Annotated in this window: 47 protein-coding genes, 1 other RNA gene, 1 pseudogene and 1 riboswitch (1 of these 50 running past the window's edge); of the genes and pseudogenes, 17 read left to right on the forward strand and 32 right to left on the reverse strand. The window is 44.5% G+C overall.

Features of this window, described 5'->3' with window-relative positions; all coding sequences use genetic code 11:
- Positions 1-496: the 5' portion of a 2-hydroxyacid dehydrogenase gene (locus ACWJJ5_RS18125; RefSeq protein ID WP_070082715.1), read on the reverse strand. Its footprint begins 521 nt before the window's first position; 496 of the gene's 1017 nt are visible here — the first part of the coding sequence; its start codon is at positions 494-496; its stop codon lies off the left edge, out of view.
- A gap of 122 nt (positions 497-618) precedes the next feature.
- Positions 619-711: riboswitch (SAM riboswitch) on the reverse strand.
- A gap of 146 nt (positions 712-857) precedes the next feature.
- On the opposite strand from ACWJJ5_RS18125, the gene ACWJJ5_RS18130 reads away from it, so the two are divergent.
- Positions 858-2921 (forward strand): molybdopterin oxidoreductase family protein, encoded by a 2064-nt coding sequence (locus ACWJJ5_RS18130; RefSeq protein ID WP_102422268.1) that lies wholly within the window; start codon positions 858-860, stop codon positions 2919-2921.
- Positions 2922-3142: 221 nt separating this feature from the next.
- Here ACWJJ5_RS18130 and ACWJJ5_RS18135 read toward each other — a convergent pair whose 3' ends face one another.
- The gene (locus tag ACWJJ5_RS18135; protein WP_031379048.1) at positions 3143-3367 is read right to left on the reverse strand and encodes a hypothetical protein; all 225 of its coding nucleotides are present in this window, start codon (positions 3365-3367) and stop codon (positions 3143-3145) included.
- Between the two features lie 199 nt (positions 3368-3566).
- On the opposite strand from ACWJJ5_RS18135, the gene ACWJJ5_RS18140 reads away from it, so the two are divergent.
- The gene (locus ACWJJ5_RS18140; RefSeq protein WP_102422267.1) at positions 3567-4145 is read left to right on the forward strand and encodes a MarR family winged helix-turn-helix transcriptional regulator; all 579 of its coding nucleotides are present in this window, start codon (positions 3567-3569) and stop codon (positions 4143-4145) included.
- Complete coding sequence (locus tag ACWJJ5_RS18145; RefSeq protein ID WP_102422266.1) at positions 4138-4419, forward strand: hypothetical protein; 282 nt, start codon at positions 4138-4140, stop codon at positions 4417-4419. The genes ACWJJ5_RS18140 and ACWJJ5_RS18145 overlap by 8 nt, the downstream gene beginning before the upstream one ends.
- 377 nt (positions 4420-4796) lie before the next feature.
- Here the strand turns inward: ACWJJ5_RS18145 and ACWJJ5_RS18150 are convergent, their stop codons facing one another.
- The gene (locus ACWJJ5_RS18150) at positions 4797-5543 is read right to left on the reverse strand and encodes an SDR family NAD(P)-dependent oxidoreductase (protein WP_070081958.1); all 747 of its coding nucleotides are present in this window, start codon (positions 5541-5543) and stop codon (positions 4797-4799) included.
- A gap of 168 nt (positions 5544-5711) precedes the next feature.
- Between ACWJJ5_RS18150 and ACWJJ5_RS18155 the strand changes: the two genes are divergently transcribed.
- The gene (locus ACWJJ5_RS18155; RefSeq protein WP_014417586.1) at positions 5712-6068 is read left to right on the forward strand and encodes a winged helix-turn-helix transcriptional regulator; all 357 of its coding nucleotides are present in this window, start codon (positions 5712-5714) and stop codon (positions 6066-6068) included.
- A 688-nt stretch (positions 6069-6756) separates the two neighbouring features.
- Here the strand turns inward: ACWJJ5_RS18155 and csaA are convergent.
- From csaA to ACWJJ5_RS18175, 4 genes are all read right to left on the reverse strand, one after another.
- Positions 6757-7089 carry a chaperone CsaA gene (gene csaA, locus ACWJJ5_RS18160; RefSeq protein ID WP_025852277.1) on the reverse strand — a complete coding sequence of 111 codons (333 nt, stop codon included), beginning with the start codon at positions 7087-7089 and terminating at the stop codon, positions 6757-6759.
- Positions 7090-7157: 68 nt separating this feature from the next.
- Positions 7158-7868, reverse strand: a complete 711-nt coding sequence (locus tag ACWJJ5_RS18165) for an AraC family transcriptional regulator (RefSeq protein ID WP_101563093.1) — start codon at positions 7866-7868, stop codon at positions 7158-7160.
- A gap of 51 nt (positions 7869-7919) precedes the next feature.
- The gene (locus ACWJJ5_RS18170) at positions 7920-8486 is read right to left on the reverse strand and encodes a TetR/AcrR family transcriptional regulator (RefSeq protein ID WP_031379043.1); all 567 of its coding nucleotides are present in this window, start codon (positions 8484-8486) and stop codon (positions 7920-7922) included.
- Positions 8486-9205 (reverse strand): MBL fold metallo-hydrolase, encoded by a 720-nt coding sequence (locus tag ACWJJ5_RS18175; RefSeq protein ID WP_025852283.1) that lies wholly within the window; start codon positions 9203-9205, stop codon positions 8486-8488. The genes ACWJJ5_RS18170 and ACWJJ5_RS18175 overlap by 1 nt, the downstream gene beginning before the upstream one ends.
- Positions 9206-9429: 224 nt before the next feature.
- On the opposite strand from ACWJJ5_RS18175, the gene ACWJJ5_RS18180 reads away from it, so the two are divergent.
- Entirely contained in the window at positions 9430-9951 is a 522-nt protein-coding gene (locus ACWJJ5_RS18180) for a hypothetical protein (protein ID WP_025852285.1), read from the forward strand.
- Positions 9952-9980: 29 nt separating this feature from the next.
- Here the strand turns inward: ACWJJ5_RS18180 and czrA are convergent, their stop codons facing one another.
- Positions 9981-10313, reverse strand: a complete 333-nt coding sequence (gene czrA, locus ACWJJ5_RS18185; protein WP_007407993.1) for a Zn(II)-responsive metalloregulatory transcriptional repressor CzrA — start codon at positions 10311-10313, stop codon at positions 9981-9983.
- Positions 10314-10504: 191 nt separating this feature from the next.
- Between czrA and ACWJJ5_RS18190 the strand changes: the two genes are divergently transcribed.
- The gene (locus tag ACWJJ5_RS18190; protein ID WP_003153802.1) at positions 10505-11170 is read left to right on the forward strand and encodes a lysozyme family protein; all 666 of its coding nucleotides are present in this window, start codon (positions 10505-10507) and stop codon (positions 11168-11170) included.
- A gap of 64 nt (positions 11171-11234) precedes the next feature.
- Here ACWJJ5_RS18190 and ACWJJ5_RS18195 read toward each other — a convergent pair whose 3' ends face one another.
- A complete protein-coding gene (locus ACWJJ5_RS18195) occupies positions 11235-11771 on the reverse strand; it encodes a DUF420 domain-containing protein (RefSeq protein ID WP_003153801.1) in 537 nt (178 codons plus the stop codon).
- A gap of 144 nt (positions 11772-11915) precedes the next feature.
- Complete coding sequence (locus tag ACWJJ5_RS18200) at positions 11916-12698, reverse strand: VLRF1 family aeRF1-type release factor (protein ID WP_172614750.1); 783 nt, start codon at positions 12696-12698, stop codon at positions 11916-11918.
- Positions 12699-12886: 188 nt separating this feature from the next.
- Between ACWJJ5_RS18200 and ACWJJ5_RS18205 the strand changes: the two genes are divergently transcribed.
- Together ACWJJ5_RS18205 and ACWJJ5_RS18210 are read left to right on the forward strand one after the other, a co-directional pair.
- Positions 12887-13390 carry an N-acetyltransferase gene (locus ACWJJ5_RS18205; protein ID WP_014305189.1) on the forward strand — a complete coding sequence of 168 codons (504 nt, stop codon included), beginning with the start codon at positions 12887-12889 and terminating at the stop codon, positions 13388-13390.
- A gap of 65 nt (positions 13391-13455) precedes the next feature.
- Complete coding sequence (locus ACWJJ5_RS18210; protein WP_025852305.1) at positions 13456-14433, forward strand: S66 family peptidase; 978 nt, start codon at positions 13456-13458, stop codon at positions 14431-14433.
- Positions 14434-14464: 31 nt separating this feature from the next.
- Here the strand turns inward: ACWJJ5_RS18210 and ACWJJ5_RS18215 are convergent, their stop codons facing one another.
- The 7 genes from ACWJJ5_RS18215 to gerPC form a co-directional block, all read right to left on the reverse strand.
- Positions 14465-14857 (reverse strand): hypothetical protein, encoded by a 393-nt coding sequence (locus ACWJJ5_RS18215; RefSeq protein WP_025852307.1) that lies wholly within the window; start codon positions 14855-14857, stop codon positions 14465-14467.
- A 161-nt stretch (positions 14858-15018) separates the two neighbouring features.
- The gene (locus ACWJJ5_RS18220; RefSeq protein WP_003153795.1) at positions 15019-15891 is read right to left on the reverse strand and encodes a 3D domain-containing protein; all 873 of its coding nucleotides are present in this window, start codon (positions 15889-15891) and stop codon (positions 15019-15021) included.
- A gap of 235 nt (positions 15892-16126) precedes the next feature.
- Positions 16127-17905 carry a DNA helicase RecQ gene (gene recQ, locus ACWJJ5_RS18225; protein ID WP_070081962.1) on the reverse strand — a complete coding sequence of 593 codons (1779 nt, stop codon included), beginning with the start codon at positions 17903-17905 and terminating at the stop codon, positions 16127-16129.
- A gap of 107 nt (positions 17906-18012) precedes the next feature.
- Positions 18013-18198, reverse strand: a non-coding RNA gene (gene ssrS / locus ACWJJ5_RS18230) — 6S RNA.
- A 214-nt stretch (positions 18199-18412) separates the two neighbouring features.
- Positions 18413-19039: an FMN-dependent NADH-azoreductase gene (locus ACWJJ5_RS18235; protein ID WP_454022601.1), complete on the reverse strand. Its 627-nt coding sequence runs from the start codon at positions 19037-19039 to the stop codon at positions 18413-18415.
- Positions 19040-19183: 144 nt separating this feature from the next.
- The gene (locus ACWJJ5_RS18240; RefSeq protein WP_003153790.1) at positions 19184-19675 is read right to left on the reverse strand and encodes a TraR/DksA family transcriptional regulator; all 492 of its coding nucleotides are present in this window, start codon (positions 19673-19675) and stop codon (positions 19184-19186) included.
- 83 nt (positions 19676-19758) lie between these two features.
- Positions 19759-20139, reverse strand: a complete 381-nt coding sequence (gerPC, locus tag ACWJJ5_RS18245; protein WP_077722450.1) for a spore germination protein GerPC — start codon at positions 20137-20139, stop codon at positions 19759-19761.
- A gap of 92 nt (positions 20140-20231) precedes the next feature.
- Between gerPC and ACWJJ5_RS18250 the strand changes: the two genes are divergently transcribed.
- Positions 20232-20465 carry a hypothetical protein gene (locus tag ACWJJ5_RS18250; RefSeq protein ID WP_014305194.1) on the forward strand — a complete coding sequence of 78 codons (234 nt, stop codon included), beginning with the start codon at positions 20232-20234 and terminating at the stop codon, positions 20463-20465.
- Here ACWJJ5_RS18250 and ACWJJ5_RS18255 read toward each other — a convergent pair.
- Positions 20452-20934, reverse strand: coding sequence for an Hsp20/alpha crystallin family protein (locus tag ACWJJ5_RS18255; protein WP_003153787.1), 483 nt, complete (start codon positions 20932-20934; stop codon positions 20452-20454). The two genes, ACWJJ5_RS18250 and ACWJJ5_RS18255, sit on opposite strands and share 14 nt — an antisense overlap.
- Positions 20935-21004: 70 nt before the next feature.
- Here ACWJJ5_RS18255 and ACWJJ5_RS18260 point away from each other — a divergent pair, with 70 nt between their 5' ends.
- Complete coding sequence (locus ACWJJ5_RS18260; RefSeq protein WP_014418114.1) at positions 21005-21277, forward strand: hypothetical protein; 273 nt, start codon at positions 21005-21007, stop codon at positions 21275-21277.
- Positions 21274-21507 (forward strand): hypothetical protein, encoded by a 234-nt coding sequence (locus ACWJJ5_RS18265; RefSeq protein ID WP_003153785.1) that lies wholly within the window; start codon positions 21274-21276, stop codon positions 21505-21507. The genes ACWJJ5_RS18260 and ACWJJ5_RS18265 overlap by 4 nt, the downstream gene beginning before the upstream one ends.
- 44 nt (positions 21508-21551) lie before the next feature.
- On the opposite strand, the gene ACWJJ5_RS18270 is transcribed toward ACWJJ5_RS18265, so the two are convergent.
- From ACWJJ5_RS18270 to ACWJJ5_RS18280, 3 genes are all read right to left on the reverse strand, one after another.
- Positions 21552-21896, reverse strand: coding sequence for a PH domain-containing protein (locus ACWJJ5_RS18270; RefSeq protein ID WP_003153783.1), 345 nt, complete (start codon positions 21894-21896; stop codon positions 21552-21554).
- A 293-nt stretch (positions 21897-22189) separates the two neighbouring features.
- Entirely contained in the window at positions 22190-22330 is a 141-nt protein-coding gene (locus ACWJJ5_RS18275; protein ID WP_003153781.1) for a DUF4025 domain-containing protein, read from the reverse strand.
- Between the two features lie 65 nt (positions 22331-22395).
- Positions 22396-22599, reverse strand: coding sequence for a DUF6501 family protein (locus tag ACWJJ5_RS18280; protein ID WP_003153779.1), 204 nt, complete (start codon positions 22597-22599; stop codon positions 22396-22398).
- 183 nt (positions 22600-22782) lie between these two features.
- Between ACWJJ5_RS18280 and ACWJJ5_RS18285 the strand changes: the two genes are divergently transcribed.
- The 3 genes from ACWJJ5_RS18285 to ACWJJ5_RS18295 all read left to right on the forward strand — a co-directional run bounded on the left by ACWJJ5_RS18285 (position 22783) and on the right by ACWJJ5_RS18295 (position 27092).
- Positions 22783-24270 (forward strand): aldehyde dehydrogenase family protein, encoded by a 1488-nt coding sequence (locus ACWJJ5_RS18285; protein ID WP_003153776.1) that lies wholly within the window; start codon positions 22783-22785, stop codon positions 24268-24270.
- Between the two features lie 96 nt (positions 24271-24366).
- The gene (locus ACWJJ5_RS18290) at positions 24367-26250 is read left to right on the forward strand and encodes a terpene cyclase/mutase family protein (protein WP_454022602.1); all 1884 of its coding nucleotides are present in this window, start codon (positions 24367-24369) and stop codon (positions 26248-26250) included.
- Positions 26247-27092: a superoxide dismutase gene (locus ACWJJ5_RS18295; protein ID WP_454022603.1), complete on the forward strand. Its 846-nt coding sequence runs from the start codon at positions 26247-26249 to the stop codon at positions 27090-27092. Before ACWJJ5_RS18290 ends, ACWJJ5_RS18295 begins: the two co-directional genes overlap by 4 nt.
- A 39-nt stretch (positions 27093-27131) precedes the next feature.
- Here ACWJJ5_RS18295 and ACWJJ5_RS18300 read toward each other — a convergent pair whose 3' ends face one another.
- On the reverse strand, positions 27132-28469 hold the full coding sequence (locus ACWJJ5_RS18300; RefSeq protein ID WP_454022604.1) for a sodium-dependent transporter: 1338 nt from the start codon (positions 28467-28469) through the stop codon (positions 27132-27134).
- 203 nt (positions 28470-28672) lie between these two features.
- Here ACWJJ5_RS18300 and ACWJJ5_RS18305 point away from each other — a divergent pair, with 203 nt between their 5' ends.
- Positions 28673-29641, forward strand: a complete 969-nt coding sequence (locus tag ACWJJ5_RS18305) for a bile acid:sodium symporter family transporter (RefSeq protein WP_454022605.1) — start codon at positions 28673-28675, stop codon at positions 29639-29641.
- A gap of 27 nt (positions 29642-29668) precedes the next feature.
- Here ACWJJ5_RS18305 and ACWJJ5_RS18310 read toward each other — a convergent pair whose 3' ends face one another.
- The 9 genes from ACWJJ5_RS18310 to cdaS form a co-directional block, all read right to left on the reverse strand.
- Positions 29669-30415 carry an MBL fold metallo-hydrolase gene (locus tag ACWJJ5_RS18310; RefSeq protein ID WP_064107644.1) on the reverse strand — a complete coding sequence of 249 codons (747 nt, stop codon included), beginning with the start codon at positions 30413-30415 and terminating at the stop codon, positions 29669-29671.
- Between the two features lie 73 nt (positions 30416-30488).
- Complete coding sequence (gene odhB / locus ACWJJ5_RS18315) at positions 30489-31736, reverse strand: 2-oxoglutarate dehydrogenase complex dihydrolipoyllysine-residue succinyltransferase (protein ID WP_003153764.1); 1248 nt, start codon at positions 31734-31736, stop codon at positions 30489-30491.
- A 15-nt stretch (positions 31737-31751) separates the two neighbouring features.
- Positions 31752-34586 (reverse strand): 2-oxoglutarate dehydrogenase E1 component, encoded by a 2835-nt coding sequence (sucA, locus tag ACWJJ5_RS18320; protein WP_454022606.1) that lies wholly within the window; start codon positions 34584-34586, stop codon positions 31752-31754.
- Positions 34587-34813: 227 nt separating this feature from the next.
- Positions 34814-36730: a vWA domain-containing protein gene (locus tag ACWJJ5_RS18325; RefSeq protein WP_454022607.1), complete on the reverse strand. Its 1917-nt coding sequence runs from the start codon at positions 36728-36730 to the stop codon at positions 34814-34816.
- A gap of 10 nt (positions 36731-36740) precedes the next feature.
- Complete coding sequence (locus tag ACWJJ5_RS18330; RefSeq protein ID WP_003153758.1) at positions 36741-37631, reverse strand: AAA family ATPase; 891 nt, start codon at positions 37629-37631, stop codon at positions 36741-36743.
- 77 nt (positions 37632-37708) lie between these two features.
- Entirely contained in the window at positions 37709-38299 is a 591-nt protein-coding gene (locus ACWJJ5_RS18335; protein WP_057080768.1) for a superoxide dismutase family protein, read from the reverse strand.
- A gap of 83 nt (positions 38300-38382) precedes the next feature.
- On the reverse strand, positions 38383-39624 hold the full coding sequence (locus tag ACWJJ5_RS18340; protein ID WP_102422262.1) for a C40 family peptidase: 1242 nt from the start codon (positions 39622-39624) through the stop codon (positions 38383-38385).
- A gap of 320 nt (positions 39625-39944) precedes the next feature.
- Positions 39945-41156, reverse strand: coding sequence for a macrolide family glycosyltransferase (locus ACWJJ5_RS18345; protein WP_102422261.1), 1212 nt, complete (start codon positions 41154-41156; stop codon positions 39945-39947).
- Positions 41157-41274: 118 nt separating this feature from the next.
- On the reverse strand, positions 41275-41901 hold the full coding sequence (gene cdaS / locus ACWJJ5_RS18350) for a sporulation-specific diadenylate cyclase CdaS (RefSeq protein ID WP_156734902.1): 627 nt from the start codon (positions 41899-41901) through the stop codon (positions 41275-41277).
- A 277-nt stretch (positions 41902-42178) separates the two neighbouring features.
- On the opposite strand from cdaS, the gene ACWJJ5_RS18355 reads away from it, so the two are divergent.
- Positions 42179-43540, forward strand: coding sequence for an MATE family efflux transporter (locus ACWJJ5_RS18355; protein WP_070081971.1), 1362 nt, complete (start codon positions 42179-42181; stop codon positions 43538-43540).
- A 13-nt stretch (positions 43541-43553) separates the two neighbouring features.
- Positions 43554-43994, forward strand: a pseudogene (locus ACWJJ5_RS18360) (RsbT co-antagonist protein RsbRB); the annotation flags it as partial.
- 230 nt (positions 43995-44224) lie between these two features.
- On the opposite strand, the gene ACWJJ5_RS18365 reads toward ACWJJ5_RS18360, so the two are convergent.
- A complete protein-coding gene (locus ACWJJ5_RS18365) occupies positions 44225-44374 on the reverse strand; it encodes a PhrK family phosphatase-inhibitory pheromone (RefSeq protein WP_162985142.1) in 150 nt (49 codons plus the stop codon).
- Positions 44375-44518 lie beyond the last annotated feature (144 nt).

Below are 44518 nucleotides of genomic sequence, written 5' to 3' on the forward strand. Positions count from 1 at the left end.
TCTGTCCGACAGCTCCGAAACCGATAAGGCCGACTGTTTTCCCCGTCAGCTCATTTCCTCTGAATTTGACGTAAGCCTGCAAATAATCACCATTCCACTTTCTGTCCTTCAGCCACTGATGGGAAGAATACGTATGACGCAAAAATGAAATCACATTTCCGATAAACATTTCAGCAACGGCCTGGGCATTGCGGGCCGGTGTAAAGAAAACGGGGATTTTTCTTTTAGTCGCCGCCGCAATATCCACATTAGACGGCATTCCTCTGCAGACACCGATAAAAGCGGAATCCGGCAATATGTCAATAACACGCTCAGACACCTCATCAAGTTCAGTAATAAGCCCCGACGCGTTTGTCTCTTGAATCATTCGGATCAATTCATCTTCCCGATAGGCCCGGCCGTGCTTCTTCCACGGCCGGTGCACAGTCCGGCCGAACAGCTCAGTCAGCTCCTTCAGCCCCTCGTCGTGATATGGCGCGGTAATTAAAACCGTCATGGTGCAAAACATCCTTTTCACATAAATTTTTTCATAAAAAAAATCTCTTTCCTCAAAGAAGGAAAGAGATTCATATACCGTCTTTATCCGCTTGAAGCGCACAAATATGTATAGACCATTCTTTCCTATCTTTCAAGCATACGCTTGCTGGAATTGGCACAATAAATGTTGCCGAGGTTTCATAGGGCCAGTCCCTCCACCTCTCTGGATAGAAAATAAAATGATGAAATTGTCAGGCTGTTTAAAAGAATAAACTCATCATAGAAAAGTCTTTCCGTGATGTCAACACTTTTTTCTGAATTGACGTTCGATTTTGAAATGTTATAATGCTTACATTATAAACAAAGAGGAGAAATGGGCTATGAATTCTGCTGCAACACAGCCGAACGGGGTCTTTAAGTCGGTGTGCTCCCTAGACTGTCCCGATCAATGCGGCTTGCTTGTGACAAAAAAAGACGGAAAAATCATTAACATTCAGGGAGACCCCGATCACCCGGTCACATCAGGGAATATTTGCAACAAAGTCAGACACATGGCTGAGCGTATTTATGATGAGAAGCGCGTAACCGTTCCGTTAAAACGGATCGGTAAAAAAGGTGAAGCCGCGTTTGCGCCTATTTCCTGGGAGGAAGCAATCAATACGATCAGTTCGCGCTGGAAAGAGCTTATTGCCGAAGAAGGAGCGGAAAGCATTCTTCCGTACAGCTTTTACGGCAATATGGGAAAACTGGCGGCAGAGGGAATGGACCGCCGTTTTTTCCATCGTCTCGGAGCGAGTCATCTCGAACGGACGATTTGCAGCAAAGCCGGATCTGAAGGTTATAACTATACAATGGGAGAAGGAGCGGGTACTGATCCGGAGGAGACCATACATGCAAAGCTCTTTATTTTTTGGGGGATCAATGCCGTCAGCACGAATATGCACCAAATCATGATTGCTCAAAAAGCCCGGAAAAAAGGGGCTAAAATTGTCGTTATCGATGTACATAAGAACCAAACCGGCCGGCTTGCCGATTGGTTTATTCCCATTCGCCCAGGCACAGATGCCGCACTCGCCCTCGGTATCATGCATGTCTTATTCGACGAAAACCTTCACGATGAAGCATTTCTCACAGAATACACCGAAGGCAGTGAAGAATTAAAAGCGCATGTTAAACACTATGATCCGGAAACGGTTTCTTCTATTACAGGCATTAAAGCCGACGATATCAGACGCCTTGCGAGAATGTACGGGGAAACCTCCCCTTCCCTTATCAGGATTGGAAACGGCATTCAGCACCATGACAATGGCGGAATGATCGTCCGCACCGTCGCCTGCCTTCCGGCTGTTACAGGACAGTGGCTCAACACCGGAGGAGGCGCAATCAAGCACAACAGCGCGGTATTAAACTATAACAGACAAGCGCTCCAGCGGCCTGATCTGCTTTACGGCCGGAAGCCGCGATCATTTAATATGAACAGGCTCGGAAGCGTTCTTTTAGAAACAAAACCGCCCGTGCGCTCCCTGTTTATTTACGGTACGAATCCCGCAGTGGTTGCGCCGGAAGCGAATAAAGTCAGAAAAGGCCTGCTGCGGGAGGATTTATTTACAGTCGTTCACGATTTATTTTTAACGGAAACCGCCAAATATGCGGATATCGTGCTCCCTGCTTCATCCGCTTTTGAAAACACGGATTTTTACACGTCTTACTGGCATCATTTTATTCAGCTGCAAAAACCGGTGATCGAACCCTACGGGGACAGCAAATCGAATACGGAAGTGTTCCGTCTGCTTGCCGGAGCAATGGGATTTACCGAGCAGGAGCTTCAGGATTCCGATGAAGAATTAATCAGACAGGCGCTGGACTTTCCCGACAATCCGTATATCGAGGATATTGATTACGAGGCGCTCTCATGCCATTCCTTTATGAAAGCCAAACGGAAAAAACCGCTTTTTCCGGGAAAGCTCAAGACACCGAGCGGAAGAATTGAATTATATTCGGAAAAGATGAAACAGGACGGTTATCCGGCGCTGCCGACACACATCCCTCTTGAGAGCGATGACGATTTTCCGCTTTTATTTGTCCCGGGACCGAATCATAATTTTTTAAATTCGACATTTTCAAATAACGAAAAACACGTAAAACTGGAAAAAGCGCCAAAACTTTTTATTCATACAGAAGATGCTGTACGCCGGAACATAGAAGACGGAGAAACCGTTAGAGTTTGGAATCACCGCGGAGAGTGCGAATTGACTGTTTCGGTCGGCGAACAGGTGCTTCCCGGCGTTGCGGTGAGCCAAGGTCTTTGGGCCGATATGGATGATAAAAAACAGCTCGTCAATTCACTCACGCCCGATCGGCTGGCGGATATGGGCGGAGGTGCTGTTTTCTTCTCCGGAAAGGTGCAGGTGGAAAAGCTCAGCAATCAAAACCGTCCGCAATAAACGCCCGGCGGTTTTGCTGAAGGCTGAATCCTTCGGCCGGCTTCACCGTATAAAAAATGATTACGTTTATTGGAGGTTTGGATATATGACATTCCGCATATCACGAGAAACGGAAAGCGGTATGTGCAGAAGACGGCATTAAGAGAATGGCTGACTTCCATGCTGGAAAAAGAATAACAGCTGCTATGAAAAGCGGGAAGAGTTTTTTCTCTTCCCGTTCATTAAGATTTTCCGCCCTGCCTCTCTTCAACCCCAAACATACGACAGATATCGTTCTTACGTAACGAAACATCCCCTTCTTTAGATTTCAAATAAAACCCTTTCTTATATAACCGTATGACTTCCTCATATGTAAGCTCATGACGAAGGAGCGCCATTAAACGCCCGTCTTTTTCATCTTGTTTATTGAACCATTCATACCGTTCTGACCAGTTCACTTTCTGCATGTCAAACACCTTCTCACTTTGAATTAATGCCCTTTTCGCATTTATTATACTTATTTCCCCTTTTGTAAACACTCCGACTGCCTGTGACATTTTTGAAAACAGCCGTACCCGTCCCCATTAGTCACCATGTTGACTTATTTCCCTTTGTGATGTATATTGTAATTGTCAACATGGTGACAATTTAGATGGGAGATAATTTATGGATATTAAATTACTAATGAAGGAACTGCATTTTATGCAACAAAGTTACGCATCATTATTTTCGGTTGTCAATAAGGTGCAGACTCGGGGGGACGAATACTTAGAAATGTTAACTTCCCGACAGCATATGGCTCTTATTGCTATTGCCCATTTACCGACGGAAGATACCACACTTATGAATATCGCTAAAAAGCTGGGCACAACAAAACAAACCGCTAACAAATTAATTTCAAGCCTCGCGAAAAAAGGATATGTTCACACGGTGCCAAGCAAACTGGATAAACGTGCAATCAATATTGAGATTACCCCTGAAGGAAAAAAAGCGTTAATTTCCTGTTCAGAAAGATCCACCTATTTTTTAGCGGATATGTTTCATGAGTTCACAACTGAAGAAGTTGAAACATTCTGGAGGCTATTGCAAAAACTTTATCGTTTTGATGGTGAAGAACAGGATGGTTTTGAAGAAAAAGCACATTTGAAAGTTGAAGACCAGGCACGATTCATCTCAGATGACTATGAAGAAAAAATCATGGCTGAATTTTCAAAACGGCGATATGGGAGTGCAGACGATGAATAATATGCTTTATCGAAAAGTAAAAGAAACAGAGGATAAGATGAAGGAAAAATGCTATGAGCTGAAAGATAAAATTGATCAATTTATTTCTCATACTAAATATAAAATTCATTGCAACCGTAAACTGGACCGAGCCGGCAATTATATATCAATTGCCATTGGACTCTTTATCCTAACTGCCTCATGGCTGACCGGAACACAATGGCTGCTTTGGATAGGCGCGGCGAGTATTTTGAGCAATGCCTGTTTGCTCATTATAAAGCCTGTTAAAAATTGAAAATCTGAAAAAAGCTCTCTAAAAGAGAGCTTTCTTTTATTAATCGTCCCAGTCTTCATCTTCTTCCCAGTTTTCTTTCATCTCATGAAGTCTTTCATAAAAGAACTTTATAAGGCAGAATTAAGTTCTTTATAGCCACCGAATTCACTCCAAATAACAACTGGACATTCTCCTTCCCGTTACTTTAAGTACATTTATTCACAAAGTAATCTTTTTTACAGGTCATTTAGTGGTAGCCCAGGAAAATGCGAATTTACAACGTTAATCAAATTTAAACATAAAAAGTCGAATTCCCTGTCCTTTAAGGAAAACGACTTCTTCAAGTAAATCCCCATTAACCTTTTTTGGGGACGATTTGTAATCTCTGCGCAGTGAAATTATACCTGTGCTAGCCCGCCATCTACGAACAATTCAACACCCGTCAAGTAACTGCTTTCGTCTGAAGCAAGGAAAGATACAGCGTTTGCTACTTCTTCAGGTGTCCCAACTTTTCCAGCTGGAACAGTATTTCTGCTATTTTCCATTACTTCTTCAAGTGCATCACCAAAAAGCTCATCGTAGGCAGGTGTAAGAATAGCTCCTGGACTAACCACATTTACACGGATTTCAGTATCTTTTAGGTCAAGAATCCAGTTGCGAACTAGTGCTCTTAATGCTGCTTTAGATGCTCCATATACACTAAACGCTGGGTTGCCAATTGATCCAGCAGTAGAGCCCGTTACAATAATAGAACCTACTTTGTCCGGGAATAGTGATAACGCTTTTTGAACAGTAAAGATGGTTCCTTTAACGTTAATGCCGAACGTTCTATCAACCTGCTCTTCAGTAATTTCACCTAATGGAAGGAAGCTTCCGGTGCCCGCATTAGCAAAAAGAATGTCCAACTTACCTTTTTCCTGCTTTATCATGTCATATAGTTTGTCTAAGTCTTCAAGCTTAGAAATATCACCTTGAACACCGGTTACGTTCTTGCCAATTTGGTTAACAGCTTTATCAAGTTCGTTTTGTCTACGTCCCGTGATATAAACATATGCACCTTCGTTTACAAATTTTTGTGCTGCAGCAAGACCAATCCCACTTGTTCCACCCGTTACAAGCGCTATTTTACCTTCAAATTTACCCATACTTAACACTCCTTTAGAATTAATTTTATTTTATGTCTAGTACCTTTAAGTACTTGAAGAACAACTTACAAGATATAGTATCCTTCAGTAAGCACATTATCGGAAGTACCCACTTTTTTGTGATATAGTAACTAAAAAGTAATAAATGTGGAATGGAGAGCTTTAGACATGAAAAAATTTAGCTGTGGGTTTGAAGTGACAAAGGAAGTTATTGGCGGAAAATGGAAAGGTCTTGTATTATACTTTTTAATGAATGGACCAAAGAGAACGAGTGAATTAAAGCGCATTATCCCAAATATAACTCAGAAAATGCTGATTCAAACACTTAGAGAGCTTGAAGCCAGTGGACTTGTGAGCAGAAAGATGTATAATCAAGTACCGCCGAAGGTTGAATATTCATCCACTGAACTTGGAGAATCTCTTAAACCTATCTTGCAGGAGCTCTGTCAATGGGGAGGCCATTATGCGGAGCAAGAGTATGCAGAAGGTGAATATGAAATTGTACAGCCAGAACAACTAAGTTAGGATTGATGCAGCTGCTGAAGCAAATGCTAAACAACTTCAATACCATCACCTGACAGATGAAGAACAGTCAGAAATAAATGAGATATTCAATTTTGAAAGTGAAGTTCTAATAAGAAGTGTCATGGACTATATTCAGGAGAACTTTGATGAAATTCAAAATAGAGCTATTTCAAATGTTAAAAAGAAGGTTCAGAAACTTAGCAAAAAGATAAATGAAGACATCAGTAATAACATTTAATGCCTATATGGTCTCTTCGCATGTATTTTTTACACAAAAAGACCCGGATTTTAATTCCAGGTCACACTTACACCTTGTATTCACTTTATTTTCAGTACGTTTTGATTGATATAACAACGTTTTTGACAGCTCATAATAATGGATTTGGGGTCACACTTCGGGTCACAATTTGCTCAAATTCCCTCTTGCATTTCTCGAACTGCTTTATTCAAGATCATAAAATTTCAAACGAAACCTTACACGAAGGAATCGGGGATCGGTAAAACAAAGCCAGATATAACATATATTAAAAAATCTCTTGCATTTCCACACCCGGCATGCTATATTCATATAGCGATGAGCTGAATTGTGTAAGCCGATGCACATGCCCTTGCGGCACACACGAATGTGGCGTGTGGTGTATCGCCTCAATACGCAAAAGACGTTTGCTTCTGCAAACGTCTTTTTTTATTATCCGATTTTCGTTCCGTTCGGTACTGTCTGCTCTGGCGTAAGCAGGACAACGTCTCCTTTTTCCGGGATGCCGCCGAGAACGAGAACTTCTGACTTAAATCCGGCGATCCGCCGCGGCGGAAAGTTGACAATAGCGGTAACCTGCCTGCCCGTCAGATCATCCGGTTCGTACCGTTTTGTAATCTGGGCGCTTGATTGTTTCATGCCGATCTCTTCGCCGAAATCTATTGTCATCTTAATGGCCGGCACCTTTGCTTCCGGGAATACTTCCGCTTTTACGATCGTTCCTATTCTGAGATCGAGCTTGATAAAATCTTCGATGACTGCCATATCAAAAACTCCTTTTTTACAATCATGATATCAAAAAAAGACGCAGTTTATTTAACCGATTTTCAGGATTATTTATCAGATTGAAAGGTGTTTCGGAAGACGCGCGGCGTTATTCCCTTATGTCTGACAAACCATCTGGTAAAAGAAGACAAATTTTGAAAGCCGACCTCCTGGCTGATGTCTGTCAGCCGGCATTTTGTTTCAATAAGCATTTGTTCCGCTTTCTTCATACGGAGCTCAGCAATATAAGCTTGCGGGCTTTTCCCCGTCTGCTTTTTAAACCAGTCGGAATAATACGCCGGGTGGTAATGTTCCATTGCGGCAAGCTCTTTAATTGTAAAAGTCTTTGAGAGATTTCGGCGGATATACGCAATTGAATCATTCGTACGGTTTTCTTGTATCTTTTCAGCAATATATTCTGCAAGCAGACTCAATGAATGAGCCGACTGCTGCTTTGTCTCTTCTGTCAGCAAAAACCGAATCGATGTCCAAAAAGGATCAAGCTTATTCAGAACGCCGGGGTCAAATGGACCTTTGAAAAAATATGCCGGTATGTCGAGAACGAGACATTCGTTTCGCTCCAAAGAACGGAACCGATGTTCATGCCCGGGCGGAATATACAGCATTTGATCAGGTTTTAATCTGATTTCACGCCTTTCTGTCTCCAAGTCAAGCTGTCCTTCGAGCGGAAAGAGCATTTGGCAGTATGTGTGTGCATGAGAATCAAAAATATGTGAATAGGTGCGCCGCTCACAGATGATATGTTGTAATGAATCCATTTGTCCCTCCTTTTACATGATGCGTTTTTTTATTTAGTTTACATAATAATATTATTGTTCCCTCATCTGTAAACCTCTTAGGAAAGCAACAACTGCAAACTTCCGACTTTCTTTAATTGATTCGGTTAATTCAAATGCACTCTGTTTTCTCAACACGGCAAATCCGTGAAGAAGGCTCCTCAGTCCTCTCGCAGCATGAATCGCAGTGTCAGACTGTGCATAACCGTTAGCTGTCAGCTGCTTGACAACAAGCTCTACAAGCAGGCTTGACAGATTCTCAATCCGGCCGTCTTTTATCTTTTGAAATGTTGCGTCATATAATCCGGGATTGGCTTCTGCGAAATTGATATAGGCATCGGCAAGAGCGAGCAAAGCCGTTTCACCCGTCAGTCCTTCTGAAGAGGCCGCCATTTTTTCATATAACATAGTTAAACCGGAGACAGCCAGCTCTGTTTTAATTCCTTGAAGGCCATTGACAAAATTATAAAGGGAAGGCGGTTTTACGTTTAAGGACTTTGCAACGGCCGCAAGCGTCACTTCGTTCAGCCCTTTATCGTCAGCGATACCTGCTGCGGCTCTCAATATCATGTCAAGGCTCATCCCGACTCTCGGTGACATTATGATCGGCCTCCCGGCAGGCTTCGTTCGGCTTCCTCAGCAGCCTCAGCCATCATTTCAACGGGATTGCAGAGAACATTTCCATGTCCGGCGGCCAGACTGCTTGGTTGATGAGCGATAAGCGTTCTTGCTGTTTTTACAGCTTCTTCTTTATTCCACGTAGCAAAAGCCGGAAACGGAAATTTCCATTTCAGCTTCCCTGAAACAGCAAGGCCGCCCCGTACTTGAAAGGCATCTCCGACGATCAGCATATCATTTCTCATATCTTTAAAAGCGAGGCTTCCCGGCGTATGACCGGGAGCGGGAATGACAAGTAAAGATCCGATCCGCTCGCCGCCTTTCAGCAGGCGATCAGGTTCAGTCTGAACATTTTTCGGCACTCCCCCCTTTATCGGCGTTTGTGCTTCATGCTCAAATAAAGAAGTGTCACCTTTCAGCAAGAAAGAATCCCGCTCAGAAATACAGACGGAAGCATCCGGAAATTCCGCAGCTAATGAGTCAAGCGAACCGATGTGATCCCCGTGCGCGTGGGTGAGTAATATGTCATTCAGCGGTTTCCCAAGCTGCCGCAATGCTTGTTTGATTCCTTTATGACTGTTAGGCAGTCCGGCGTCAATCAGGGTTACTCCTTCTTCTTCTTCAACCAAATAACAATTCACCGGGAAAAGCGCTGGAAAAAAAGTCAGCTGCCAAACCCTTCCGTATTGTAAGATTCTCATCAACATCCCCCTAAAACTAATATCATTAGTTTTATTATAACTAATGCCGTTAGTTTATCAAGCGTTTTCTGTCTAAATCCTGAAAAAGGCGCGGGCGCTTCTCTCATGCCAAAAAAAGAAACGCGCATACTGTGATAAAAGATGCTTTCAGCCTGCGAATAAATCAGACTACTAAAACCAGCCGGATAAGCATACACTACTCAACGGAGGGGGAGTTCCACATCATGCATATCACACTTCAAAGCATCTGCCCTGTCTTAATGATTGCCTTTTTTCTGTATAAAAAGGTGAAACGGTCCGTCGGCTTTCAGCCTTTGAAACCCCGCTGGCTTTACACAAGAATGATTTTATTTTCATTGCTGGCCGCCGCTCTGGCGTTTTTCAGCATCACACACCCGGCTTTATACGGGTATCTTATATTCGGCACTTTTTGCGGCTGGCTTCTGGTCCTGTTTGCCAAACGGAACATTTCTTTTGAAGAACGCCGCGGAAAAATGTATTTTCGCACTCACCTGTGGATTGAACTTATTCTATTAACGTTATTCCTATCGAGATTTATTTATCGCGTTATTGAAATATACCGGGTCACAGCGGACTTTACCCATCCGGAGGCATACAGCCAAACGGTCGGGGCCGATCCGCTGACCATCAGTATCTTTTATTTCATCGCAGTTTATTACAGCGGCTTCTCTTTTTATGTTTTAAAAACGAGCAGAGACCAAACCAATAACAGTCAGTACGGCTGACATCCCTGTCTAAAAAGCAGGGATGTTTTTTAATCGTGCCGCGTATGGTGAATCATTTGCTGAAGCACATCTAACACATGTTCATCCTCAGGTGAATAATAGATGGATGTTCCTTCTCTGCGTGATTTGACGAGGCGCAGATTTTTAAGAAAACGCAGCTGATGAGAAACGGTAGACTGCAGCAAATTCAGCTTTTCTGCGATATCATTTACCGCATGTTCACCCTGTGACAGCAAATGGAGAATTCTGATTCTGGTCGGATCAGACAGCGCCTTAAAAGTCTGGGCAACCAAAAATAAAGTTTCCTCATCTAAATCGACAGCGGGGTCATTCGTGTTTCCGGATTCGTGAAATTCAGTCATATACCTCACCCTTCTTTTCTCAAGTAGCCCAATTATACCAAATGTCATTTGATGCAGATACATCCTGCGCCTGACAAAAGAACCGTTATTTTAAATTTATGTTTCAAATACGGGTTTCCGCTTGGTTTCGCGCATTCACCTGTGTCATAATGAAAAAGTCATAATGCTCCTGAAATTGAGGGTGAAACACAGTGGAGAAAAAGAAAAAAGGCTGTTTCGCTGCCGCGGGTCTTATGATGATATGTGTTTTTGTCATGGTTTCCTTCTTCCTCATTCTGTTATTTTCAAATAATGAATGGCTCAAAAGTCTTCCGTTTGATGTCAAACCGATCGTGCTTGAACGGCTGACAGATTACAAACCGCTTGTTGAAGACGAGCTGGATGAAAAAGGACTCACCAAATATACATCGCTTGTACTCGGCATGATATATCAGGAGTCAAAAGGAAGAGGAAATGATCCCATGCAGTCTTCAGAATCTCTGGGTTTAAAGCGAAATGAGATTAAAAACCCTCAAACCAGTATCAAACAGGGAATCAAACAATTCACTCTCATGTACCAAACAGGCAAGAAAAAAGGCGTAGACTTGGATACGATTATACAAAGCTACAACATGGGAGCCGGCTATATTGATTTTGTGGCTGAACATGGAGGATCGCATACTGAGGAACTGGCAAAACAATACTCCGAGCAGCAGGTCAAAAAGAATCCGAAACTTTACACTTGCGGAGGGAACAAAGACAATTTCCGTTATCCCTACTGCTATGGTGATTACACGTACGCAGAAAAAGTAAAAGCAAAAACAAAAACCGTTGAACAATCCTTAAATGTAACAACACTTGAAACGCTTGAAGAGTAAAAGGCGCCCTGATGAGGCGCCTTTTTCCATCAATAGAAAAAAGCCGCGCAGAGCACGGCTTTTTTTAATAATACGGTGAGATCATTAAGTATACAATGACACCCGTCAGACTGACATACAGCCAGAGCGGCATCGTCCATCTCGCGATTTTTTTGTGGCGCTCCACTTGCATGCTGAATCCTCTGATCAGCGTAAACAGCGCAAGCGGCACGATAACGGCGGAAAGACAGATGTGCGTAATCAAAATAAAGAAATAAATCCCCCGAATGATGCCGTGGCCGCCGAATAAAGTATTCTCAGCTATCGAGTGGTACACGACATAGCAGATCAAAAACAGCAGAGTCGTCGTAAACGCCGCCAAAATAAAGCGTTTATGCGCTTGAATATTTTTTTGCTTAATCATAAAGAGCGCTGCCAGCAAAAAGATAAAAGTAAAGCTGTTAAAAATAGCATTTAACATCGGCAGAATATGAATATTGGCAATGCTGACCTGTCCCGATTTCGGCATAAAAAACAGCACCGCAATTAACCCGTTGATCAAAACGGTCAATGTCAGCACGATACCGGTATAACTTTTAGGTTTGTTTTCTGTCTGATTCATCTTATGACCTCTCTCAATTTTACTGACTATCCAAATGGTATGAGAATTCAGCTTTGATGTCAACGGTTTCGTCCGCTTCGTCAGAAATTAGACAAACTTAAGCCCTAAAAAGACCGGGTGTTTGAGACCCGGCCTTTCGTCATATTATGCTTCCTTCAACAGTTCTTCTATCACTTTATGTTCGTTTTCATTCAACAGATTTTTTGGAATGATCCGATCTATCGGTTTATTCATATGCTGATCGAGAATATCGGCTGTTTCTTTGTCCCCTGCGATTACGAGACGCTCCCATTGGTGTGAAGCGGCCTTTTGATCTAGGTTTGAAGCCAATCGTTTATACAGCCTGTTTTGGTTTTCTTCGACATGGGCTTTGGCGGCGTCTTCCTCCATCGATGCGGAGCTTCCGCTTACATCCTGCGGTTTCCACGATTCATTGATGACGTCGTATTGATAATGCTCCACCCCTTCAATTTTTCCGAGTACGGTTTCTATGATCTTCACTTCATTCTGCTGGGTGAGAATAAAAGCCGTGCTCGGAAATTGTTCACGGAGAAGTTCTAATTGATCAAGGACAGCCGTTTCTTCCCAATAAAATCGTGTTTCGACAGGCACCTGCAATTCAATCGTCTCCCAGATGCCGCCTTCTCCCGATGCAAAAAATACGAGACTTCGCGGCATCTCTTTACCAAGCCCATCGATATATTGATAGACACGTTCCATGATGCGGACGAGAGATTTTTCTTCTTCCGGATCACTTACAGACAGATACTCTTTTAATCTCCGAAAACCGGTTTTCAAGGCGATTTTCCACTCTCCCCCCTGCTGATCCGGATTTCTCATATCCGTATTTACATATAAGGAAAGCATTTTATCAGGAGATTCCGTCATTACGTACTTCAATTTGCCGATGAGTGAATCAATTGCCATTATAGATTCCTCCTTTTTCCGCTGCTCACTGTTCCTTTCCCTATCCGTACCGCCTTAAAAACGTCAATCCACATATAAACGGCAGACTTTTCTAAAAAAGTTTTTGCAAAACCCATTTACAAACCAAGACATCATTTACTACAATGGATACTTGTGTTTGACTAAGACTTTTACACTGTGAAAGGAGTATGATTTTGTTTACTGCAGAAGAAAGAGATCAGAAAGAGCTGGAAAAAGAGCTTCATAAACTTGAATTTCAGATTTTCAGAATGCGGGAAAATCTGATAGATGTATCAAAAGACGCGCGAGTGCTTGGTATTGATCAATCGAACAATGACGATTGGATCATTGTTTCCTCGATTGATGATGGCCAAACATGTAAGATTATGCTGACTGATTGTGAATCAGCCTACCGGGGAAGAGGCTGTTTTTCACTGATCGCCTCTTATTATGATAATGCCATTCATATCGGGGACATTAAAGGGCCGCCGAACCACGGCTACGGCTCGATCTGCATGAAATTTTTAAAACATATCGCCAGAGAGCAGAATATCCCGAAAGTGACGGGCGACATCGCTAAGCGTGATTGGGATCATGTCGACCGGCTCGTTCATTTTTATGAAAAACATCAATTTGATGTCTGGATTGACAATGATACGCAATCAGGCGGCATTAAATGGGTCGACCTGTAAAAAATGATAGATAAACCCTCGTTAATATGGTGTAATAGATTAAACCATTTAAGGAGGGTTTTTTTTTGTATCCGGAAAAATTGAAAAAAGGCGACGGCATTCGTATTGTGTCTCCGGCCACAAGCATGTCCGCTATGTCAGATGAAAATATAAATGCCGCGAAGACAAAATTGGAGGAGCTGGGCTTTTGTGTCTCTTTTTCAGAGAATGCAAAAGAAATAAATGAATTTCATTCATCATCGATTGAATCGCGTGTACGGGATCTGCACGAAGCTTTCGCTGATCCTGACATCAAAGCGATTTTGACGACACTCGGCGGGTTCCAATCAAATCAGCTGCTCCGCTATCTTGATTATGAAAACATCAAGCGGCATCCGAAAATCCTTTGCGGCTATTCAGATATTACCGCTCTCGGCCATGCCATATATCAAAAAACCGGCCTTATTACATATTCCGGTCCCCATTTTTCTTCATTTGCCATGAAAAAAGGGCTGGACTATACGATTGACTCTTTCTTGGCCTGCTGTGCTTCTGACAACCCGTATGAGGTAAAACCTTCATCCGAGTGGAGTGATGATAAATGGTATTTGAACCAGGAGGACAGACGTTTTTATCGGAATCCGGGACCGCTCGTTATTCAACCCGGATATGCGGAAGGAACACTGATCGGAGGAAATCTATGCACGCTGAATCTTCTGCAGGGCACGGAATACTTTCCGGAGATGGAACAAGTGATTCTGTTTATAGAAGATGATCATATGTCGGACATTCATATGTTTGACCGGGATTTGCAGTCACTCATCCATCTTCCCGCTTTTTCAGCCGTGAAGGGAATTGTCATCGGACGTTTCCAGCATGCTTCAAATGTGTCTGAGGAGGCTCTGCGTACCGTCATCCATACAAAAGAAGAACTGTCATCCATGCCTGTTATCGCAAATGCTGATTTCGGCCATACCTCCCCTTTGATGACATTCCCGATCGGAGGAACATGCAGGATAGAAGCCGGCTCAGAAGGCGGACGGATATGGATTGATCGGCATTAATACATAAAGACGGGAAAACCGCCCCGTCTTTTTATTTTGACGCCTTATGCCGCGGCGTGCGCGGAGCGATCATAATTCGTCCGCCAGCCGCTGCCGTCACCCATACGGAAGCTCCTTCATAAAAACGGCTGATCTCTTCATTATATACGGCGTGTGTCAGTTCACGTTTATCATGCGTTCCGTCTTGGTTTTTTACGTTTAAAATAAGTACAAGCTCGTGCCTGCCATTCTTCATCACGCCAGTACTTCTCACCTTTTCAATAACGGCTGGCCTTCCTCTCCCTCTGTCAAGCGCCTGAAACAGCCTGACAGCAGGCATAGACAGTCCGATAACGAGCACAATGACGAAAGCGGTGCATATACATGCTTGAAACACTGGTGATTCTGTGAAGGCATTCCATAAACATATAAATTCCGGCTCCATCAGATTCATCATCCCTTCAGATTCCGTTTTCACATCCATTCCTTATTATATTAGAGAAACGCTTTTTCTTTTTCCGCATATAACGATTATATACAGTCAAAAAAGGGAAGAAAAAAAGAACACAAAGCATTTCGCCTTGTGTTCTTCATCTCTATATGAAACTAGTCTAATACTTTAACATTTACAGTTCTGACGCCCCAGTTGTTAGCGTCACTTTTCTTTGCAACAAATACGTCAATTTTATTTCCTTTAATTGCGCCGCCTGTATCTGCTGCTGTTGCCACTCCGTAACCTTCAACATAAACCTTAGAGCCAAGCGGAATGACACTAGGGTCTACCGCGATGACTTTTGCATCAGGGTTTTTGTTTAAGTCAACACCGGTTGCCGTTACACCGGAAATGCCGCCGTCGTTAGCAGAGTAAGCAGTTGCAGTCATTGTCAGCTGCTTTTTAGGCTCTTGTTGGTTTGTATTTGATTGAACAGGCTGCTGTTTTGCTTCGACAGCCTTCGCTTCTTGTTTAGGTTGTTGTTGTTCTTGAACAGGTTCTTGTTTAGGCTGCTCGTTTTTGACAGCTTCCTGTTTCGGCTGTTCTGTCTCAGCAGCTGGTTTTTGTTCAGTTTGCGGCTGGCTGGCTTCTTGAGCCGGCTGTGCAGCCTGAGCCTGACCTTTCACATTTAACGTTGTGCCTGCGTAAATTATATCTGATTGCAAGTTATTCAAGCTTTTCAGATTGCCGACTGATGTTCCGAATTTCTGAGCAATTTTCCAGAGGCTGTCGCCCTGCTTCACTGTGTACTGCCCAGATGTGGTTGTTTCTACTGAAGAAATAGTCAGTTTCTCTCCTTCAATAATTAAATCAGAAGATAACTGATTCCATTCTTTTAAGTCCTTTAGGTTCACTCCGTTTTTTTGCGAGATCCCCCAGAGCGTGTCACCCTTTTGCACCGTGATTTCTTTAGCAGAAGCGTGAGCTCCAAATGCAGTTGTTGAAATTGCTGCAACTGCGACAAAGGACATAATCGTCTTCTTCATAAGTAAATCCTCCCTTGTTAGCTTTTTATTGGCGGCTAACAGGTGATATCGTAACATATGAAAATGTCAGTTCAATAACAAAACGATTTGAATTAGATTACAGTTCCTTTACATGAAACATTTCTCTCGCTTGGTAAGTCTTGCTGAAACCTTGATACAGCAAGGGTTTTCAAGCTTCTGATTTTTCCGGCGCCGATGAAAAACACAATGTGCAAATTTCTAAAAAAACTTTTTTTCACTCTGTTTCTCTTACATAATTTCGGATTTCTTCTAAAAAAACCGCTCCGTATTTCAATCTTTTTTGTTCCCCGACCCCTTTTACGGAAAGAAGATCCTGATCTGTTTTCGGAAGTTTCGCCGACATTTCTTTTAACGTCTGATCTGAGAACACAACAAATGGAGGAACACCCTGTTCAGCTGCAATCTCTTTGCGGAGACGCCGGAGAAGCTCAAATAATTCATCATTTTCGGTAACGGCGGCGGCCTGTAAGGCTTCTTTTCTCGCGACTGCGCTTTTTCCAAGCAGAACGTCCCTGCCTTTTTGGGTGACCATAAGCGTCGGAAATGTGCCGTCCGCCATTCTGATATATTCATCTGAAATAAGGAATTCGATAAAATCACTGATTTCCGCTGCGGATTGATGCTTCATAATGCCGTAAGTGGACAGGCTGCTGAAGCCGTTTTCCAGCACTTTTTTATTTTTAGACCCGCTAAGCACCTGCGCCACCATCGTTTTTCCGAAACGCTCATTCATTCTGATGATGCATGACAATACCATCTGCGCTTCTTTTGTGACGTCATGGGCGGTCCTTGTATCAGTGCAATTGCCGCATGCTTCGCAAGCTTCCGCCTCATTCTCGCCGAAATACTTCAGAATAAACCGCTGCAGGCAATCTTCCGTATGACAGTAATCCACCATCTGTCTCAGTTTTTTGAGATCCTGCTTTTGTTTTTCTTCTCCGGCGGCCGATTGGTCTATTAAAAAACGCTGCACCATAATATCCTGCGGCGAAAACAAGAGCACACACTCGCTGTTAAGGCCGTCGCGCCCGGCCCGTCCGGCTTCCTGGTAATAGCTCTCCATATCTTTCGGGATCTGCGCGTGTAAAACAAACCTGATGTTGCTCTTATCGATTCCCATTCCGAAAGCGGACGTAGCTACCATCACTTGTATCTGATCGTTAAGAAAACGCTCCTGCTGGTCTTTTCTGTCATCATCCGCCAATCCGCCGTGATAACGGCCGGCATTGATGCCGCTGCGTTTTAATTTCTCATATAAACGGTCGGTTTCTTTTCTTGTCGCTGTATATATAATGCCGGCTTCGTGTTTATTTTTTTCGAGGTACCGCTCGATAAACCGGTCTTTGTTTTCGCCCTTTACTACTTTAAACGTTAAATTCTCTCTGGCAAAACCGGTATATACAGTTTGTTCTTTCTTAATATGAAGCTGCTTGCAGATGTCATCATGAACCTCAGGCGTAGCCGTCGCCGTTAAGGCGATGATGACGGGCGGTTCTTTTAATTCATTAAAAAGGATTTCGATATTCCGGTAACTCGGCCTGAAATCATGTCCCCATTGCGATATACAGTGAGCTTCGTCAATGGCGACAAGAGGAACCGTAATATTCTGCAGGATGTGAATGAATTCAGAAGAAGTCAAACGCTCCGGTGTGATGTAAAAGAGCCGGTAAGCCCCTTGTTTCAAACCGGTCAGGCGCTCATGAATGTCACGGCTTGTCTGGGTGCTGTTAATATAAGCTGCCGCGACACCCGCTTCTTCAAGCGCGTCCACTTGATCTTTCATTAAAGAAATAAGAGGGGAAATAACGATTGTGGTTCCTTCAAACAGCAGTGCGGGAATCTGATAGCAGATTGATTTTCCGCCCCCCGTCGGCATAATGCAGACCGTGTTTTTCCTCTCCTCTGCAACTGATTGTATCGCCTGCTTTTGGCCCGCGCGAAGACTGTCGTAGCCAAAATAATGCGCCAGAAGGGATTGGGCTTTATCCAGCATATGTTGTAAAACCTCACTTTGTCTTTGATTCTTTCATTTTATCATACTGATAAAGTACGCTGCTCAAGGGCAATTCAAAATAAAAAGCCATCTCCGCAAGGGAAATGGCTTTCGCTACGTATGCCGTACGCAAGTAAGAAAGTTTTAAACCACCACTCCTCAAAGTGGGTGTTTGCAGAAGCGTTCCTGTCGTCCTCTGCAACGGAGGCATGACATTCCGGCTTCGATATAAAACTCCCTATTACAGCTTAAAGGTTAAAACTTAATTAACAATACGAACAATGTAGCTTCTCTTATATCCTACACCATCAGTCGTATTTTGGCAAGAGGGTTAATTCTTTTACAGAAAACCTTTTTTCTTTGTAAAAAATGCTTTATTCTACATAAAAATTGTTTTTTCGACAAAATATCAATATATCAATATAAGATCAGATCGAAAGCTGCCGCCAGTTTCTTCTATAATAGAAAAAACTCTCACACCCTGTAGGGGCGCAAGAGTTATGGCAATTAGAATTTTGCAGCCAGATCTTTCGCTTCTTGCAGTCCTTTTTCAATGATCGCTTGAGCGTTATCCGGTGCAGCATTATGACCTTCAACGACAACAGTGTGAAGATCTTGGACACCCCAGAAACCGAGAACGGTTTTCATGAAGTTTAATGACATTTCAAGAGATGCCATCGGTCCTTCAGAATATACGCCGCCGCGTGCGTTTAAGAGCGCTACTTTTTTATCTCCCATCAGACCTTTAGGGCCTTCAGGCGTGTATGCGAAAGTAACCCCTGCGCGAGACAGGTAATCAACATAAGTATGAAGCACAGCAGGCACTGTGAAGTTCCAAAGCGGGAATGCAAACACGACTTTGTCAGCTTTGACGAATTGATTTAAGTAAATGTCAGCAGTTGACGCTTGTTTTTTCTCTTCGTCTGTCATTTCAATTCCTTTTGAAGCTTTGAATGTTCCGTTAATCATATCTCTTCCGAGGTAAGGAAGGTTTTCTTTATGAAGATCAAGTTCGATCACTTCATCATTCGGATTGTTTTCTTTATAAGCAGCCAGAAACGCTTCGTATAATTTTACGGACACGCCTTCTTCAGCCGTACGGTCACTTGATTTTACAAATAATACTTGAGACATTCTAAATTCCTCCCGGTAATCTTTTAATATTTACTTACAAATAGTATGTTACTTTCTTTTTTATATAAAGTCAATGATTTTATTTCGATTCTGAGATTTTTTATGGAATAAAAAAACAGGTACATATGAATGTACCTGCTGCTATTATTGTGAATCCTGCTCGCGATCCAGGATTTCGTAAGTTTGTGAGCTTTTTTGATCAACGGTTTCTTTATTTGAGAGGTCTTTCACCTGCTCGTGAAATTCCCTTTCATATGACGGAGCGTCTGTTTTCACATCCCCTTCTGTTTCTCGCTGCGCTTCGACGGTCATTCTGGCGTACGGAACGGCTTCAAGTCTTTCATAAGGAATTTCTTTTCCCGTTTTCTCACAAATCCCGTATGTTCCTTTATCCATTCGTTCAAGCGCGGCGTTCACCTCATCTAAAAGATTCTGATCGACACCGTCCAGCGTCTGATTCGTGACCCTGTCCAAATAAATGCTTCCGTGATCCGCTAAGTGATTATCTACTCCGTTCGACAATTCTCCTGTGTCTTCGCTCATTGAATGATTTTCTTTTGATTCTCCCTGAAGACTTTCCTTTAAATCGATTAATTTATGATAAAGGCTGTCCTGCTGTTCTTTTGATAATGACATATTCATCATCTCCTTTTTCGTCTGTATTCTTCGCTGCATCTGTTAATACATACCCTCGAAAAAGGAGGATGAAACAATGGGGGTCAATGCTTTCTCCCCCTGATGGTGACATTGGGTGTCTGCTGCTTTGTCTGTCTTTTTTCTTTCGCAGCATCATTTTGCGGGTTGTCCCGACTTTCTTCAGCGCAGGCTTGTTTGAGCCTGTGCTCCGGTGTATGGTAAGTGGCGCCGATATTCAGCATACCGCTCAGCTCTTCTATACTCAGCTGTTCAAAATCAATATTGTATTCAATCTTGTCCACTTTGACGTGCTCAATATGGACATATGTTTTTTCTCCTTCAACCGTTTGCGGCTCAAAATGACACTTATCCTGAAGCTCATCAAGCTGTTGTTCCACTTTCTTAAGCCGGTCTAATTCTTCTTCACACACTTTTTTGAAAATCTCTTTCATTATTTTTTTCAAAGAAAATCACTTCTTTCCCCGTCACTCTTGGAAAGTTCTATGCGTCCCGTATTGCGAATATATAAACATGATATACAAAAAGGAGGCGAATCATGATGTTTTTTCCATCCGTTATCAACTTTGAGTATATAAAAATGAACGGAATCAGCGGCGGAGCGGCTTTTAACACCGGCTCTTCCGTTATGGTGAGAAACACAGCAGCCAATAAAAGAAATGAAGGGTACGGTGAACAAAACGGTGATTGCACCGTTGTCGCCATCCCTATCATGAGTATCGATGATTCAGATCTGATAGATGGCACAGCGAACAAGATCAGCCTTCGATAATGATCTGGCTTGCATCCCCCAGATGTTTAGCAATCGATATATATAAAATCCCGTCTTTGAATACCGCCTGCATTCCCTTCGTACCTTGAGCGGAATGCGGAAGATCGAGTTTTTTTTCAAAATCGCCGTATTTTCCGGTCTTCTGTTTAAAATCCTGTTCATTGAAAAAGGATTTTCTCGTGCCTTTTACGACAATATATTCTCCATAGGACAAAAGCTGAACATCTTGTTTCCGGTAGCCGGGCAGATACAGCAAAAATTGGAGCTCATCATGAGTTTCCACAATATCAATAAGAGGAAAAGCATCCTCATTTCTTCTCATTTGCCCATCTCCCTGTTGAAAGGGAAAATGAGAATGGCCGTTTTGAAATGATTTCAGTTGTTCATCATCAAAAACGTTTTTCCAAAAGTCGCCGCCGGACATGTTTTGCGCCATTTCCATCCATTGCTTCATCTTATCGAAATCCATTTTTATCGCCCCCTGTCTAAGCATACGGTCATAACAGCCGGCATACACCTGTATTAAAGGAGGTTTGCCTGTGGTTCAACCAACTCCATATATCAATATTAATATTTTCATGTTGAAAATTAATTCCTTTGAAAATGCTTCAGCGGTGAATGTCGGACAAAATTTACTGGCGGAATGGCAGAATTCTGATAAAAAGAATCAGGGATACGGACAGAACTTCGGAGATGCAAGCGGCTTCATCGGCACGAACGGCAAAGTGGATGACCGGGATCAAATTGATTCTCCGTCTGCCTTTGAGTCTGCATGCGATAAAATCCCTGCCGGAAAAGGAGGCCCATTATGATGTTTTCGCCGGTTTTGGTAAATGTAGGAGGCTTTAAAGTAAATGCGGTCGACCGCGGTTCTTCCATTACGATCGGGCCGTATCAGCAGATCGATTATTTTTTATCCAATAAGATCAACTACGGATTCGGTGAAGAAAATGGTGATTTGGCGCCGATTTATATCCCCATCAGTTCTATCGCTGATCCGGATCTCATTGATTCGAACTCCGGAAAAACAAGCATTATATAATAAAAAGGCCATCCGCATGCATTCGGATGGCTTTTATGTGATATTTAACTGCATAAGTATTTTGTTAAGATGGCTTGAACCTCAGTCAAGTCCGTTTCTTTTGCAAATTCCAATTCGAAAGTTTTTCCCCTTGTCATTAATACAAGCCCGGTATCGGGATCAAACATCCCCGCTTCTTGAATGGCGAAGCTTTCAATTGTTTTATATGGAAGAAATACGCGCACTTTCTTTTTGGAGAACATTTTATTATCAAAGAAAATCACTCGTTTATTCGTAAAGCATATTTGGTCAACCCGCAGTTTATAAATCGTTTCGATCCGTTCTCCCTCAACGAGCAAAGCCTCCAGCTTTTTTGTGTCGGTTGATCTGCTGACAGAAAAAATTCCCAATGAAGAACCCCACTTTCTGCTTCTATACTATTGTTTTATTACAATCATAAAAAAATAAGTTCTTTATCCCTATATAAGAATACGACATAGACGGCATTTAAACCATTACGAACAGATTACATTTTTAGAACGTTCATCAAAAAAGCCCTTCGCGAAAGGTGCCGCTGTTATGAAGTAATACGGTTCAGCGGAAGAAAAGGTTTCAAGAAAACGGTATTTTTTTCGAAAAGTCAGTTTTTTATTTTCGCCATAAAAAACCGCGGCTTCTCCAATGCCGCGGTTTCAACAAAACATCAACGATCCGTATCTTCAATTGTTCCTTCTTTATAGGTATCTGATATTTGTTCCATCGTCGTGTCGGTGCCTTCTTCAGGTTGCACTTGCTGAAGCTGATCTGATGTTTTATTTTGTTTGTCTTGCTCTGTTTTTTTCATTTTGCAGCCACCCTTTATATGTAGTCTTTTTTAGTATGGCTCAGGCAAAATGAATTCATTCAGCCTTAAACTTCTTCAAAATACTCTTTGTAGAAGCCTCCGACTTTGTTTGTATTGTCTGCAACAAAAATGAATTCTTCTGTTTCATTTTTGACTTCATACTCTTTACCCGGCGTCAGCACATTTTTGACAATGTATTTTTTCGCATCTGTATGTACGCATTTGACCTTTTTGACGCTTTCTTTTGTCTGCCAATTATTATGAATCATTTATAAAACTCCTTTTCTTAATCGATAAGCTTATTGTAGCCGTTTTTTCTTGTGAATTGCAATAACGGTTATCGATTGATTTTACTGGGGGTGTTATTATAGAATGACTGTATGCGCTTACTTTGCGCGGACATCAAGATGCTCAAAACAGACCATAAAAAAATTTCGGGAGGTTTGTTACGAATGAGTTCTTTAACGATGCAGATCACAAAAAGGCTGGAAACATTTTTACAGGGTACGAAGAAACTTTATATTGACGGAAAATTTGTTCCGAGCGCTTCAGGATCAACATTTGTCACACCGAATCCGGCAACCGGAGAAACGCTGATGACGCTTTACGAGGCACAGACAGAAGACATTGACAGTGCAGTGAAAGCGGCACGCAAAGCCTTTGATCACGGCGAATGGCGCACTATGCCGGCCGCTTCCAGAAGCAGGCTGATGTATAAGCTTGCCGATTTAATGGAAGAGCACAAAACAGAACTCGCGCAGCTTGAAACACTTGATAACGGAAAACCGATTAATGAAACAACAAATGGGGATATCCCGCTCGCAATTGAGCATATGCGTTATTATGCCGGGTGGTCTACAAAGATAACCGGACAAACAATTCCGGTCGCCGGCTCATATTTTAATTACACCCGCCATGAGCCTGTCGGCGTCGTGGGGCAGATCATCCCTTGGAACTTCCCGCTCCTTATGGCGATGTGGAAAATGGGCGCCGCCCTTGCCACAGGCTGCACAATCGTTTTGAAACCGGCGGAGCAGACACCGCTGACCGCCCTCTATTTAGCGGAATTAATAGATCAGGCGGGCTTCCCTGACGGCGTCATCAATATTGTCCCAGGGTTCGGCGAGACGGCCGGGGAAGCGCTGACCAACCATGACGATGTCGATAAACTCGCTTTTACCGGTTCTACAGAAATCGGCAAAAAAATCATGGAAAAAGCAGCAAAAAAAATTAAACGCGTGACACTGGAGCTTGGCGGAAAGTCACCTAACATCATTTTGCCTGACGCCAATTTGAAGAAAGCCATTCCCGGCGCTTTAAACGGGGTCATGTTTAATCAGGGGCAGGTATGCTGCGCAGGCTCCCGTGTCTTCATACACAAAGACAAATATGATGAGGTCGTCAGCGAAATGGTTTCATATGCGAAATCGCTTCAGCAAGGCGCCGGCCTTCACCAAGATACACAAATCGGCCCGCTCGTCAGTCAGGAACAGCATGAGCGCGTGCTTTCATATATTGAAAAAGGAAAAGCGGAAGGAGCCAAAGCTGTCGCGGGCGGCAGCTGCCCGTTTGAAGAAGGGTATTTTGTCTCCCCGACTGTATTTGCGGATGTGGATGACAGCATGACCATCGCAAAAGAAGAAATTTTCGGCCCGGTCTTAGCCGCCATTCCGTATGATACGGTAGATGAAGTCATTGAGCGGGCGAACCGCTCGGAATACGGCCTTGCAGCCGGACTTTGGACTGAAAATGTGAAAAACGCCCATTACATTGCTGACCGTCTCCAAGCCGGCACCGTTTGGGTCAACTGCTACAATGTTTTCGATGCGGCATCTCCTTTCGGCGGCTATAAGCAATCCGGCCTCGGGCGGGAAATGGGCTCTTACGCGCTGAATAATTATACAGAAGTGAAAAGCGTCTGGATCAACCTGGAAGATTAAATCAAACAAGAAACTGCTGCCTGTCAGCAGTTTCTTTCTTTTGTCATGCCGCCTTTTACATATGAATATATATGCTTCTGAAGGAGTTGAGCGAGTGTGAGCACAATTCATGAAAACGTCAGAAGCCGCCAAAAGAAAACCATCTCCCTATTAAGAGAAACGCAAAATGCGGACGGCTCATGGTCATTTTGTTTTGAAGGACCGATTTTGACAAACGCCTTTCTGATCCTCCTTCTCACTTCTCTTGGAGACATTGATAAAGAACTGATCGCTGATCTTGCAGAAGGCATTCGCGCTAAACAGCGCCCGGACGGAACTTTTGCCAACTATCCTGATGACCGGAAAGGAAATGTGACCGCTACTGTACAGGGCTATGCCGGATTGCTGGCTTCCGGTTTATATAGCCGTTCTGAGGCGCATATGATTCAGGCCGAACGCTTTATCATCTCAAATGGCGGCTTGCGCAACGTACACTTCATGACAAAGTGGATGCTTGCGGCAAACGGCCTATATCCATGGCCCGCGCTGCATCTGCCATTATCTTTCTTAGTCATTCCCCCATCCTTCCCGCTGCATTTTTACCAGTTCAGTACATACGCTCGTATTCATTTTGTACCGATGGCCGTGACGCTTAACAAAAGATTTTCGCTGGAAAATCCCAACGTTCCGTCTCTCGCGCATTTAGATCGGCATATGACTAAAAATCCGTTTACATGGCTTCGTTCCGATCAGGATGAGAACAGAGATCTCTCTTCTCTTTTCGCGCACTGGAAGCGGCTTTTGCAGATTCCTGCCGCTTTTCACCAGCTCGGTCTGCGTACGGCCAAAACGTATATGCTTGACCGGATTGAAGAAGACGGCACATTATACAGCTATGCGAGTGCCACTATTTTTATGGTGTACGGCCTGCTCGCTCTCGGTGTATCGCGCCACTCCCCCGTTATCAGAAAAGCGCTTGCCGGCACGAAAGCTTTGCTCACGTCTTGCGGCGATATACCGTACCTGGAAAACTCAACGTCGACCGTTTGGGATACGGCGCTTCTCAGCTATGCGCTTATGAAAAGCGGCATCTCAGATAATGATCAAATGATAACCGGCGCCGCCCGATTTCTGCGTGAACGGCAGCAGACGAAAGTCGCTGATTGGGCCGTTCACAACCCGCATGCTGAACCGGGAGGATGGGGTTTTTCAAACATTAATACAAATAATCCTGATTGTGATGACACAGCCGCAGTGCTCAAAGCTATTCCGCGAAAACGTTATCCCGCCTCATGGGAACGCGGACTGAGCTGGCTTTTGTCCATGCAAAACAGTGACGGCGGCTTCTCTGCTTTTGAGAAAAATGTCAATCATCCGCTGGTCCGCCTGCTGCCGCTGGAATCGGCTGAGGAAGCTGCCATCGATCCTTCAACAAGCGACTTAACCGGACGGGTGCTGCACTGTTTAGGAGAAGCGGGGCTTTCTTCTGATCACCCTCAGATTGAAAAGGCCGTCCAATGGCTGATCCGCCATCAAGAAGAGGACGGATCGTGGTACGGCAGATGGGGTGTCTGCTATATTTACGGCACATGGGCAGCGCTGACAGGGATGAAGGCTTGCGGCATGAGCCAAAACCACCCGGCCGTGAAAAAAGCGATCCGCTGGCTGAAGTCCATTCAAAACGAGGACGGAAGCTGGGGAGAATCCTGTAAAAGCGCAGAAGTCAAAACCTATGTTCCGCTTTCTTACGGGACGCTTGTACAGACGGCTTGGGCGGCCGAAGCTTTGCTGCAATACGAAAAACCTCATCATCAAGCCGTCACAAAAGGCATATCTTTTCTTATTGAAAACCGGCATTACGAAGGAGACGCTTTCAGCTATCCGACCGGAATCGGCCTGCCGAAACAGTTTTACATCAGGTATCACAGCTACCCGTATGTGTTTTCTTTGCTTGCGCTCAGCACTTTTATGAAAGTGAGTGAAAAGGAGGAAGAAAAATGAAACGGCACGCTTATCAAACCGAAATGCTGAATTGGTGTGAAACCTTGAAGGAACAAGTCATACAGCAAGGTCGGTTCGATCGCTTCGCGGCACAAATCGACCGGATTTTTCACACCCTTCAGGATGATGGATTAACGGAGGCGGAATGGTACGAACAGGCATCAGCACTTTACCGGGACATTACCGAACCGGATGAGCCGGATGAGCGCAGAGCCTATGTGCCGATCGGCAAGCATGTCCTCCCTAAACTGCCATACAGTTATTCCGCACTGGAACCATATATTTCAAGAGAGATTATGAAACTCCACCATACAAAACACCATCAGAGCTATGTTGACGGTCTGAATAAAGCAGAACTGGAGCTCAAAAAAGCGAGACAAACGAAACAGTACGACTTAGTGGCGCATTGGGAGCGGCAATTGGCGTTTCACGGTGCCGGCCATTATTTGCACAGTATTTTTTGGTTTTCCATGAATCCAAACGGAAAAAGACGGCCGACGGGTGCGCTCTTTCAAATGATTGATGTGTCATTCGGAAGCTATTCCGCTTTTAAAGAGCAATTTTCTCAAGCGGCGAAAAAAGTCGAAGGAGTCGGCTGGGCTATCCTAGTCTGGGGGCCGCGCGCCGGGCGGCTGGAGATTTTGGCCGCTGAGAAGCATCAGCTCTACAGCCAGTGGGACGTCATTCCTTTGCTTCCGCTGGATGTGTGGGAACACGCTTATTATTTACAATATAAAAACGACCGCGCGGCTTACGTGGATCAATGGTGGAATGTCGTTGATTGGCGGGAGGCGGAGAAACGGTTCGAACAAGCGCACCGCGTGATATGGCCGCTTTATTAAAAAAGCCCCCGTCTTGAACGGGGGCCTGCTTCTTTTGGTCTAAAAAATACCAAGCACGTGCAGAAAAACGATAATAATGGCTACAGGAGCCACATAACGGATTAATAGGAGCCAGACTGCAAACCACTTTCGTTTTATACCGGAACCGCTTTTCAGTTCGTCAAACAGCATCTGTTTCGGAATTTTCAGCGGTACGAAAACGGCAATTAAAAGCGCGCCCAGCGGCATTAAGACATTGCTGACCAGAAAATCCGCAGCGTCAAAAATACTGCGGTGAAAAATAGAAACATCACTCAAAATTCCGTACGACAGCGCCGAAGGAACCCCGACAATAAATATAGCAAGTCCCCCGATCCATGCATACCGCTTCCGTTTTGCCGAATCGCCTTTTGACAAAACAGCAACTAAAATTTCAAGCATTGAAAAAGCCGATGTCAGCGTCGCAAATAAAAACAGCAGCAAAAAGGCGAGTAAAAACACGATGCCCAACGGCATTTGGTTAAAGACGGTCGGCAGCACGTTAAATAAAAGCTGCGGACCTTGATCCGGCTTGAGGCCGAACGCAAACACCGCCGGAAAAATCGCCACTCCCGCCATCACGGCAACAAGGACATTTAATACCGTCACCGATACGGCGGATTGAACAATATTTTCTTCTTTTTCTAAATATGCGCTGTATGTAACCATTACGGACACTCCGACGCTTAACGAGAAAAATGATTGTCCCATCGCATATAAAATGGTATTGGCATCCAGCGCGCCAAAATCAGGCATGAAGAAGAATTTTAATCCCTTCGCTGCATCATGCAGCGTAACGGAACGGATCATTAAAAGAATAAACAGAATAAACAGAGCCGGCATCAGCACCTGGCTTACCTTTTCGATGCCGCTGCTCACCCCTTTTGCCACAACTAAAATCGTCAGCACGATAAACAGCAGCTGACCGAAAACCGCTGCATAAGGGTTGGAAATGGTATCGATAAATAACGTATCAAATCCCGAAGAAAGCGATAAACCGCCTGTAAAGCCTTTTATAATGTAGATTAATATCCATCCCCCCACTACGCTGTAGAAGGATAATAGAATAAAACACGTAATGATTCCGAGATATCCGATCCAGTGCCACTTTTTCCCCGGCGCCAGCGCCTTATAGGATTCAACGGCGTTTTTTTGTGTTTTTCTGCCGATAATAAATTCAGCAAGCAAAAGCGGCAGTCCGATTAAAACAGTAAATAAAATAAAAACAAGCAGAAAAGCGCCGCCTCCGCTGGTTCCCGCTACGTAAGGGAACTTCCATATTGCGCCGAGCCCGATTGCAGAGCCGGCCGTAGCTAAAATAAATCCCAGCTTAGATGACCATTGATTAGCTTCTTTCACTTCAGCACTCCCAATTCATTTCAGTATAAAAATCAATTGTAAGAATATATGTCTGAATAGTCAAGAAGATATTAGTTTACATAATAATTTTATCGAAAACTTATATTTAATATTGGATTATTCAGAATATTATTTATAATGGAGTACAGAAAAGTCAGTCATATTTTCTGACTGATTGATTGGATATAAAAGGAGCTGTGTTTATGGAATGGCTGAAAAAAATAAGCGGGTTTGCGGGCCAAACCTTTGGCTTGTGGGTTATCGTCTTTGCCGGTTTGGGATTCGCCTGCCCTGATTTGTTTACTTGGATCAGTTCTTATATGACGATTTTCCTTGGTATTATTATGTTTGGGATGGGGCTTACTCTTCAAACAGACGATTTTAAAGAATTAATCAGAAAGCCTTGGCATGTCGTGATCGGAGTCGCTGCCCAGTTTACGATTATGCCGCTTACGGCTTTCTGTTTATCAATCGGGCTCCGCCTCCCCGCAGAAATCGCCGCGGGCGTCATTCTGGTCGGATGCTGTCCGGGCGGTACGGCATCAAATGTCATGACGTTTTTGGCGAAAGGCAATACGGCACTTTCTGTTGCGGTCACCACGATCTCAACATTGCTTGCTCCTATTGTAACGCCGGCACTTATTATGCTGTTTGCGAAAGAGTGGCTTCCCGTTTCTTTCGGTTCACTGTTTGTTTCCATTATGCAAGCCGTGCTTTTGCCGATCGTCCTCGGGGTGATTGTGAAGCTGTTCTTCAAAAAACAGGTCGGACAAGCCGTGCACGCGCTTCCTCTCGTATCGGTAATCGGCATCGTAGCGATTGTATCCTCTGTCGTCAGTATAAATCGTGAGCATCTGCTTCAATCCGGACTGCTGATTGTGTCTGTCGTCATCTTACATAACGGAATCGGATATTTGTTAGGATTCCTGACTGCAAAGCTGTTCAGAATGGATTATGCTTCACAAAAAGCGATTGCGATAGAAGTCGGGATGCAAAATTCCGGACTGGGCGCAGCACTTGCGACAGCGCATTTCTCCCCTTTGTCAGCCGTGCCGAGCGCAATTTTCAGCATATGGCACAATCTGTCGGGGTCTGTTCTTGCCACCTACTGGTCTAAGAAAAAAGAGAAAAACAGCGCCGAAGAAGAAACGGCAAAGATTCCGTTTTCATAACTGAACAAGGATAGGCTGCTGCCGCTCCTATCCTTGTTTATTCTGCAGATCACGAAACAGGCGCAAAAGCGCTTTTTTTACATCCCCCTGAAATAAACCTCCATGATAACAAATCAATTGGCGGATATCGTAATCGAGCAGCCGCTGCACAGAACGGACCGCATCATCCATATGTAACGTATAGCCAGGATTAGCAAGGTTCAGCTTTCCGTCTTCAATGACGACCGCATCACCTGTGACCATTGTTTTTTCGGCAGGCAGATAAAGACTGATATGGCCGGGTGTATGACCCGGCGTGGCTACAATCCGAATGCCTCCGCACCAAGGCAGCAGCTCACCGTCAGTAACTGTCCGGTGAACTGGAGCCGATTCGACTGATTGAAGCGAGCGGATGAACTGTTTTGCATAAGGCTTTGCATCCTCTGGCAATGAACTAAACGTTGATTCAGCCTGCTCAAGCCGTAAAGATTTTTTAGAGCCGTCAATATACGGCGCTTCACGCTCATGTACTGTCACGCTGATATCCGGGTGCAAACGGTGTAATGCAGCGAGTGAGCCGATATGATCTATATCGTGATGCGTTACAATGATTTTTGTCAATGAATGAAGCGACATTCCATGCCGGGCAGCAGCATGTTGAAGATGGTTTGTAAAACCGGGATATCCGCAGTCTATTAATATCGTGTCATGTTCGTCTTGCAGAAGAACCGGAGTGATTGAATGCAATTCTTCATTATATTCAAATTCGATCTCAAGCGGATAACAGCTTTTCATATAAATTCTCCCCTTCGCTCAATAAAAAAAGTACACTGCTTGTAAGGGCAGTGTACTTTTTGTCTGTCTCAAATTATCCTTCCAGCAGCAGCTGTTCCGGATCTTCAAGCAGGTTTTTAATGGTGACAAGGAACCCAACCGCTTCTTTACCATCTACAATTCTGTGATCATATGATAAAGCGATGTACATCATCGGACGGTTTTCAGAGCGCTCCGCATCAATTGCTACTGGGCGCAGCTGAATTTTGTGCATGCCTAAGATCCCAACCTGAGGGCTGTTTAGGATCGGTGTTGACATAAGCGATCCGAATGTACCTCCGTTTGTGATCGTGAAGGAGCCTCCTTGCAGCTCACCTAATGTTAATTTATTGTTTCGCGCTTTCTTCGCAAGTTCGCCGATCTCTCTTTCAATGCCGGCAAACGTCAGGCGGTCAGCGTCACGCACGACTGGGACGACAAGCCCTTCTTCAGCCGCGACAGCGATACCGATGTCATAGAATTTTTTCACGATCAGCTCATCGCCTTGAATTTCAGCGTTAAGAAGCGGGAATTTTTTCAAAGCAGCCACGACGGCTTTTGTAAAGAACGACATGAAACCGAGTTTTACATCGTTTTGCTCAAGGAATTGGTCTTTACGGCGTTTTCTTAGATTCATAACAGCCGTCATATCAACTTCGTTAAATGTTGTCAGCATCGCAGAAGTCTGCTGCACTTCAACCAATCGTTTCGCGATCGTCTGTCTGCGGCGGGACATTTTTTGCACTTCGACAGGTTTGTCAAAGCTTTGCTGTGTTTTTTGAGCCTGCTGTTTCGGCTGTGCCGCAGGTTTTGAAGCCGGTTTTTCATAAGCTTCCACATCTTGTTTGCGCACGCGGCCAAGCGGGTCCCCCGTCGGAATTTGTGATAGATCAATTCCTTTTTCCCTTGCCAGCTTGCGTGCAGCCGGAGACGCTACCGTTCTGGATTTCGCTTCTGATTGTGCTTCCTGGCTGACTTCTTGTGCAGCAGGTTCAGCTTTTGCTTCCTCTTTCGTTTGTTCATTGGCTGGAGCACTTTCTGAAGGGGCGGGTGCAGAACTTTCGCCAGCGCCTTCTGTAATGGTACCGATAATTTCTCCTACTTGGACGGTATCACCCGAATCTTTCAATACCTCTTTTAGAACACCCGATTCTTCTGCTGTCAATTCAACATTTACTTTGTCCGTCTCCAGTTCAAGCAAGTACTCACCCTGTTCTACATAATCACCGGGCTGCTTTAACCATTGGGCTATCGTTCCTTCTGAGATTGATTCTGCTAATTCAGGTACCTTAATTTCCGCCATTTTTACATTTCCCCCTTAGTTTTTGCGAGTCAAGCTATCAGATACAATGCGTTCCTGTTCTTTTTTGTGGACTGTCGGATCTCCTTCTGCGGGACTGGATCGTCTTCTTCGGCCGATGTATTGGACATTTACTCCTTTTGGCGCAATTTCCGTCAGATACGGGCTGATATAACTCCATGCCCCCATGTTCTGCGGCTCTTCCTGAACCCAAACGATCTCTTGCAGGTTCGGCATTTTGGCGAAAAGCTCCTTCGTATCTTTTGCCGGGAACGGATACAGCTGTTCGATTCTGGCAATATGAAGCCAATCCTTATCGCCTTCCATTTTGTTGAAGTGATCGCTGATATCAATTGACACTTTTCCGCTTGATAATACGACGCGAGTCACTTTTTCGTAAGCATGGGAAAGACCGGACTGCTCATAGACAGGCTTGAATCGGCTTTCGCTCAGTTCCTGCACTTCAGATACCGTATTCGGGTTGCGCAGCAGGCTCTTCGGCGTCATGATCACAAGCGGACGGATTTCCTCACGAAGCAACATTTTCGCTTGTCTTCTTAAAATGTGGAAATACTGAGCCGCACTTGTCAGGTTGGCCACTGTCCAGTTGTTTTCCGCCGCCAGCTGCAGGAACCGCTCGACGCGGCCGCTGGAGTGTTCAGGGCCCTGCCCTTCGTAACCGTGAGGCAGCAGCATGACCAGCCCTGATTTTTGTCCCCATTTTGCCCGTCCTGCAGATATGAATTGATCAAAATAGACTTGAGCCGCATTGGCAAAGTCCCCGTACTGCGCCTCCCACAACACAAGCGTTTCAGGCGAATACACGTTGTATCCATATTCAAAGCCGAGAACCGATCCTTCAGAGAGCGGGCTGTTATGCACCGTAAATGAAGAAGCGCAGTCGTCTAAGTGATGGAGAGCAACAAATTCTTCTCCTGTTTCGCTGTCATGCAGCACAAGGTTTCTTTGAGCGAACGTTCCGCGCTCTGAATCCTGCCCGGTCAGCCGGATCGGCGTGCCGTCTTTCAAAATGGAAGCAAACGCAAGCGATTCAGCCAATGACCATTCAACTTTACGGTCATCATCAAACGCTTTTGCACGTCTTTCCAGGATTCTTTTCAGCTTGCCGAACACGTTAAAGGATTCCGGCCAGTTGATAAGTTCGCCGTTCAGCTTGCGGAGAACATCAAAATCAATGGCTGTGTCAACGTCTGGAAAACCGTTGGACACCGGTTCCGGCAATTCAATTTCCCGTACGGCGTCTTCTTTTTTGGCGGGCACCTTTTTATAGGCGTCTTCAATTCGTTTTGTCACTGCCATTTCGATGTTTTGCGCTTTTTCCTCGCTGATCAGTCCTTCACTTACGAGTTTTTCCGCAAAGATCCGCTTGACAGTCGGGTGTTTTCTGACGGCATCATACAGCATCGGCTGTGTCGTTGACGGCTCATCCATTTCATTGTGGCCGTATCGTCTGTACCCGATTAAATCGATTAAGAAATCTTTATTGAACCGCTTCCGGTATTCAACCGCAAATTTAACGGCTGACAGGCATGCTTCCGGATCATCCGCGTTGACGTGAACGATCGGAATTTCATAGCCCTTCGCCAAATCACTGGCATATTTCGTTGATCGTGATTCATCGCTTTCAGTTGTAAAGCCGATCATATTATTGGCGATGATATGAATAGCCCCGCCGACCTGATAGCCTTTCAGAGAGCTTAAGTTCAGCGTCTCGGCGACAATGCCTTCTCCCGGGAACGCTGCGTCACCGTGAATTAAAATGGCGAGCGATTTTGTTTCATCTTGAACCGGGTACCCCTTTTGCGTTCTTGTTTCCTGTGCCGCCCGCGTGCTTCCTTCAACAATCGGATTGATGAATTCCAAGTGGCTCGGGTTATTTGCAAGCGTAATCCGCGCGCTTTTGGTTTCAGCATCCTGAAGCTGTCTGTCTGCACCGAGGTGATATTTTACATCGCCCGTCCAGCCGTAGCTGATGCCGGTCGATCCTTCAGACGGCACAAGGTCTTTATTCGGCGCGTGCTGGAATTCTGAGAAAATAATTTCATACGGTTTGCCGAGCACATGCGCAAGCACATTTAAACGGCCTCTGTGCGCCATCCCGATATTGACATTGGTTGTGCCCGCTTTCACAGACTGGGCGATAATGTCGTCAAGAACCGGCACAAGCGCGTCTAATCCCTCAATTGAGAAACGCTTCTGACCGACGAATGTCCGGTGTAAAAATTGTTCAAATCCTTCTACTTCCGTCAGTCTTTCTAAAACGGCTGACAGTTTTTCCGGTGAATTTTTCCGGAACAGTTCTCCGGACTCGACCATTTTTGTAATCCATGCGCGCTCTTCGAAATCATGCACATGGTCAAACTCGAAAGAGATGGTTCTTTTATAGGTATTGCGTAAATGCTGGATGGCTTCTAAGCCGTTTGTTATATTGGCAGGTGCGTCTTTACAGATGACAGACGCGGGTATTGCTTTCATTTCTTCTTCTGTAAGCCCGTACTCGGATAACGGAAAGAGCTCGCTCTTTTTCGGATCCTTTCTGAGCGGATTGACGGAAGCGTTCAGATGGCCATAGGTTCGAATATCTTCTGCAAGTTTAACTGCTGCTGCGATCTTTTGAATCAGATCTGCGGTGACGCGTCCCTGTTCCTTTGTTTCCGATGCCTCTTTTATTTGGCTTGGCGGAGCGCCGAGTTCGTCAAACATGTCTTTCAGATCCGGATCAATGCTGTCTGGATCTTCAGCATATTGGTCGTACAGCTCCAGTGCGTAGCCGAGGTTCGGTCCGTAAAAATCTTCCCAATTCATTCTTTGTTTCATATTATTTTGAAACATTTGAATATTACCCCCAACCTAGATAATCAAGTGATCAATTCACTATCTTGAAATAACTTTTGAACGCTGTGCCCAAAATTATGTAATAAAAACGCTTCCAAGGATATTTTACCACTGATTGCGTTTGGATTCTACCTTGATTGTTCACAAAATAGTAAAAAAAACAGATCAATACCGAAAAAATTAAATCATTTTAAAATAAAAAGCGAAAAAGCATAGGAAAAAGCCTATCCTATGCTTTTATGAAGCAGTTTTTTCAAGAGCGGATACAGCACATCGGGCAGCTGATCGACATCCGGAACAAAAATACTGTACTTTCCGTACATATCCTGAATGGTTTTCATCTGGGATTCTTCTATCGCAGTATTGGACAGAAAAACATTTATGACTTCTATCCCTTTTTTTCTCGCTTCGATGACAGCCTCGCTCGTATCGACGATGCCGTTTTGTTCGTATCCGAATGCTGCCGGCTCTCCGTCTGAAAACACGATTAAAAATTTTTGCGCCTCACTCCGCCGCATCAGCTGTTTCGTCATTTGTCTGATGGCGTATCCGTCTCTGTTATCTTCTTCAGGCGCAAGCTGCATGATTAGCGGACCCGCAGCCTGCAGCAGCGACTCTTCAAACGGAATGACGGTATTGAAGAAATTCGGCTGGCTCGTTTCGGTTGCTTCGTTTGTATCCTCCCAAAATCCGACGATTTGGTGAGGGACGGACACTGATTTCAAGGCTTCATGAAAAAGAACGATCCCTCTTTTTGTTTCATCCATTTTGTCAAACATGCTGGCCGAACAATCGACAAGCAATGTAAAAACGGCGTCAATGTCTGAGGACGGGTCCTGCTTTTTATAGAAAAGGCGCGGGTTCCGTTCCGTAAAATAGCGGATGAGTTTGCGATTCAGCCGGCCTGCGTGAAGGTCGGTCCGCGGGAGCGTTTTTTTGTGCTCAAGTGTTTTTTGTATCATCTGCTTCAGGCGTTTTTGATATGATTCTATCGTTTTTGCCTGTTCTTTATAAGACTGCTCCTCTTCAGGAGACGCTTTATGAGGCGTTTGATAAACCGGGAAGGCAAATTTGTTTTCTTTTCCGTCAGCCAGCCCGGCGCCCTCATGTTCATCCTGAATGGATTCAAGCGCTTCCAGTTTGGAGTAATCCTCTCTTTTCGTCTGACGTGAGGAACCTTGAACGGAGCCGAGCGCCTGGTCACCGTCATCGCCTTCTCTGGCCGCGTCTTTCCCAAGATCTGATTTCGCGCCGTGCTCAATATCAAATTGAAGGAAGCTTTTTGACGGCGCTTCGGTTTCCCGGTGCCACGTATTCATTTTCTCTTCAAGGATTTCTTCATCTCCGTCGGAAGACTCAGGGAGCGTGAGATCGTCACTTAACGAAGGCGCTTTTTTTACGCTTTCGAATAAAGGCTCTTCAGCAGCTTTTTCGTAATCAAGTTCCGGCAGAAAAAAGTATGTGTTCAGCATATCTTTCTCAAGCACTTCATCAAGGCCTTCCATGAGGTCTTCCGTTATTGTTGCGATTTGTTCAGTAGAATCCGCCTCATACACCCGGATGAGCTGACGTTCAATATACGGGATCATCATATCAATATTTTCATGCATGGAAGGAATGCCTTCAAGCGGAGACTCAGCCGTCAGCTTGACAAACATCGCGCAATACAAAGCGTCGGTGAAAATGCTCCGTTCTAAATTCAGTGTCAGCTGCGTCGTGAAATATTTCCTGTACATCTCTCTCCGCTTCTGAAAAACACGTTTCGTTCCCGGCCGTACTTTTTTGATCAGCTCTTCAATTCTGATATCCTCAAGCAGCATAAACAGCTGCTTGGCAAAGCTTTGGCGGGTGAAGTGCCGGTGAACGTCATTTAAAAACCCCGCAAATACCCGAAATGAGCTGCTGCGTGTTCCGACAGCGCGCAAATAGACATCGCTTTTCAGGCCGGCTTCCATATCCCCGGCTGATCGGTCTTTCCAAAAGTGGCTCATGTAAATTTTCTTTTCAAAGGGATTGTAGTAAGACTGCACGCCGTATTCCACTTCAACTTCACTGCTTCTGGTCAGTGTTTTGGCCAGATCAGTCAGCATCATGAACAAAAACGAATCAATCGTGCTGTCGTTAAATTTGATAAACTTCATTGTATATCCCTCATTCGAACAGCGTTTCTGCAATATTTCTGACAGCGGCTTTTTCCCTGTCATCGTCAAGTTTTTCCACGATGCCTCTTTCAATCGCCCGTTTCGGCGGGATGTACGCAGCCAAGTCGCACGTATCAATGAGAGCCCTGATGGACGCCGCTTCTTCTGACACTTGTCCGTTATGCGCTTGTGCGATTAAATCAGAAGACAGCGTCATAAAGCGCTCAATTAATTTCTCATCTTTTAAGACAGACTGAGAGGTCAGCACCTGTTTCAGGAGGCTTCCTTTAATATACGGAACATCAATGATGACAAAACGGTTTTTAAGGGCTTCGTTCAGCGGAACGGTGCCGACGTAGCCTTCATTAATCGCGGCGATAACACCGAACCCTTCGCTTGCCTTAATCACTTCTCCTGTAAAGGGATTTGTCATCATTTTTCTGTAATCAAGCACGCCGTTTAGAATCGGAAGGGTTTCAGGCTTTGCCATATTGATTTCGTCAATGTATAAAAAATGTCCCTCGTTCATTGCGGTTGTTACAGGTCCGGGAACGAATTCAATTGTCGCCTGCCCCTGTTCATTTTCAATCGTTTTATAGCCGACAAGCGCTTCTGCATCGAGGTCTACGGAGCAGTTGACGCTGTGCATCGGTTTATGAAAATAGTTCGAAAGCGTTTCCGCCAATTTTGTTTTCCCCGAACCCGTCGGTCCTTTTAATAAGATATTTTTTCCCATTGTCAAAGCGATGACGGCATCGAATACAATCGCTTTATCTTCGGCCTCATAGCCTGATGATCCGATTAAATCCCGGAATTCTTGGGAAACGGGATGATTTTGATAAGCCTGCAGTTTGTTTTGTATATCTTCCGGAAGTGATAGGTGCTGTAATTCTGAAGTCATAGGTGATGTTTCCTTTCCATTTGTATTCCATAACCGAGTATACTAAAAAAGCCCTTGTATACTCAATACAAAAGGGCTCATTCCCTGCGGGCGCTTTTTGTCAGGGGAGCGCAGGCGATTCTGGCTCCGGAATTTCCGCTCGGGTTTGTTAAATAATCGTCCGTATGTTCATGAATGACGAACGCGCTTCCGTCCCGGTCGAGCAGGCTGAGTCTGCTCCCTTCTTTTAATGAAGTTTGCGGCGCGTTCATAATGACATCCACTTTACCGTCAGCCCCCACTTCAAGATTGGGGAGATCCCCGGCGTGATGACCCATCGGATTGTTGAAGCCGTGTTCTTTGTTCAAAGGGTTGAACGGACCGCCGGCTGATTCGAAATCAGGTGCCTGACATGTCCCTTTTTCATAAATATGAAATCCGAGAGAAGCGCCGGGCGGCAGATGTCCCGCTGATATATGAATGTCTGACCCTTCATCATCAGATTCCCTCACTTCGATATATCCGATCGTTTTTCCGTTTTGATTGATGAGTCCGGCATGCTCACGGTATGCAGATGCTTCCAATGCGCGGCTTTCCCCATGTTTTTTGGGCGGAACAGGAGCGGGTCTCCCCCCGCAGCCGCAAAGCGTAATTGATGCGAGCATGAGAAAAAGCAAGAGACGATTCATGCTTCCTCCCCCTTATTTTTTTACCCATCAGTCTTGTCAAAACGTGAAAATGGTAAACAAAAAAAGCCCCGAAAGGCTTTTTTTTAAAAATAACTGCGCGCTCCTAAATAAGCTTTTTTCCAATATGGATTGCTTAAGTTTGAAATTTCAACCCCGGAGGAGCTTGCGTGAATAAAGTCTCCTCCGCCTAAATACATTCCCATATGAGAAGGGCCCGCTTTATATGTCGTAAAGAAGACAAAGTCGCCTGCTGACGGCTGGCTGATATGTTTCATCGTATTCCAATATCCGGCCGTGCTCAGACGGGAAACAGAGCTTACCTTATTTAAAAGGTAATAGATGTAACCGCTGCAATCGAAGCCCGCAGGCGTATTGCCTCCCCAGCGGTAAGGCACGCCGACATGTTTTTTCGCCTCGCCTATCATTCTGTCAATCTTTGACCCTGTCACCGGAGGTTCGGGAGTATTTGGCTTGTTTGGCTTTGCCGGTTTGTTATCCGGCTGACGCACAGGATCTTCTGTTTTTCCCGTTCCGTTAATCACCAGAACCTGTCCGATTTGAAGCACATCAGTTGTCAGTTTATTTTTTTCTCTGATGAGCTGAGCGGTGATGCCGAACCGATTAGCAATTTTCCAGAGAGAATCGCCTGCTTTTACTTTGTAAGTGGATGGCTTCTCAGAAGGATTTGAATGAGATGGCGGTGTTGTGCCGCTGTTTCCGTTATGTGAAGAACCTTTGATCTTTAATACTTGATTCGGATACAGCATGTCTGATGTTAATTGATTCAGCTTTTTCAGTTCGGCGATGGTGATGCCGGTTTGATTGGCGATTTTCCACAGCGAGTCACCCGGCTTCACAGTGTAAGTCCCTGATGCGCCTTTATCAGGCTTTGTCTGTCTGCCGCCTCCGTCCGTGCCGCCGGCAGACCCTTTAATTTTCAGTTTTTGGCCCGGATAGATGACATCTGAACTCAAACGGTTCAGGCTTCTCAGTTCAGAAACGCTCATTCGGTATTTTTTTGCGATCACCCATAATGAGTCTCCGTATGTAACTGTGTAGGCACCCGTGCTTGGTTTTCCCTTTTGCCCCGTTTTATGTGTGCCGCTGCCGTCGGGAATGTGCAGCCGCTGTCCTGGGTGGAGTATCGTTGATTTCAGTTTATTTTCCGCCTGCAGGGCTGAAATACTTGTATGATATTGCCGGGAAAGCTTCCAAAGAGAGTCGCCGCTTTTTACTTGAATGGTTTTTGCTTCAGCGGGATGCACGGCGAAGGTTGAAGTCATTACTGCAGATACAGCCAGTCCGGCTGCGATTTTTTTCTTCATATAACGAAAAACCTCCTATTTATCATTGCTGAAAGGGACGTCCCTTTTCTTTGGACGCCGCCTGTTATGCAGGATTCATTCAGAAGTCGACATTAATTCCGATTCATTTGGTCTTAGATCATCACCAATGCCACACATTTTACATAAATTGAGAACATTTCACAAAAGACTTTGGAATCATTTTCATAACATGGCTTTTTTCCGCGACATTCCACCTTTCTTGTCTGTTTTTCATACAATTCTCTTTACGGCGTGGAAAATCCTCCCGAAAAACAATCAAAAAAAGCCCGCTTCCTTTAAAGGAAGCGGGTGACGGCTGATTACAGAACCCGGGTCTCGGCAGTTTTCACGTCTTCTGCTATCAATTCCGCTGCACGCGGTGCTCCGCCGGCCGCTTTCAGGGATTCTCCGATTTCAGAAGCTTTTGTCTGATATTCAGGGTTTTCGCTCAATTCTTTTATTGCTTCAGTGAGCAGTTCCGCTGTTACATCTTCTTTTTTAAACATCTTGCCCGCGCCCGTGTTTTCCACTTGGCTTCCGACGGCGAACTGATCTGCGCCCATCGGAATGACGATCATCGGAGTTTTGTAGTAAAGCCCTTCGCTCGTACTGTTCATTCCGCCGTGAGTGATAAATAAGTCCGCTCTCTTCAGGATCTCAAGCTGCGGAACATAAGGCTTTACAATGACATTCTCAGGAATTTCATCAAGCTCCGCCGGATCAAGATGTTTGCCGATTGACATGACGGCTTTTCCGTTAAAGTTTCTGACCGCTTTTAAGCATTTATTAAACAATTCCTTCTGATTGTTAAAAATCGTGCCCATTGAAATAAACAGGACTTTTTCTCCTTCAAGCTGGTCAAACGGGAAATCCTGAGCCGCCGGCCTTTCAGTTATGGACGGACCGACAAAGAGATAAGAATCGCCAAACTCTTCTTCTTTCGGCTGAAACGCTCTTGAAGTAAATACGATGGTTTTTCTGCCGTCATTTGAGAAAATATCATACGGCGTTTTAATGTCTGCGCTGAATTCTTCATTGAGCCGGCTGACCGCTTCGGTATAAGCCGGATAATGAGATGATTCCTCTGATACAAGGTTTGTATTTGAAAACACTTCTTTAATAAATGCTTCATTCATTGCAAAAGTCGTGCAAAGTGAATATGCCGGCAGTTTCAGCTTATTTCTCACAAGCCTTCCTGCCAGAAAATGATGATCATACAGGATGTAGTCGTAGGACTCATCTTTTACTTCCTCAAGAATACGGAGTGCAGCTTTTTTGGAAGTCTCAATCATTAATAGCAAAAACTCGGTAGCATCCCGCTGTTCATCACCCGTTGCGTTTTTTCCGAATTCATCTTTTCGGAAATCTTCATATTCACGGAATTCCGCTCCGCTTGACGCGATTTTGTTCTCATATTCCTTCACGCCGTAATATACGACATGTTCCCCTTTTGCCTTCAGTTCTTTTACGACGCCTAAAGACGGATTGATATGGCCTTCTCCCGGAAAGCCGATCATCAATACATTTGCCATCTTTCCACTCCCTATTCTTTTAAATTTTATGTATATTTAAACGATAACATCAATACAGAAAAAGGTAAAGATGTTCACCTTATTAATATTAAATGGGTACAATATTCCCATTTTCTTATTATTTCGTATGAAGCGCCCGCGGCGAAACAAGCGGATACAGTCCGCCGTCTTTAGCAAAGGACATTTTCCCCGTTTCTTCTGAAACAACGAGCACGAGTGCATCAGTCACGGCCGAAAGTCCCATCGCGGCCCTGTGGCGCGTCCCGTATTTGAGATCGACATGTTTTGTTGTGAGCGGAAGCAGATTGGCTGCTGATACAACCCGGTTTTCTCTGACCAATACGGCTCCGTCATGAAGCGGATTGCCGGGATAAAAAATACTCTCAATTAAAGCTGAACTGATCTCGGCATGCAGGCTGGTCCCTTTTTGTATCATTCCGTCCAGCGGATCTGCACGTTCAATCACAATCAGCGCTCCGTGCTTTTCTTCCGCCAGATGCTGCACGGCCCTCGCCAGCTCTGTATAGGAAGGCGTAAAATGTTCGATATATGACTGCAGGTAAAACGACGAAGCGACAGCCTGCATTTCCTGAAACGTATGTCCCAGTTCATCTAATTCGCAAAGAAGGCATTGGTCTTTTTCATCCAATGTCCGCAGTATCATTCCGGCATCCTCCGTAATTTGTTTCAAATACGTTTGAACGGCAGCGGTAAACGCGCTTTCCGTCATTTGAGTGTGGCGCATGTCACATCATCTCCTTTCCCTTATTTTCTGCATCGCGCGCATGGATATGCGCCGCTGTGTACACCATAATCATGAAAGGAGGCGCACATCATATGGAATTCGCACGGCTGATGCAATATATCTGCACCTTTTTAGGGGTCATTTCACTTTCATTCATTTATGCCAAGATGTTTAAAAAGCCGAAACCGGACAAAAAAGAGTAGGCCGGCTTTCATTGCTTTTTATACATAAAATGTTATAATTTCTCTCGTTAAAATAAAGAAACGGGGAACCTAAATTGAGAGAAACGAACACGATCGGCCAAAAGGTCAGACAGCTGTTACATATCTTCATTCCGATTTTAATCACGCAGGCGGGCCTTTCCCTGATCACCTTTTTGGATACGGTGATGTCAGGGAAAGTGAGCGCCGCCGATTTAGCCGGTGTTGCAATCGGTTCAAGCCTGTGGACGCCGGTGTATACGGGCCTTGCAGGAATATTAATGGCCGTTACGCCCGTTGTTTCGCAGCTGTTTGGAGCCGGCAGACGAAAGGAAGTGCCGTTTTCCGTCATCCAGGCCGTTTATGTAGCGGCCATTCTCAGTGCGGCGGTTATCCTGATCGGCTTTTTCACCGTTGATATGATCTTGGGACATTTGGGCCTGGAACCTCGTGTCCGGACGATCGCCAAACACTTTTTAGGCTTTTTATCCCTCGGTATTTTTCCTTTGTTTGTGTACGCCGTTTTGCGCTCGTTTATTGACGCACTCGGCAAAACGCGAGTCACGATGCTTATTACGCTTTGCTCATTGCCTATTAATTTTGTTTTAAATTATGTATTTATTTTCGGGAAATTCAACATGCCGGCATTGGGCGGAGTCGGTGCGGGACTCGCTTCCGCCCTGACTTACTGGTGTATTTGCGCCATCAGCTTTTTTATCGTCTTCAGATTTGAGCCGTTTGCCGGGTACTCTGTATTTCGGAAACTGTACCGTTTTTCTCCGTCTGAATGCAGAAAACTTTTGAAAATCGGTTTGCCTATCGGTTTTGCGGTATTTTTTGAAACGAGCATTTTTGCGGCTGTCACACTTCTAATGAGCCATTTCCGGACGGTGACGATTGCAGCCCACCAGGCGGCAATGAATTTTGCTTCCCTCTTGTATATGCTGCCGCTCAGCGTATCTATGGCCATGACGATTTTAGTCGGCTTTGAAGCAGGCGCAAAGCGCTACAGGGATGCCCGGTCATACAGCTATATCGGCATTGTGATGGCCCTTTGTTTTTCTTTATGCACGGCGGCTTTCATTTTACTGTTCAGGCCGCAAATCGCCGGAATGTATACATCAGATCCGGAGGTGCTCTTGTTGACGCAGCACTTTTTAATCTATGCGCTGTTTTTCCAGCTTTCTGATGCCGTAGCAGCTCCGATACAAGGCGCCCTGAGAGGATATAAGGATGTCAACTATACACTCGGTGCGGCTTTTGTTTCGTATTGGATTATCGGGCTTCCGCTCGGTTACGCAGTCGGCACTTACACGAGCCTCGGGGCATACGGCTACTGGATCGGGTTAATTGCAGGACTTGCCGCAGGAGCTGTCGGTTTATTCTTCAGACTGATGAAGCTGCAAAAGCGTTATGTGAAAAAAATGATGATTTTATAAAGGAGGAGCAGCTATGCCAAAACATAAACTGCTGTACGATTATTTAACCGAACGGGCGGAGGACATCAGTCAGACATGGTTTGATACCCTTCATGATACGGATCCTGATTCTGTTTATGCTTCTACTGACCCGGCTGTTCTCACAAATTTGAAAAAACAAAATCTGGCGTTTAATTATCAACTCAATCGGATTTTTTCTGAAGAGAAGGAAGTATATACAGCGGCATTGGAAAAGTGGGCGTTTGAAGCCGCACGGGATAAAGAACATTTAAAAACTCCCATCCATTACATCATTCGCGAGTTTATCAGAGTTCGTGATTTGTATGTCGGCCATGTAAAGCAGTTTACCAGACTTCATTCAGACACCGTGACAGAAGAAGATGCCGAAGATATATTCCATACGCTGATTAAATCGTTTGATGTGGTCATTCATATTTTCATAGAGGAAATATTCCTGCTAATTAAACAGGGCTTTAAAAAGAGGTTAAGTCTTGCTATACCAACGTTCTTTGATGTTCGGAAATTAGTCTTGCTTTGTAAAATAGAGTATAACAAACTAAACATTTGGGGGGGATTGGGGGAGCTTTTGGGGGATATTAAAAGGACAGACGCACCACACTCCTCCCGGTTATTCACAAACAATGAACGCCACGAGCGCAAAAAAAGCCCTGTCCGGGGCTTTTTTTATGTGCCTACTGGCCGCTCTGCTAATTTTAGAGTACCCACCGGGCGCTCCGTTATTTTAACATCTGATGATTCTTGATTAATCTTGACTACAGCTAAACCACTTAACGTAACGAAGGTTAGGGCTGTACAAAGAATAATTTTTTTCAATTAAAATCCCTCCAGGTGCCTCATTTTCTCCTCGGCTAAAATAGCATGCTTAGAAAATTCAAGCGCCTCTTTATAGAGTCCATGCTTCTCACAGTGTTCTGAAATAACCAAAGAAAGATCAAAGACGCTATCAAGGTCATTTAC

The sequence above is a fragment of the Bacillus sp. JK74 genome, assembly GCF_053663395.1.

Coding starts and splice junctions, on each gene's coding strand:
- ACWJJ5_RS18135 (WP_031379048.1), bottom strand. CDS start 3,367: ATGCAGAAAGTGAACTGGTCAGAACGGTATGAATGGTTCAATAAACAA.
- odhB (WP_003153764.1), bottom strand. CDS start 31,736: ATGGCGGAAATTAAGGTACCTGAATTAGCAGAATCAATCTCAGAAGGA.
- ACWJJ5_RS18130 (WP_102422268.1), top strand. CDS start 858: ATGAATTCTGCTGCAACACAGCCGAACGGGGTCTTTAAGTCGGTGTGC.
- czrA (WP_007407993.1), bottom strand. CDS start 10,313: ATGACTGAATTTCACGAATCCGGAAACACGAATGACCCCGCTGTCGAT.
- ACWJJ5_RS18200 (WP_172614750.1), bottom strand. CDS start 12,698: ATGGCAATTGATTCACTCATCGGCAAATTGAAGTACGTAATGACGGAA.
- ACWJJ5_RS18240 (WP_003153790.1), bottom strand. CDS start 19,675: ATGTCATTATCAAAAGAACAGCAGGACAGCCTTTATCATAAATTAATC.
- ACWJJ5_RS18140 (WP_102422267.1), top strand. CDS start 3,567: ATGGATATTAAATTACTAATGAAGGAACTGCATTTTATGCAACAAAGT.
- ACWJJ5_RS18280 (WP_003153779.1), bottom strand. CDS start 22,599: ATGATTCATAATAATTGGCAGACAAAAGAAAGCGTCAAAAAGGTCAAA.
- ACWJJ5_RS18235 (WP_454022601.1), bottom strand. CDS start 19,039: ATGTCTCAAGTATTATTTGTAAAATCAAGTGACCGTACGGCTGAAGAA.
- ACWJJ5_RS18345 (WP_102422261.1), bottom strand. CDS start 41,156: ATGGCAAATGTATTGATGATCGGCTTTCCGGGAGAAGGCCATATCAAT.
- recQ (WP_070081962.1), bottom strand. CDS start 17,905: ATGCTGGATAAAGCCCAATCCCTTCTGGCGCATTATTTTGGCTACGAC.
- ACWJJ5_RS18310 (WP_064107644.1), bottom strand. CDS start 30,415: ATGAAAAGCTGTTATCCGCTTGAGATCGAATTTGAATATAATGAAGAA.
- ACWJJ5_RS18165 (WP_101563093.1), bottom strand. CDS start 7,868: ATGGATTCATTACAACATATCATCTGTGAGCGGCGCACCTATTCACAT.
- ACWJJ5_RS18175 (WP_025852283.1), bottom strand. CDS start 9,205: ATGAGAATCTTACAATACGGAAGGGTTTGGCAGCTGACTTTTTTTCCA.
- ACWJJ5_RS18295 (WP_454022603.1), top strand. CDS start 26,247: ATGAAACGGCACGCTTATCAAACCGAAATGCTGAATTGGTGTGAAACC.
- ACWJJ5_RS18255 (WP_003153787.1), bottom strand. CDS start 20,934: ATGGATTTCGATAAGATGAAGCAATGGATGGAAATGGCGCAAAACATG.
- cdaS (WP_156734902.1), bottom strand. CDS start 41,901: ATGCGCCACACTCAAATGACGGAAAGCGCGTTTACCGCTGCCGTTCAA.
- ACWJJ5_RS18330 (WP_003153758.1), bottom strand. CDS start 37,631: ATGACTTCAGAATTACAGCACCTATCACTTCCGGAAGATATACAAAAC.
- ACWJJ5_RS18150 (WP_070081958.1), bottom strand. CDS start 5,543: ATGGGTAAATTTGAAGGTAAAATAGCGCTTGTAACGGGTGGAACAAGT.
- ACWJJ5_RS18155 (WP_014417586.1), top strand. CDS start 5,712: ATGAAAAAATTTAGCTGTGGGTTTGAAGTGACAAAGGAAGTTATTGGC.
- ACWJJ5_RS18305 (WP_454022605.1), top strand. CDS start 28,673: ATGGAATGGCTGAAAAAAATAAGCGGGTTTGCGGGCCAAACCTTTGGC.
- ACWJJ5_RS18180 (WP_025852285.1), top strand. CDS start 9,430: ATGCATATCACACTTCAAAGCATCTGCCCTGTCTTAATGATTGCCTTT.
- ACWJJ5_RS18285 (WP_003153776.1), top strand. CDS start 22,783: ATGAGTTCTTTAACGATGCAGATCACAAAAAGGCTGGAAACATTTTTA.
- ACWJJ5_RS18205 (WP_014305189.1), top strand. CDS start 12,887: ATGATTTTGTTTACTGCAGAAGAAAGAGATCAGAAAGAGCTGGAAAAA.
- sucA (WP_454022606.1), bottom strand. CDS start 34,586: ATGTTTCAAAATAATATGAAACAAAGAATGAATTGGGAAGATTTTTAC.
- ACWJJ5_RS18335 (WP_057080768.1), bottom strand. CDS start 38,299: ATGAATCGTCTCTTGCTTTTTCTCATGCTCGCATCAATTACGCTTTGC.
- csaA (WP_025852277.1), bottom strand. CDS start 7,089: ATGGCAGTCATCGAAGATTTTATCAAGCTCGATCTCAGAATAGGAACG.
- ACWJJ5_RS18325 (WP_454022607.1), bottom strand. CDS start 36,730: ATGAAGTTTATCAAATTTAACGACAGCACGATTGATTCGTTTTTGTTC.
- ACWJJ5_RS18250 (WP_014305194.1), top strand. CDS start 20,232: ATGATGTTTTTTCCATCCGTTATCAACTTTGAGTATATAAAAATGAAC.
- ACWJJ5_RS18265 (WP_003153785.1), top strand. CDS start 21,274: ATGATGTTTTCGCCGGTTTTGGTAAATGTAGGAGGCTTTAAAGTAAAT.
- ACWJJ5_RS18275 (WP_003153781.1), bottom strand. CDS start 22,330: ATGAAAAAAACAGAGCAAGACAAACAAAATAAAACATCAGATCAGCTT.
- ACWJJ5_RS18340 (WP_102422262.1), bottom strand. CDS start 39,624: ATGAAGAAAAAAATCGCAGCCGGACTGGCTGTATCTGCAGTAATGACT.
- ACWJJ5_RS18220 (WP_003153795.1), bottom strand. CDS start 15,891: ATGAAGAAGACGATTATGTCCTTTGTCGCAGTTGCAGCAATTTCAACA.
- ACWJJ5_RS18170 (WP_031379043.1), bottom strand. CDS start 8,486: ATGTCACCGAGAGTCGGGATGAGCCTTGACATGATATTGAGAGCCGCA.
- ACWJJ5_RS18145 (WP_102422266.1), top strand. CDS start 4,138: ATGAATAATATGCTTTATCGAAAAGTAAAAGAAACAGAGGATAAGATG.
- ACWJJ5_RS18195 (WP_003153801.1), bottom strand. CDS start 11,771: ATGAATCAGACAGAAAACAAACCTAAAAGTTATACCGGTATCGTGCTG.
- ACWJJ5_RS18215 (WP_025852307.1), bottom strand. CDS start 14,857: ATGGAGCCGGAATTTATATGTTTATGGAATGCCTTCACAGAATCACCA.